Here is a 53420-nt window from a genome sequence, read left to right on the forward strand (position 1 = left end):
GATCGCGTCCGACGCCTCCGGTTCGCGGTCGATCCGGTCCGCGCCACCGACCCGCGCCAGCAGCGTGCGGGCGTCGGCGGGAGGCAGCACGTCCAGCTCGACGTGGTGCGCGCCCTCCAGGTCGGTGAGCCACCGCCTGCTGGTCACGAGCACCGCGCACCCGTCGGACGGCGGCAGCAGCGGCCGCACCTGACCCGCACCGGCGGCGTCGTCGAGCAGCACCAGCACCCGGCGCCCGGCGAGCCGGGAGCGGTACAGGCCGGCCCGCTCGTGCAGGCTGTCCGGCATCACCGCGTCGGTGACGCCCAGCGCGCGCAGCAGCTCCGCGAGCAGCGCCGCGGGATCTCTCGGCACGGCGGCCGTGCCCGCCAGGTCGAGGTACAGCTGGCCGTCGGGGAACCGTTCGCGCGCACGGTGGCCGGCCTTGACGGCGAGCATCGACTTGCCGGTGCCGGGAGCGCCGACGACCACCGGCACCCGTCCACCGGTGAGCAGCCCGAGCACCGCGTCCAGTGCCGTCTCCCGGCCGGTGAAGTCGGCGATGTCGGCCGGCAGCTGGCGCGGCTGCCGGGTCTCCGGCTCGCGGATGGCGCTCACCAGGTCGAGCGCCGGGTCGGCCCGCAGCACCTGGGCGTGCACGCGTTGCAGGCGGTGGCCGGGGTTGGCGCCGAGCTCGTCGGCGAGGAGCCGGCGGACGTCCTCGTACACGGCGAGGGCGTCGGCTTGGCGTTCACCGCGGTACAGCCCGATCATCAGCAGTTCGCGCACCCGTTCCCGGTACGGATGCTCGGCCGCGAGGCGGGACAGCTCGGCGACGGCGAGGCCGTGCTCACCGCGCAGGAGGTCCAGCTCGGCCAGGTCTTCGAGGGCGGCCAGGCGGTACTCCTCCAGCCGGATGCGCTCGGTCTCCGCCGCGGGCGTGTCGATGCCGCTGAACGCCGGTCCCCGCCACAGCGCCACGGCCTGCGACAGCCGTTGCCACGCGGAGGCGAGGTCACCGTCGTTCCTGGTCGTCCGCGCCTGGGCCAGGCCTCGGGCGAACACGGCGCTGTCGAGCTGTTCGGGCGCCACCCGCAGCCGGTACCCCGAGCCCACCGTCTCCAGCACGCCGCCGTCGTCACCCAGCGACCGGCGCAGGTCGCCGACGCACTTCTGCACGAGGTTGAGCGCGCTGCGCGGCGGTCTCGTCCCCCAGGCGCACTCGATGATCCGGTCGCGGTCCACGCAATCGTTCGCGTGCAACAACAACAGCCCGAGGACCTGGCAGCTCTTCCCGGGCCTGAGCCCTACCGCGTCCGATCCCCTCCACACGACCACGGGTCCGAGGACCCCGAACCGAAGATCTGGCATCGCGCTGTCCCTCCCCGTCGCCAACGGTACGCCGACCAGTGACTTTCCGTGAGATTTCCGTGACGGTGCAGCACCGCCCTGCACAGTCCTGAGCAGACCGGAAACCGTTGCGAAGGGGATAGCGATGAGCTTCGTCGGAAGAGCAGCACGATCGGTGATGACCGCACTGCCGCTGGCCGCCGTGGTGGTGGGCGCGGGGGTCGTGTCGGCGGCACCCGCGAACGCGGCGGTGTCGTGTTCGGGCACCATCAGCTACAGCGACACCATCGGCGGCGTCGGTGAGCTGACGATCTTCTACAACAGCTCCGACGGCGGCACGAACAGCGCCTGCTTCTACCACCGGGGCGCGGCCTACGGGGTAGCCGCACCGACCTACGTCCGGACCTTCCGCTGCGTCGAGAGCAGCGGCGAGGGCCAGCCCTGCACGATCGACCGCTCCTCCACCCCGGACCTGGACAACTACCGCTACTACGCGGGGCCCAGGGGCGTCACGGGCACGGCCAGCCGCTGCGTGGCCGCCGTCGGCTACATCGACTGGCACGGCTTCCGCTACCAGATCAGCAGCGGCCGGCAGGGCTGCTGACCGGCAGGGCTGCTGACCGGCAGGGCTGCTGACCGGCAGGGCTGCTGACCGGCAGGGCTGCTGACCGGCGCCGGGTCCGCACGTCACGTCCGACCACCAGCGAGGAGAGATCATGTTCGGGAAGTCCATTCGCAACTGCGGGATCGCCGCCGCCGTCATCGGGCTCATCGCGGCGGTCCCCGTCCAGGCCGGCGCGGCACCGGGGGTGCGGGCGTCGTTCGAGGGGCGGACCATCAACCTGGCCCGGAGCTGGGACGGCGCGCAGGTCTGCGCCGAGCTCGCCCTCGGCGACGTCCGCTGTTTCCGGACGCCGCAGCAACTCGCCGCCGCCACGCGCGAGGCCGGCATCGCGGCGGCGGAGGACTGCAAGAACACGTGGGTCTGCCTCTGGGCCGACATCAACCACACCGGCAGGCGGCTGCAGTGGAACCTGCCGGGCAAGAAGAAGCTCGCCGACTGGGGGTTCCGCGACCAGGCCAGCAGCGGGGCGCTGCACCGCATCCAGGGCGGGGCGACGCTGGTCAACTACCGCACCGCGCTCCCGAACCAGGAGGCGTTCCTGCGCGCGGGCGGCATCTACTCCGACTTCCGCGAGTTCGGCTGGAACGACAAGGCCGACGAGATCCAGGTCGGATAGGTCGCGGTCGCTTTCGCCGGCCATCGGGGGAACGTCGGCCCGCGGTGCTCCCCGGCCCTTTCCTGAATTCGCCATTCGACATCCTTGGCGGCAGTTTTGCCCACGCGCGCAGCTTTCGTGCCGATCCGCGCACCCGGTACTGGATCTTCCGGCCGCATCCGGACACCATGTACCGAACCGTCGGAACGAGGGAGTGTGCGCCCGTGGTCAGGGTGGGCAGCATGGACGAGGCCGAGCGCCTCAAGAATTCGCTGCGGGACGGGAGCGTCGCCGAGGTCGTGGGGTCGGCCGCCGGCATCGGTGTGGGCGGCCTGGTGGGCGTCCCGACGACCGGTGCGGACCGCATCGAGGTCGACCCCGCCGACTTCGACCAGGCCATTCGCCAGCTGCACCGGCGCAGGGACGAGCTGGCGGGGCACCTCGCGGACAGCGCCGTGCTGGCGGCACCGCTGCCGGACGGCAAGGGGCCGGTCGCACGGCAGATGCGCAAGGCGTTCGGGCTGCGGGCCCGCGACGTCGAGGGTGGCGTGCGGGCCGCGTTGCAGTCCTACGTGCAGCAGCTCGACCTCGTGATCGACGCGCTGGAGAACGTGAAGAAAATGCACGTTGCCGTTGACGAGAACACCGCGGCGGCATTCAAGGGGCAGGCATGAGCGGGCGCGACAAGGGTTACCACTCCGAGGAGCACAAACCCACCGCGAAGCAGCTCAGGCGCGAGCGGAGGCGCAGCAGGGAACGCCGCGCGAACCTGCGCGAGGAGGCGTTCGACTCCGGGACCATCCGCTGGGAGGTCTACACCCACCAGCAGATGTGGAACATGGTGCACTCGGCCGACCTGCCGGGGATGTCCGTGCGGACCGCTCAGTGGCAGGAGCTCGCACCGCAGCTGCGCCACACCTCGCGCGCCGTGCAGGAGGTCGTCAACCGGCTGACCGCGTCGTGGCGCGGGCCCTCGGCCGAGCTCGCGGCCCAGGCGGCGACGGCGCTGACGTCGTGGGGCGAGACGGTCGGCGACTCCGCCGAGCGGGTCGCCAGGGGCATGGACACCTACACGACGGTGCTCCAGGAGACCAAGCGGCGGCTGCCGGAACCCGTGCACTACTGGGCGGAACGGCACTTCCGGGAGGGCTACGACGTCAAGGTGGCCGACGGGCCGCAGGGGCTGAACCTGCTCGAACAGCTCACCGACGACCACATGCCGACCAAGACCGAGGCGCGCAACGCCAAGGCCGAGGCGGTGGCCGTCATGCAGGTCTACGAGAACGAGAGCCGGCACACCCGCTCCACGCTGCCGGTGTTCGACACGGCACCGCCGACCGCGCAGCAACCGGGTCCCACCACACCGCCGCCCACGGTGGTCCTGGGGCCCGACCCCGTCCCGCGCCCCGATCCGGCGCCGAGGCCGGGGCCGACGCCCACGCCGCAACCACCGGGGCAGGTACCGGACGTTCCGGTGCCGCCCGCCGCCGACGACGACACGGGTGTGGCCTCGGTCGGCCCTTCCGCCACGGGGACGCTCAACGGCACGACGACGTTCGGCGGACCGTTCGGCACCTCTGGACCCCAGGGAACACAAGGAACGCACGGCTTCCTCGGCGGCGCGTCCGGCGGCACGTCCGGTGGCACCGCGCCGGGGACGCCGGGCGCCGGACCGGGAGTGCCCGGCGGCGCCACCGGTGTGCTCGGCCAGCAGGCCGGCCGGGGCACCGCGGCGGGCCTGGGCGGCCGCGGATCGGCCGGTGTCCCCGGAGCGCCGGGGTACGGCATGGCGCCGCCGTTCGGTGGCGGCAACGACGAGGAACGCCACCACACCAACCGGTACGCGGAGAAGATGGACCTCCTCGACGACATCCCGCCGGGTGCGCCGCCGGTGCTGGGCGAATGAGCGACGGCTACGTCACCGACGTCGCCGCGGTGCGGGCCGCGGCGACCCGGCTGGACGGCACGGCTGCCGAGGTCGAGGCGGTGACCACCGCACTCGGCCAGGGCTCCGGCGGCGACCTCGGCCCCGGCGTCACGGCGGCGGCGGACGAGCTGCTGCGGTCGTGGGCGGACCGGACCGCGGCGCTGCGCACCGAGCTCGCCGAGGCCGCCGACGAGCTGCGCGCGGCCGGTGCCGCCTACCGCGACGCCGACGAGCTGCACCATGGCTGACTACCGGGGCCTCGGGTTCGACCCGGTGCCGGGCGATCCGGGCACCGTCGCCGCGGCGAGCGACCGCTGCCGCCACCGCGTCGAGGTCCCGGCGCCGCCCACCGGGTGGACGGGCGCGGCGGCGGACGCGTTCACGGCACGGCTCGCGCAGGTGCGCGACGAGCTCGAAACCGCGCAGCGCACCCTCGGGGCGGCTGCCGATGCGTTGGACGACTGGGCGGGGACGGTGCTGGCGAACCAGCGCAGGGCCGAGGAGCTGGACCGGCGCGCACGGGCGCTGCGGGGTGCGGTCGACGACGCGGACAACGCCGTGGTGATCGCGTCGTTCCGCGGCGGACCGGAGCACGTGGCCGCCGCCGCGCGGCTGGAGGAGCTGCGCGGCGAGCTCGACGGCGTGCTCGCGGCCGCCCGCGACCTGGAGGCCGACCACCGCAGCGCCGCCCGGCGGGTCGAGGAGCGGTTGCGCCGCCTCGTCTCCGGCGGTGTCGAGGCGGCCGGGCACGTGCCGAGCCGCGCCGACCTGTTCGACGGGATCGTCCGTGCGTTGAACGACCACTCGGCGCTGGCCGGTGCGCTGGCCGGTGTGCTGGTCACGACGCCGCGCACCGCAGGCACACCGGCGGGCGGGGCGGCCGCCTTCGCGTCGGCACTCGGTCAGCGGTGAGACTCACGCCGGTACGGGGCGTCATCCCGGTCGCAGTGGGCTCGGTCGAGACGACCTCCGCCGAGCTGTTGGCGTTGCTGCGGCAGCTGCGCGGCCCAGACCGGGCACGTGACCCCGGCCTGGAGGTCGCGGCGACGCAGGCCGCCGAGCTGGCCCAGCGCCACCACGCGAGCTTCGTGGCGGTCGTCGAGCACCGCGACGCCGACCCGGCGGTCCTGGTGGCCGGCCTGGTCGCGGTGGAGCGCGCGCTCAGCGCGGAGGCCGCGGAGGAGCTGTGCTTCCACCTCGCCGACACCGGTGGCCCCGGCATCAAGGAGCTGACCACCGCCACGACCGGCACCGGCTACCCGGTGGCGATCGTCGAGCGGGTTCCGGTCGACGGCGTCGGGGCGCAGCTCCAGATCGTCGTGCCCGACCCGGCGCGCCCGCGGATCGCCGTGTTCACCCTGCACTCCCCCAGCGGGCGCGGGTGGCTGGAGCTGGCGGGCATCACCGGGCGGTTCGTGAACGGGGTGGAGTTCACCTCGCCAGAGCGCGCCGGCGGTACTCCGTCGGCGGCTGCCCGACCAGCGCGCGGAAGGCCCGGGAGAAGTGCGTCGCACTGACGAACCCGCAGTCGCGGGAGATCTCACCGACACCGCGGTCGGCCTTCGCCGGGTCGGCCAGCAGCGCCTTGGCCCGGTCGATGCGCAGCACCTTGATCCGCTCGGCGACGTTCGGCTCCCCCTCGAACACCTGGTAGAGGCGGCGCAGCGAGATGTTCAGCGCCTTGGCGACCCGCCCCGGCGTCAGGTCCGGCTCACCGAGGTGCGCGCGGATGTGCTCGAGCGCGGCACGCCGATGCCCGGTGGCGATGTCGGCGCGTTCCAGCTCCTCGCGCAACGCGCTGCGCAGCACCAGCTCCGCCAGCCCGACCAGGTGGTGCGCCGCGCCCACCGGGTCCAGGACGTCGCGCGCGGTGACGAGGTGGCCGACCGCGCTCGCGAACGCGCTGCGCAGACCGGCACCGACCGCGACGGGCTGGAACATCAGCGGCCGCAGCTCGCGCACCCCCGTCGACAGCCGGGTCTCCGGCACGGTCAGCATGATCGCGCCGACCGGCAGCACGTGCAGCGAGCAGTCGCCGAACACGTGCACGGCCTCCGGCAGCGACCGGTGCACCGGGCACCTCATCAGCAACTGGACGGCCGCCGGCGTCCGCGCGGACGGCGCACCGGTGAACGCGGCTTTCGCCGCGGCGGCACCGGAAGCACGCACGACCAGCACACCGCTCGCGACCTCTGCGTCGTGCTGCACGCGGTCAAGACTAACCACGGGAGTCCTCATGGCACGGCGTTTGCCCGCAACCGGCGCGGTGGTCCTGTCCCACCTGGAGTTCGACCTGGTGTGGGAGGACCTCGGCTTCGGTGACCTGCCCGCCGCGCTCGACGTGCCGTCCCACGGCGCCACCGAGGACGAGCGCGACCAGCTGGCCGTGGACGTGTTCGCGGAACTGGCCCGCGCCGGCCTGGCGGACGACCACGGCGACGTCGTCCCCGAGCTGGAGGAGCTGCTCGGGATGCTGCGCCACCACGCGGTGTCCGTCGACGCCCTGGTGTTCGGCGACCAGCCGTGGCGCGTCCTGGCCGCGGTCAGGGGCAGCCGCGGCGTGCTCGCCGTGCTGAACAACGAGGAGCTGGCCCTCGAACCCATCGCGCGCACCGACCTCGTGCGGGCGGTGGCGAAGCTGCTCGGCGACCACCCGGCCGGACCGGGCGACCAGGTGCGGCTGCCGCGCCCGGCGTACTCGGCGGCCCTGCGCGGACACGTGGAGAGCGGGTACCACGGCCTGGAACGGGCCCTGGCCGACGCGGGTGTGCGCGGCAGCGCGATGCGCCCGCTCATCACCATCGCGGAGGCGGGCCGGCTCGGGGCGGGGCAGCTGGCCGTGACCGGCAGCCGCGGGCGCTCGCCGGTGCTCACCTGGTCGGACACCAGGGCGGGCCGGTACGTCATCACGACCGAGGCCATCCGCGACGAGCAGTGGGTCCGGGTGGTGCCCGCCGACCTGGCCTGGATCACCCGGCGCCTCACCGACATGCTGGCCGAGGCCTCGTAGTCCGGTCCGGTCAGACCGGCACGAGCTCCGCCAGGACCGCCTCGTCCAGCACGGCCGCCAGCACCGCCTCCCCTTCCTGCAGCGCCTCCTGCGCGGCGCACTCGACGAGCCGGTGGATGCGCGCCGCCAGCGCCGCGGGCCGCACCGCCATCGCCCGCGGACCGAGGTCGAGCCCGACGAGCTTGCCGTGCAGGTCGACCGTCACCACCACGTCGTCCTCCCGCGCGGAGCAGGTGATCGCGTCCAGCGCGGCACGGACGCCGAGCGGTTCGCGGTCGTCGTCCTCGGCCAGCATCTCCTCGACGGTCTGCGGTTCGTGCGTCATCGGACCATCCAGCTCTCGGGTGTCGTGGACTCGATCTCCTCGACGAGCGCGGGGTCGGCGTGGATGCCGAGCGCCTCCAGGTGCTCGCCGCCGAGCACGTGCCTGGCGCGTTCGCCGGCCCGCGCGGTCGCCGTGCGCACCAGGGTCAGGATCTCGTCGGCGAGTGCGGCGCGGCCCAGCCGCATCGACCGCTCGGTCAGCGTGATGGCGCGCAGCCCGCCGCCCACGCCGACCTCGATAGCGATGCCCGTGGCGTGGTGGGCGTGTCCGGTGGTCACGGGTGCACTCCTCCGTAGAACTTGGTGCTGCTGAGCTGGTGGGTGTTGCGGCGCACCTGGTCGCCGGAGTTGCCCTCGATCAGGGTGACCGTGTTCCCGTCGACCTTCTCGACGATGCCGATGTGCTTGCTGGTGGCGGGGCTCTGCGGCCCGGTGCCGAACAGCAGCACGTCGCCGGGCCGCACGTGCTGCTTCAGGTCGCCGTTGCCGTAGGCCTTGCCGTTTCGCTGGCCCCAGCGGTAGACGTCCCCGGTGAACGGCAGGACCGGGATGTCCACACCGGCCCTGCGCCACATCGCCGTGGCGAACGACGAGCACCAGAAGGTCGTCGGCCCGTACGGGTTGCGGTTGCTGCCCGGCGGGTTCTCCCGCGTGCCGATCTCGCCGCGGGCGGCGGACACGATCTTGCGCACCTTCGCACCGGACAGCTTCGTCGCGCCACCGCCACCGCCACCGCCACCGCCACCGCCGCCGCCGCCGCGTCGTGCCGCGCGCGGATCGGCGATGCCGTCGTCCTGGATCTCCTTGGTGAGCGCGCGCAGCTTCCGCCCGGCTTCGTCGAGCTCGGCCTTGACCTGTCGCACGGTGCGCACCGACTCCCGCGTGTACTGCGGCTCCAGGTCGGCCGCGGCGGCCACCGCCTTCATCAGCGCGGCCCGCGATCCGCTCGCGACCCCCGCGTCGAGCAGCGCGGCGGCCTTGGTGACGTACTCGTCGACCAGCCGTTGTGCCGCGGTGTGCCCGGTGAGCAGCGCGCTGCTCGCCCCTGCCACCACCTTCTCGGCCTCGGTGCCGGCCGCTGCCGTCATCCTGAGCTGCTTGCCCAGCCGGTCGGACCGCCGTTCGAACTGCTCGGAGTTCGCCCCCTGCCAGTGGCCGAGCGCGGTCCCCGCGGCCTTGCGCACGGCGTCGCGCTGGTCCTCCAGCGCACTGCCCGCCTGGTGCAGCGCGAACTGCACGCGCATCGCGTCGTCCGCCTTGCCCGCCAAGGCGTTGCGGTGCCCGACCATCCTCCTGGCGAACTGCAGCGCCATCGCTCGCGTGTCCACGTCATCCTCGCTTCAAGTCGTCGGCGATCGCGTCGTCCTGCGCCCGGTAGGCCCCCGCCATGCGCCCGGTGGAGCGCGCCAGCCGGTCGGCGTTGCGGCCGACCCCGTCGACCTGCCGGTGCAGCGCCGCGCCGAACGCCTCCAGCGCCGACGCGAACCCGGTCTCCTTGCCGATCCGCCCGAAGCTGTCGTCGGCGATCTTGCCGACCTGCCGGACGTGCCGGGTGCCGATCGCCGCGATGTCGTCGGCGATGCCCCTGCCCTGCCGCACATAGCGGTCCAGCGCCTCCGGGTCCACCGCGAACCCGCCACCGCCCCCGCCACCGCCCCTGCCCCCGCGCTCCGGCCGTGCCGGCGCCCGCCGCGGGCTGTCCTTCGCCGCCCGGCGCGCGATGTCGAGGTACTTCCGGTAGGCACCGTTGGTGTAGGTCGACCACGGCGTCCACGACTTGCCGTCACCGGAGATCGCGTTGGCCACCTTGGCATTGGTCCGCGGGTCGAACAGGTCGCGGTTCGAGTCGAGCCCGTGCTGCCGGCGCCGCTCGGGCCCCATCGCGCCCAGCATGTTGATCTGCCACAGCCCGTAGGAGTCGTCCGGCGGCCGGCTGTTGTGCGCCCGCGGGTCCCCACCGGACTCCGCGAGGGCGACGGCGATCGCGATCGTGAGGCCCTGTCCTTCGAACCCGGCGGCACGGGCGTGCTGTGCGATCTGCTCGGGGCTCAACCTGCTCATGCCGGTGAGCTTGGCCGGTGGGCGATCACCGCGACAGGGGCGTTGCGCGCTGGGACAGCTCCAGTGCACGGCTGGACCAGTGGCCGTGCACCGGAGCCGTGCGACCGCCGGTTGATCCAGATCACACAAGTCGTTGCGCCCCAACGCCTCCCTCCCGGGAACATTCGCCTGCCCCGCTTCGTCTTCCGGGTGAGTGTTGCTGTGACTGGAGAGGAGCAGGGGGAAGTGGAGCTGTTGCCGCTGCGAACCGACTTCGACGTGCGCTGGCGCGGCTACGACCAGGACCAGGTCCAGCACTACGTGCACGCGGCGGAGAGCGAGACGACAGCGCTCACCGCCGACCGTGACGCCGCCCTGGCCCAGGCCGAGTCCCTTGCCCGGCAACTGGAAGCCGCCCGCACGGAGATCGCCGAGCTGCGCGCCCGCGTCGACCGGATCTGCCGGACACCGATCGACCCCGAGGCGCTCACCGAACGCACCCGGCGCATGGTCGAGCTGGCCCACGCCGAAGCCGAGGAGATCACCACCCGCGCCCGCAGCGCCGCCGAGCAGGACTGGGCGAACGCCCACCGCGCCGCCGAACGCCTGCGCCAGCGCGCCGAGCACCTCGTGACCGACCTCGACCGGCGCCGCGCGGACGTGGAGACCGAGCACCGCGAGCTGATGACCCGCGCCCACGCCCAGGTCGAGACGATGACCCGGCACGCGGAACGGCGCCGCCGCCAGCTCGACGACCAGGCCGCGCAGCTCCGCCGGCAGGTCGAGGCGGACTTCGAGCAGGCCATGGCCCAGCGCCGCGCCGAACAGATGCGTGCGCTGGAGGAGCAGCAGCGCTCCGCTCAGGCCCGCGCCGAGAAGACCGTCCGCGACGCCACCGAGCACGCGCGGCGGATCGTCACCGAAGCCGAGCACCGCGTCGAGGTCCTGCGTCAGCACCGCAAGCGCATCGGCGACCAACTGCTCGCCGCACAGGCACTCCTGGCCGACATCGAGCCCGTGCTGGCGGCGTTGCCCGAGGAGAACCTGCTGAAGATGGACGTCATCCACCCCGATCGGCGCGCTCGCGAACCCGTTCACCGCTGAGCACTCCGGATCGTCGCCTCAAGCACCGCCACGGACGGGTCGGCACCTTCCTCCAACCGCTGGGGTTTCCGCGAGGAGGGCGAGGCCGGGTGGCAGCCGCTGAGCACGTCGAGATCAAGGTGGCCTGGCGACAGCGCAACGCTGGTCCGGCAGACTCCGAGACCTTCACCGGAAGGAGCCTGCCGTGAAACATGTTCTCGACGCGTACTACTTCTCTCCCGAGAACCGCGGCCGGACCCCTGTGAGGGTGGACTCGGAGGCGAAGCTCGACCAGGTGCTTGCCGATGTCCTGGCCAACGAACAGCCCCACCCGACTGTCGTGTACCTGCGGGATCGCCCGAAGGTCGGTGCGCTCAAGCTCCCGGACCACCAGCTGAAGTTCGACATCGATGTGCCACACCGGGTCGCGGCCATGCACGCCATGGACCACCGAGTTTCGCGGCCGACGATGATCCGGTGTCACGGCCCGGATCAGGCCGTCCTGTCTCGTCCGAGATGAAGGACGACGAAATGTGTGCGTGGGTCACCCGCCGGACCGATGAACACCCACACGGGAATTCGGCCACCCGTCCCGATGATCGGGACATCACGCTGTACGTCGACGTGGACACGCGCACCCGATTCCCCGCGGATGCCCTCATCCCGTTGGCAAAGCTCAGAGAGGCGCTGTTGGAGCTCGCGGAAACAGGTCAACGCCCCACCTGCGTGCACTGGCAGGAGTCGGACGTCTCCTGATCCACCCCGGGCCGGAGCTCAGAACGCGTACCGGACCCGCAGGTACGGAGCCTGCTCCGCGACCAGTGCGAGGAACGAGTCGAGCAGTTCCCGCTTGAGCCCCCGCCGGTACCGCACGTTGACCCCTCCGCCCTCGCTGCGCTTGACCTCCTGCAGGTCCGGGCGCCACAGCAGGTCCTCCGCCCGCGGGTGCCAGCGCAGGTTGACCTCGTGCAGCGGCTGGTTGTGGGTGAGCATGATGACCTCGGCGGCCAGCTGCGCACGGGTGGCGGGTGAGACCGCGTCGCCGAGCGACTGGAACAGCTGCCGCCAGTCCTCCAGCCAGCCGTCGTGCACAACAACCGGGCTGAGGTTCACGTGCACCTCGTAGCCGGCGGCGCGGAAGTCGTCGAGGGCGGCGAGGCGGTCGGCGACGGGGGTGGTGCGGATGTCGAGCAGTTTCGCGGTGCGTTCGGGCATCAGCGAGAAGCGGACGCGGGTGCGGCCCCGCGGGTCCCAGTCCAGCAGGTCGCGGTTGACGTACTTGGTCGCGAAGGACGCCTTGGCGGTGGGCAGGCCGCGGAACAGCCGCACCAGGTCCCGCACGTTGTCGCTGACCAGTGCGTCCGCCGAGCAGTCGGAGTTCTCGCCGATGTCGTAGACCCACGCGTGGTCGTCGATCTGGCCGGGCTCGGTCAGCGGGCCCTGCCGGGCGACGTGGCGGGCCAGGTAGCCGGTGATCTGGTCGATGTTCGCGAACACCGTGATCGGGTTGGAGTAGCCCTTGCGCCGCGGCACGTAGCAGTAGGCGCAGGCCATCGCGCAGCCGTTGGCGGTGGACGGGGCGATGAAGTGCGCGGAACGGCCGTTGGGGCGCGCGCTCAGCGACTTCTTCACCCCGAGCACCAGCGCCTCGCGCTTGATCCGGACCCACCGCTGGGCGTTGGCCTCGTCGCCGTGCAGCTCGGGGATGCGCCAGTGGCTGTCGACCTCGACCCGCTGCGCGTCCGGGAACCGGTCGAGCACCTCGCGGCCGCGCGGCAGCAGCGCGGCCGCGGGCTCCACGTAGATGCGGGTCGGGTTCAGCAGCGGTGTCGAGGTGCTCACCCCTGCAGTGTCCACACGGCACCGACAAAAACCGCGCGCATGCGCCCTACCAGGGTGAACACGTGGCGCAACTCTCCTCCGGCGACCCGGTCACGTCTGCTGGATCTCGGAGATCTGCAGGTGCCGGGCGCCCTGCAGGGTCAGCGGGATGTTCAGGTAGTCGGCACCGGAGCGGGCCATCCAGATCCACCCCCGCAGCACGCTGTTCGGGTCGAAGACGTGGCAGTCGTGCCGGGTCCAGGCCAGGCTGCGGCTGAAGCCGTTGTACTCCTCGACGTCGAGCAGGTCGATCTTGAGGCTGTCGCCCTCGGTGCCGGCGACGCGGCCGGTCTCCCAGCTGACCTCGGAGAGCACGGTCGGGCAGCACTCGACGGTGACCAGGCCGAAGCGGGCGGTGTGCAGGCGTCTGCCGAACGGGGCCAGCGCCACCTTGCACGCGAAGACCAGGACGCTGGAGGCGTCGGTGTGCTCGCCGAACAGCAGGCCGGTGTGGAAGCCGGCGATGTGCACGTCGCGCAGGTAGACGACCGCGTTGTTGCCGCCGCCGGGCAGGACGACGCCGGTGGACCACGGGATCTCCGGCTCGACCACCGCGGGCAGCGGGTCCGGGGTGCACACGCGGACGCCGCGCAGGCGGACCTGCGGTGCCCACAGCAGGTTCAGGCCGGCCAGCGACGGGTTCGACGGCACCTGGACGGCGATGTTCGTGACCGCCACGGCCACGCGGTTGAAGCCGCCCCACACGTTGCCCTTCGGCGAGGCGATCACGGCCGGGGGCATGCCGGTCGCGAGGCCGTCCCAGGTGGCGGTGACCGTCGACTTCAGCATGGTGCCCGCCGCCGTCTGCCGGCCGTCCGGGATGAACTGCAGGCCCTGCTGGGTGCCGGCGCCGGCGAGCTCGACCGTGATCTGCGGGCCGGAGGTGCGCTCCGGGAACAGCAGCTGGCCGGCCGCGTGGGTGGGGCCGGGGCGGGGTCGGGCCGGTGGTGTGGCGAGCAGGTAGGTCCTGGCGTCGAACTCGACGCGTGCGTAGCCGTTCGCGCGTGCGGCGAAGGCGCAGGCCGCGTCGATCGCGCGCTGCACGGCGGCGGTGTCGTCGGTGCGGCCGTCTCCCCTGGCGCCGAAGTGCGCCACCCGGAAGACGTGCGAGCCGGTGGCGGCCTCGGCGGCGGGGGTGGTCGCGGCCAGCAGGCCCGCACCGCCCGCGGTCACCACGCCGGCACGGAGGAAAAGGCGACGATTCGTGTGATCGCCCGTTTCGATCATGAATCTGATCATGATCGAAACGGGCGATCAGCGTCAATTTCCGACAGCCCCGCACGGGGAAAGCATCAACTCATCGAGTGAACGAACCCCATTCTCCGCACATTCGCCCGATCCGGTGAGCACCATTGACGGCCACCTCACGAATCGGCCCTCGCGGGCACCGGCGTCACGGCCCAGGGCGGTCTCCACCGAGCCGCCGCCGATGTCGAGCAGCAGCAGGCGCCCGCCCAGACGCGTGCCGGTTCGAGGCGGGCCGTCGCGGCAGCGGCGTGCCGGACGGAAATCCGAAGAACATTCCCGGCCGATCGAATTCGCCGCCGCGCACGGGACCGGCGCGACCGCCGGGATCGTCGCGGAGAAGGACACCACCGGGCTCCAGTAATGTCATTCGCGTTCGCTGAGGTGAGCTTGAGCAGACAGGTGCCCACCTCCACGTGGTTTCGCCGTGCAGTGGAGGATTCTGGATGAGTGGCACGAGTGCGCCGGCCGATGTCCTGGCCGGTCAGGACGCCGCGCGAAGAGCGGCGGAGCTGCCGGAGCTGCGGCAGCTGCTCGCCGGGCTCACCGCCGTGCGCGACGGCGACTTCGGGATCCGCCTGCCCGACGACTCCGACGGGCTGCTCGGCGAAATCGCCACCGTCTTCAACGGCATGGTCGACCAGCTGTCGCTGTTCACCTCCGAGGTCACCCGCGTCGCGCGCGAGGTCGGCACGGACGGGCGCCTCGGCGGACAGGCCGAGGTGCCGGGCGTGTCCGGCACGTGGAAGGACCTCACCGACTCGGTGAACGCCATGGCGGGCAACCTGACCAGCCAGGTCCGCGACATCGCCCAGGTCGCCACCGCGGTCGCCCGCGGCGACCTCAGCCAGAAGATCGACGTCGACGCGCGCGGCGAGATCCTGGAGCTGAAGAACACCGTCAACACGATGGTCGACCAGCTCTCCTCGTTCGCCGACGAGGTCACCCGCGTGGCCCGCGAGGTGGGCAGCGAGGGCCGGCTGGGCGGTCAGGCCGAGGTGCCCGGCGTCGGCGGCGTGTGGCTGGACCTCACGAACTCCGTGAACTTCATGGCGGGCAACCTGACCGACCAGGTCCGCAACATCGCCCAGGTGACCACCGCCGTCGCGCGCGGCGACCTCAGCCAGAAGATCACGGTCACCGCGCGCGGCGAGATCCTCGAACTGAAGAACACCATCAACACGATGGTCGACCAGCTCTCCTCCTTCGCCGACGAGGTCACCCGCGTCTCCCGCGAGGTCGGCACCGAGGGCGCCCTGGGCGGTCAGGCCGACGTGAAGGGCGTGTCCGGCACGTGGCGCGACCTCACCGACTCGGTGAACTTCATGGCGGGCAACCTGACCGCGCAGGTGCGCTCCATCGCCCAGGTCGCCACGGCGGTCGCCCGCGGCGACCTCAGCCAGAAGATCACCGTGACGGCCCGCGGCGAGATCTTGGAGCTCAAGGACACCATCAACACGATGGTCGACCAGCTCTCCTCCTTCGCCGACGAGGTCACCCGCGTCTCCCGCGAGGTCGGCACGGACGGGCGCCTGGGCGGCCAGGCGGACGTGAAGGGCGTGTCCGGCACGTGGAAGGACCTCACCGAGTCCGTCAACGTCATGGCGGACAACCTCACCGCGCAGGTGCGCTCCATCGCGCAGGTGACGACGGCGGTGGCGCGCGGTGACCTGAGCCAGAAGATCCGCGTGGACGCGCGCGGCGAGATCCTGGAGCTGAAGGAGACCATCAACACGATGGTCGACCAGCTGTCCGGCTTCGCCGACGAGGTCACCCGCGTGTCCCGCGAGGTCGGCACCGAGGGCAACCTCGGCGGCCAGGCGACCGTGCGCGGTGTCTCCGGCACGTGGAAGCACCTGACGGACAACGTGAACGTCATGGCCTCCAACCTCACCAACCAGGTGCGGTCGATCGCCCAGGTCGCCACGGCGGTGGCCCGCGGCGACCTGTCCCAGAAGATCACCGTCGAGGCCAAGGGCGAGGTCGCCGCGCTGGCCGGCGTGATCAACACGATGGTCGACACGCTGTCCGCGTTCGCCGACGAGGTCACCCGCGTGGCCCGCGAGGTCGGCACCGAGGGCATGCTCGGCGGTCAGGCACGGGTGCCGAACGTGGCGGGCACCTGGAAGGACCTGACCGACAACGTCAACTTCATGGCGAACAACCTGACCAACCAGGTCCGCAACATCGCCCAGGTCACCACCGCCGTCGCGCAGGGCGACCTGACCAAGAAGATCGACGTCGACGCCCGCGGCGAGATCCTGGAGCTCAAGACCACGATCAACACGATGGTCGACCAGCTCAGTTCCTTCGCCGCCGAGGTCACCCGCGTGGCGCGCGAGGTGGGCAGCGAGGGCCGGTTGGGTGGTCAGGCCGAGGTCGAGGGCGTGTCCGGCACGTGGAAGCGGCTCACCGAGAACGTCAACGAGCTGGCCGGGAACCTGACCCGCCAGGTGCGCGCGATCGCCGAGGTGACGAGCGCGGTCGCCGAGGGCGACCTGACCCGGTCGATCACCGTCGAGGCCTCCGGTGAGGTCGCCGAGCTCAAGGACAACATCAACTCGATGGTGGAGTCGTTGCGCGACTCCACGAAGGCCAACGAGGACCAGGACTGGCTGAAGTCCAACCTGGCCCGCATCTCCGGGCTCATGCAGGGCCGCAGGGACCTCGCCGTCGTCGCCGAGCTGATCATGGACGAGCTGACGCCGCTGGTGTCGGCCCAGTTCGGCGCGTTCTACCTGGCCGACGACACCGAGGACCGCCAGGAGCTGCGGCTGATCAGCTCCTACGGCCACCCCGACGACGGTTCGCGGACCACCCGGTTCCGGTTCGGGCAGTCGCTCGTCGGGCAGGCCGCGCGCAGCCGCCGCACGATCGCCGTGGACGAGATGCCGGCCGACTACGTCGCCATCACCTCCGGTCTCGGCCGCACCGCACCGGTCAACCTGCTGGTGCTGCCGATCGTCGTGGAGGACCAGGTCCTCGGCGTCATCGAGGTCGCGTCGGTGCACCGCTTCACCGACATCCACCGCGACTTCCTCGACCAGCTGATGGAGGCCATCGGCGTCAACGTCAACACCATCATCGCCAACGCCCGCACCGACGAGCTGCTCACCGAGTCGCAGCGGCTCGCGGAGGAGCTGCAGTCGCGCTCCGGTGAGCTGCAGGCCCGCCAGGAGGAGCTGCAGCGCTCCAACAAGGAGCTGGAGGAGAAGGCGGAGCTGCTCGCGATCCAGAACAGCGACATCGAGACGAAGAACCTGGAGATCGAGCAGGCGCGGCAGCAGCTGGAGGTCCGCGCGCAGGAGCTGACGCTCGCGTCGAAGTACAAGTCGGAGTTCCTGGCCAACATGAGCCACGAGCTGCGCACCCCGCTCAACAGCCTGCTGATCCTCGCGCAGCTGCTGGCCCAGAACCCCAGCCGCAACCTCACCCCGAAGCAGGTCGAGTACGCGGGCATCATCCACTCCGCGGGCTCCGACCTGCTGGGGTTGATCAACGACATCCTCGACCTGTCCAAGATCGAGGCCGGCAAGATGGACATCACGCCGGAACGCGTGTCGCTGCGGCGGCTGCTGGACTACGTCGAGGTCACGTTCCGCCCGCTCACCTCGCAGAAGGGGCTGAGCTTCCAGCTGAGCACGTCGCCGGGCACGCCGCCGGAGCTCGTCACCGACGACACCCGCCTGCAGCAGGTGCTGCGCAACCTGCTGTCCAACGCGGTCAAGTTCACCGAGACCGGCGGTGTCGAGCTGCGCATCGGGCTCGCCGACCCGGACGAGCTGCCGCACGCGGTCCGCGCGCACGGCCAGGCCATCCGGTTCCAGGTCAGCGACACCGGCATCGGCATCGCCGAGCACCAGCTGGAGTCGATCTTCGGTGCGTTCCAGCAGGCCGACGGCACCACCAGCCGCAAGTACGGCGGCACCGGGCTGGGCCTGTCGATCAGCCGCGAGATCGCCTACCTGCTCGGCGGGTCGATCACCGCGGAGAGCACCCTGGGCAGGGGCAGCACCTTCACCCTGTACCTGCCGGTGCACAGCAGCGAGTTCGCCGAGCCCGTGCAGGAGGCGGCGACGGCGGCGGCGGCCGAACCCGCTGTCACGGCGGAGGAACCCGCACCGGCCGCCACGCACCAGCGGCGGCTGCTGGTCGTGGAGGAACGGCCGCAGGGCCTGCTCTCCCTGGTCGCGCAGAGCGCGGTGACCGACCTGTCGGCGAGCAACGACCCGCGCGGGCCGGTGGAGGTGGTCACCGCCGTCGGCCGCGAGGAGGCGGCGGCCGCGCTCGCGACCGAGCCGTGCCACTGCGTCGTGCTGGAGCTGGACATGCCCGACGGTGCCGCGCTGCGGTTCCTGGAGGCGCTCGACGGCGACACCGCCACCCGCACGATTCCCGTGCTGGCGCACAACAACCGCAGGCTGCCGGCGCAGTACGAGCAGCAGCTGCAGACGCGCAGCAGCACCCGCCCGCTCGAGCTGCTGTCCAGCCTGGACGAGCTGCGGGAGCGGATCGCGTTGCACCTCAACGCGGACGGCCCCGAGGACGTGCTGCCCCTCGTGCGTCCCGAGCAGCCGCGGCCGCCGGCCGCGCACCGGGTGAACGGGCAGCTGGCCGGTCGCACGGTGCTGATCGTCGACGACGACGCCCGCAACCTGTTCGCGCTCAGCAGCATCCTGGAGCTGCACGACGTGCGGGTGCTGCACGCGGAGAACGGCAGGGAGGGCATCGAGGCGCTGGTCAGCCACCCGGAGATCGACCTGATCCTGATGGACGTGATGATGCCGGAGATGGACGGCTACGCCGCCACCGCCGCGATCCGCTCCATGCCCGACCACGCGGAGGTTCCGATCATCGCCGTCACGGCGAAGGCGATGCCGGGCGACCGGGACAAGAGCATCTCGGCGGGCGCCAACGACTACGTCACCAAACCGGTCGACGCCGACGACCTGATGGCCTGCGTGCACCGGTGGATGCGCACCCGGTGACCGCCGACGAGGCCGGTGTCGGCCGGCTCGCGGGCACCGTCGCCCGCCTGCACCGGGAGATCGAGCAGGCACGGGCGGCAGCGGACGGCCGGGCGCTGGTGGAGCTCGCCAAGGGCGTGCTCGTCGAACGCCTGCGCTGCGGTCCCGCGCAGGCGGCCGAGCAGCTCGCCCTGCTCGCGGACCGTGCGGGCACCACCCAGTTGCAGCTCGCCGTGGAGATCATCAACGAGGTCTCCGGCGACGAGCTCACCGCGGTCCCCGCCGCGGCCGGCGACCACACCGCCACGACGGCGATCCGGTTGCGGACGGCGGAAAGCGGCGCTCTGCACGCCGACGACACGCAGTCGGTGGCCCAGTCGCTCTTCGACCACGCGCTGGCCCCGCTGGGCGCGAGCGCCGTGGCGATCTGGCTGGCCGGGGCGGACGCCTCGCTCACCCTCGCCGGGCACGCCGGGTTCGGCACCGGTGAGGCACACCGCTGGCGCTACGTCCCTCCCGGCGTGCCGACACCCGCACGACGGGCGCTCCTGGAGCGGGAGGCGGTGTGGATCGGCGACCTGGGCGCGTCGGGGCTGCCGTCGATCGGTGCCGGCCTGCTCGGCCGCGTCACCGTTCCGGCCGGCACCGGCGGCCGCATCACCGGCGTGCTGGAGATCTGCTGGCCCACCGGGCTCGCACCGCAGCCGTTGAGCGTGCACAAGCAGGTGGAGGCGCTGGCGGAGCTGTGCGCCGCCACCCTGGACAGCACCGCGGTCGTGCGCGTGGCCGACCACGCGGCGCCCGCGCCGGCGGAGCTGGTGGACCTCGCCGACGGGCTGCTCGACCCGGCGTTCGTGCTGGGCCCCGAGGTCTCGCCGGAGGGCACGATCACCGACTTCCGCATCCACCACGTCAACAGCCGGTTCGTGGACCTCGCCGGACGGCCGCGGGCCGCGGTGGCGGGCCGGTCGTTGCTGGAGGCCTACCCTCTGGCCGCGACCGAGGGCGGCCTGTTCGACAAGGTCGAGCACGTGCACGCCACCGGTGAGCCGTTCCGCGCAGAGCACATGAACCTCGCCGCGCTGATCGACGAGGTGCCGCTGACGGTGACCGCCGGGGTGAGCATCACCCGGCACGGGGTGCTGGTGCTGGTCGTGTGGCGGGTGCAGGACGAGACGACCCGCCTGGCGAACCTGCTGCAGCACGCCCAGCGCCTCGGCCGGGTCGGCGGCTTCGAGGAGGACCGGCTCACCGGCGCGATCGTGTGGAACAGCCAGCTGCACTCGCTCTACGGACACGCCCCCGGCGCCGATCCCGTGCCGCTGGCGCAGATCGCGGCGCACGCCCACCCGGACGACGTGCCGGCGCTCAACGGGTTCGTGCAGACCGTGCTGCACGACCACCGGCAAGCGTCCGCGGCGTTCCGCCTGCAGCGCACCGGCGGTGTCACCCGACACGTCCGCGTGATCGCCGAGCCCGTGCTCGACCCGCACGGCACGCTGCTCGCCGTCCGCGGCGCCTACCAGGACGTGTCCTCCCAGCACTGGACCGAGGTGGCGCTGTCGGCCACGCAGGACCAGCTGGCGATCACCGCGCAGGAGGCCGCGGAGCGCAACAGGCTGACGCTGCAGCTCCAGCAGGTGATCATGCCGCCGACGCACCCCACGCTGGAGGCGTTCGGACTGCGGGTCGCGGTGCGTTACCGGCCCGCCGCGCAGGAAGAGCTGGTCGGCGGCGACTGGTACGACGCCGTCGTGCTGCCGTCCAAGCAGATCCTGGTGTCGGTCGGCGACATCACCGGTCACGGCATCAAGGGCGCGACCGGGATGGTGGTGCTGCGCAACGCGTTGCGCGGGCTGGCCGCCACCGGCGCGGGACCGGGCCAGCTGCTCACCTGGCTGAACCTCGTGGCCCACCACCTCGCCGACAACATCTTCGCCACCGCGATCTGCGGCGTGTACGACCCGTTGACCCGCGTGCTGCGCTGGGCCCGCGCCGGTCACCTGCCGCCGGTGCTGATCAGGGACGGGGAGGGCGAGCTGCTGCCGATGCTGCCCGGCACGATGCTCGGTGCCCTGTCCGAGGCGACCTACGTGGAGGGCGAGGTCGTGCTCGAACCCCGTGACACGCTGCTGCTCTACACCGACGGCCTGGTCGAGCGCAGGGACCTGCCGCTGGACGAGTGCCTGGAGCAGCTGTGCGCCGCCGTGCGGGAACCGCGGGCCGACCTGGACGACCTGCTGGACCACCTGCTGACCCAGAGCCGGTCCGACACCGACGACGACACGTGCGTCGTCGGTGTCCAGCTGCCGTGACGAGGAGGTGCCGACCGTGTCGCTCAGCCACCCCGGCCACCAGGCCTTCTTCCGCAGCTTCGACCTGGAGGACTACCACGACGACGTCGCCGGAATCCGGGCCCTGGCGCGGCTCGCGCTCACCGGGTTCGGCGGCGACGACGTCGGGGACGTGCTGCTCGTGCTCAGCGAGCTGGTGTGCAACGCCTTCGACCACGGCCGGGGCCCGCGCCGGTTGCGCCTGCACGTGGCGCCGGACCCGTGCGTGGTGCGCTGCGAGGTCGACGACACCGCGCCTGAGCTGCCCGTTCTCGGCCGGTCGCGGCTCGGCGGCTGCCGCGGCCGCGGGATCGTGATGGTCGACCGGCTGGCCACCTCCTGGGGCACGAGCCCCGGTGACGGCTGCAAGACGGTGTGGGCGGAGCTGCGGTGTGAGCTGGGTCCGTCCTGACGGTGCCGGGTTTCGCCGCCCCCGGCCGAGGTACTCCAGTCGTGCGATGCCGACAGGGAGGAGGCCGCGACGTGGCTGCCGAGTGCTCTGTTGACGGATGGCACACGCTGGAGCTCGTCAGCGCCGTACCGGACACGGCGAAGATCCGCAGGTGGACCAGGTCGATCCTGGGCGACCTGGGTGAGGACGACCTCCTCGACGTGCTGATGGTGATCACCGAGCTTGCCGCCAACGTCTTCGACCACGCACGTCTGCCCGCCCGCCTGCGGTTGCGGCGGTCGGACGAGCCGTGCGTCGTCAACGTCGTGGCTGAGGACGCCTCGCCTGACTCGCCTCTGCTGCGGCCGTCCACGCCCGACTCGGTGCGCGGCCGCGGCATGGTGATCGTGAACCGGCTGGCCGAGCGCTGGGGCGTGGTGCACCGCACCGTCGGCAAGGCCGTGTGGGCGGTCATCCCCTGCGCGCCGGCGCGGTGATCAGCTGACCAGCCGCAGGTTGCGCTGGTCCAGCAGCCGTTCCAGCGCACGCCGGCTGCGGCTCACCGGTTCGTCGATCAGCAGGCGTTCCGCACCGTAGGCGCGCACCAGCGGGTGCAGCTCGTAGAGCCCGTACCCCTTCTGCTCCACCAGGTGCGCCTCGACCAACGCGTCGAGCAGGCCGCGCGTCGGCCGCCCGCTCAGGTCCGCCAGCACCGCCACCGCGTGCACGTCGAAGGTCGTGCAGGGGTGCAACGTCAGCAGGCGCAGCAACCGGCGCGCGTCCGGGGGCAGCGCGCGGTCGGAGAGCGCCAGCGTCGCCCGCAGGCCGCCTTCGAGGGCCAGCGCGGTGAGCGGTTCCAGGTAGTCGGTCAGCGTCCAGCCGGGGTGCTCGCGCAGGTGGCGGCCGATGACCGACACGGCGAGCGGGTGGCAGCCGAGGAGCTCGACGATCGAGCCGACCGGGCCGGCGTCCGCGGTGCGCGGCGCTGCGCTGAGGCGCAGCAGTTCCAGCGCCTCCCCGGCGGTGAGCGGGGGCAGCGTGGTGGAGCCGAGGCCGGGTAGAGCGGTGCGGCTCGTGATGAGCGCGTGGCAGCCGGGTGGGGGCAGCAGCGGCCGCACCCGGGCCGCGTCGGCCGCGTTGTCGAGCACGACGAGCGCGGAGGTCTCCGCGACCTTGGTGCGGTACAACCGGATCCGGTCGTCGAGGCCGGGTGGGATCAGATCGCCCGGTACGCCGAGCACCCGCAGGAACGACTCCAGTGCGGCGGCGACGGCCACGGGCGGGCGCACGGGGTCAAGCCCGCACAGGTCCAGGAACAGCACCGGGCCGCGGACCAGCCCGCGGCGAGCCCACGAGTGTCCCAGGTGGACGGCCAGCGCCGTCTTCCCGATGCCCGGCATCCCGGCGAGCGCCACGACACCGCCGGAGGCGAACCGCTGGAGCAGGTCCCGCCTGCCGACGAACGCGGGAAGGTCCTCCGGCAGCTCGGTGCGCACGCGGGCACAGCCGGTCGCGTCGGTCTCCCCCAGCACCCGGCGCAGCGCCTGCCGCCACTGCCCCAGCAGCGCGACGTCGCCGTCGACGAGCACCTCCACGACGGCAAGAACCAGGTCGACGTTCGGCCGCCGCCGCCCGGTCTGGAAGCAGTTGCCGACGGTCGAGCGGGCGGGCCACTCGCTGCGCGGGCGACCGGCCCTGTGCCACGTCGCGTGGATGCGCCGGGTGATCTCGGTGATCGACGGACTGCCCGCGTCGACCTTCAACCCGCGCAGCTGCACGACGTACTCGTCGAGCGTGCGCGGTCTGCTCGGAGTGAACACCGAACGCCCCCTCAGCGAACTTGGAACACTCGTTTCAAGATAGTCGGGCTGTCAAGCACCTCCCGTGCACCGCACTCGGGAGCCAAGGGCTGGACCTTGGAGGGATCAGGGAGCTCCTGGACGACATCAAGGAGGTCGCCGTCCAGCAGGGGTTCACACGAGAGCGCTGAGCGCGGCCTTCACGGTCGCGTTCAGCGCTTTCCGGTCGGCACCGGCACGAGAACGCAGGTTCACCCCGTAGGCGAGCATGGCGAGCATGTCCGCCGCCTGCGCGGGAGCGAGCCGCAGCCCCGGCTCCCGTTCGAGCGCCGCGCGCAGCGCCTTGCCGAGCTGGTCGTGGTGCTCGTGCAGCACCGCACTGATCTCCGGGTCGTCGTTCTCGCCGTTGGCGTGCGCGTTCGCCACCATGCACCCCCACCGGGCGTGCGGACCCGTGCATCGGACCTGGACGAGCCGGGCGAAGAACACCTCGACCGCCGCGAGCCCTGACTCCTCGCCGGCCAGCTGGTCGAAGACCGGCTGGGACCGCTCGCGGACGTACCGGCGCAGCGCCGCCAGGTAGAGGTCGCGCTTGCCACCGAACGTCGAGTACAGGCTCGACCGGTTCAGGCCGGTGGCGGTCACGATGTCCTGGATGCCGGTCGACGCGGCACCTCGCTTCCAGAACAACGCCATGACCTCGTCGAGAACGGCGTCCGGGTCGAAGTGCTTCACGTCGGGCATCGTTGCCACCTCAGGACTAACTTGAACCAACCGTTCCAAGTTAGTCCTGCCGGCGGGCCCGCGCAACCGCCGTCCAGAGTCGTCCACGAACCCCGGCGCGCGACCGGTCCCGGCAGAGCATCGAACCATGATTCCTCAGCTCTGGACCTCGGCCTACGGTCGCCGAGGCAACGCCCTGACCAGGTTCGCCGCGCGGCTCGCGGTGCGCACGACCGAGTTGCTGCGCGCTCTGGCCCGCTGCGACCGCGACACGTTCATGTCGCTGTAGGAGGCCGGTCAGCGTCCGAGGGGCTTGCGGAGCTCGGTCGCCTTCGCGGGCCCGTACATCGCGACCAGCGTCTGGTCGAGCAACTGCTCCGGGGTCAGGTTCCGCTGCTTCGCCACCTCGGCCAGCCCGGTGTCGGCCAGGTCCAGCAACGGGCGCAGGTCGATCTTCCAAGCCCCGTCCTCGCGCGCGAACTCGAACCGGTACGGCGCCTGCTGCCCGCGGGCGATCACCTCGGTCGACGCCTTGTCGCCGTCGACCTCGACCTCGCCGACGGCGAGGTTGGACACGCCCTGCTCCCCGACCAGCCCCCGGTCGACCGCCGCCTTCACCACGTCCTTCGACGACGCGGTGCGCAGGACCGCGGGGTCCAGCGCGCCCCGCATCACGTAGACCGCGAGGCGCACGCTGAGCAGCGAGGTGGCGAGCTGCTGCTCGGTGGCGGTGAGCGCCAGCGTCCGGTAGTTCTCGTAGACGTCGAAGATCGGGCCGGCCAGCACCGACACCGCCGCGGCGCCGTCCTTGGCGAGCACGGCCTTCTGGTAGGTCTCGAAGGCGGCGCGGACCGCCGCCGACTCGTCGGCGGAGGGCCGGGTGCTGGTCGAGCCGGACGCCGCGGTGGGGGCAGTGGCCGGTGCTGGGGTGCCGCAGGCGGCCACGAGCAGGCACAGCGCGGCCAGCAGGAAACGCTTCACCCGAAGAGCCTAGTCGGTCAGCGGTGCACGTAGGCCGCCAGCCCGCCGAGCTCCTCGCTCGCGATGAACACCGACCGCACGTTGATCAGCGCCTCCTCGACGTGCGCGGCGCAGCCCCAGGCCGCGTCGCCCCACGAGTCGGCGACCTTGATCTCGGCCGGCGCGCCGCACCCGGCGGTGCCGCCGAGCTGGCACTGCTCCGGGCGCGGCGTGCGGGCCTGGTTCTCGGCGGCGGCGCGCATCTTGGCGTTCAGCTCCGCGGCGGCAGCGGCCCGCCGTTCGGCGTCGGCACGCAGCTCGCGTTCCGCCTCGACGGCCTTGCCCAGCTCCTCCAGTGCCGCTTCCGCGCGGGCCTCTGCGGCGCGTTTGGCCTGGTCGTCGTGGTGGCGTTCGATGGCGAGGGCCGCGGTGCCGGTGAAGACCTGGATGAGGGCGAGGTCGGTGTCCTGCGGCACCCTGGGCGTGCGGTGGTACAGGGCGAAGGTGCCCAGCAGGCCGCCGTCGCGGGCCAGGATCGGCGTCGACCAGCAGGCCCCCAGCCCGGCGCGCTCGGCCAGGTGGCGGAAGTCGTCCCAGAACGGGTCGGTGGCGATGTCGGCGACCACGACCGGTTCCCGCCGGTGGGCCGCGGTGCCGCAGGAACCGACGCCCTCACCGGTGGCGATGCCGTCGATGGCCTCGTTGTAGAAGCCGGGCAGGCTGGGCGCGGCACCGTGCCGCAGGTGCAGGCCGTCGGGATCGGCCAGCAGGACGGACACGAACAGCTCCTGCGGCACCAGCTCCTCGATGGAGCGGGCCATCCCGTCGAGCACCTCGGTCAGCGGCGCCTGCCGGGCGATCTGCTCCAGCAGGGCGCGGTGCTCGGCCATCAACCGCTGGGCGTGCTTGACCTGCGTGGTCTCCACCCCGATGACCCGCACGCCGACCACCTCGCCGGACCGGTCGCGGCGCGCCTCGCAGGTGACGTCGAAGAACGCCTCCCGCGCGTCCGGGCCGTCACCCAGCACGACCCGCACGTCACGACCGGTGCGCGCCTCGCCGGTGCGGTGGACCTCGTCCAGCAGGGCGCGCAGCCCCTGCTCGGCCGGCTCGGGCAGCACGTCCGCCAGCGGCTGACCCGGATGGGCCCTGCCCTGGCCGATGGACGCCGTGAACGCGGGGTTCGCCGTCCCCAGCACGTGCTCCGGTCCCGAGAACGACGCGAAGATCGCCGTCGACTGCCCGAACAACGCGCGCAGGTCTTCCTCCGCGCCACCGCCACCTGCCGCCACCCGCGACACCTCGACCTGGTCCCGACCGTCCAAAGCGCTCACGCCCGCATTCCCACCCTCATGCGTCGCAGGCACGCTGCTGGACCTCGGACGCTGTTCCACTGTTACCGCACTCCTGTGAGCGGTGCGATCGTACGCACCGCCGGTGTCCCCTCAGGTCATCGCACCTCGGAACCGGACACCGAGGAGCACGGTGTCGTCGGTGTACAGGACGATGTCGTGCATGTCCGCCACGATCGTGGACAACGCCAGGTCGAGCGGCTGGTCCGCGTACGCCTTGGCGGCGGAGGAGAGCCGGAGCTCGCCCTCGTCCACGTCGCCGCGGCTCTCGACCAGCCCGTCGGTGTAGAGCAGCAGCAGGTCCCCCGGCGCCAGCACCGTGGTGTTGATGCCGGTGCTGCCGGGCACGGGGAACCCGACACCGCGGCCCTTCGCGGGCAGGTAGGCCGTGTCGCCGGTGCCGGGCACCAGCAACGCGGGCGGGTGGCCGCCGCCGGCCAGGCGCAGCGCGCCCGTGCGCGGGTCGAGCCGGGCGACCAGCAGGGTGGCCATCAGACCCTCGTTGATCTCGGCGGCCCGCCGGACCAGGTCTTCGAGCGGGTAGCCGTCGAGGGTCAGGGTGCGGATGGTGTGGGTGACGTTGAGGGCGTTGCGGGTGCAGGTGACGCCGTGGCCGACGGCGTCGACGACGGTGATCTGCAGGGTGCCGTCGGCGAGCACGAACCAGTCGTAGAGGTCGCCGCCGGTGGGGGCGTCGCGGTCGGCCGGCCGGTAGTGCACCCCGAGCTCGACGCCGGGCACGACCGGGGGCGGTGGGCGCAGGGCGTCCTCCAGCTCGCGGAAGATCACCGCGTGGGCCCTGCGGAGCTGTTCGTCCCGCTCCTCCAGCTCCACGTACATCGCCACGACGCCGCTGTTGGTCTCCGCCAGCTCGTGCTTGAGCTGCAGGTGCTCGCGCTCCAGCGAGTCGGTGCGGGCCAGGAGGGCGCGCAGTTCGAGGTCGGTCGCGGCCTGGTCGTCCGCCGGGTCCGCCCGCACGGCGACCTGCGGTTCCACCTGTGCGGGCAGGTGCCACACGGCGGCGGGCGCGTCGACCGGTTCGGGGAGCAGGGGCAGGTTCAGCGGCCGGGTGCGGTCGAGCGGCTCGACCAGCGGCAGGGTCACGACCAGGGTGGCCGTGCCGCCCGGCTCGGCCCTGAGCTGCCCGTCGACGGCGGCGCGGTCGGCGGGGTCGGCGGCCAGGTGGTGCTCGCGCGCCAGGATCGTCGCGCTCTGCACCAGGCGGGCGCGCAGCTCGATGGACACGCCGTGCTCGTCGCACAGCGAGCGGAGCCGCGCGCGCAACGCGAGGACGCCGTCGGTCGTGGCGGAGGTGACGGGCTGTTCTGCGGTCACGACGCCCATCCCACCACGGTCACGGTGGTGCCCTCGCCCACGGCGGTGTCGAGGGTGAACTCGTCGACGAGCAGGCGGATGCCACCGAGCCCGTGGCCGAGTCCCGCGGACGTGCTGAAGCCGTCGGCCAGCGCAGCCGTGACGTCGCTGATGCCGGGCCCGTGGTCGCGGACCTGCAACCGGAGCCCGCGCCGGCCGTCGAGCCCGACGAGCCGGGTGATGGTCATCGCCCCACCACCGCCGTGGACGTAGGCGTTGCGCACGAGCTCACTCGCTGCCGTCACGACCTTCGTCTGACTGACGAGGTCGAACCCCGCCGCGAGGGCCGCGGCACGCACGGCGTGCCGGGCGGCGAGCAGGTCCGACTCGGAACGGATGGGGTGGACGGTCTCGCCGGTCGGCGCAGACCGGTCCCCGGCTGGGAGGTCGACGTGCACCTCACCTGGCCGCACGGGGCCGGTTCCGGTGCGGTCGCGCAACCTCGCCAGTCGCCACTGCAGCCCCAACCGCCGGATGTTCCCGTCACTAAACTATTGTCGCACGACAAAAGTTAGCAGAAGACGCCGACACGTGGGCGCGGTTGTGGCACGGGAGCACCGATGGGGGGACGACGGTGGTCAGGCAGTCTGCGTTCCCGGCTGGTCGTCGCCGTCGTCGACGCCTTGGACGGACGTGGCCGCGTCCCGCAGCTGCCGCAACCCGCTGACGAGCGTGGACCGGGCGGACGGCGGCAGCGTGTCCACGACGTCGCGCAGGTGCTCACGCCGCCGTTCACGCAGGTCGTGCAGGTACGCGCGGCCGCGGTCGCTCAGCGAGAGCTCGACCTCGCGGCGGCTGGTGGCGCTCAGGCCGCGTTCCAGGAAACCGACCGCCTCCAGCCGGTCGCACAGGCGGCTGACCGAGGACGGTGCGGCGTCCAGCGCCTCGCCGAGCGCGCGCAGGTTGGCGCCCTCGGACTTCTCGAGCACGAACATCACGCGCAGCTGGGACACCGACAGCGGAGCGGGCGACACGTCCTTGCTCCGTTCCCACATCACCTCGATCTGTTCGACCACCTGGGTGAGAACCCGGAGCACGTCGTCGACGGAGGCGTGTGGCCGAATCCGGTTCACGTCCCCACTGTCGCATCCTTAGTGTTCCCGTGTCATGTCCGGCCGCGCCCGCGACACGGGATCGACACCCGGCGCAGAAGGCAGGCACCCCGTGACCGCACAAGCGGTGAACAGATACCTCGTCGTCGAGCAGGCCCTCCGGGCCGCGGCACCGCACGAGCTGCTCGACGTCACGCGCACCCAGCTGAGACAGCTGTACCAGGCCGAGGCGGTGCAGCTGCTGCTGGCCGACTACGCGCTGCTCATGCTGCAACCGGTCGCGGAGCTGCCGTACACGAGCAGCCCGATCCCGGTGAACGGCAGCACGCCCGGTCAGGCGTTCGGCGCCCAGCAGCCGTTCGTCGAGCACCGCGAGGGCACCGCCGTGACCACCTACCTGCCGGTCACCGTCCGCGGCGACCGGCTCGGCGTGCTCGCGGTCGACCTGGCGGACGTGCCCGGCCAGGACGACGTGGCGGAGCTGGGCCGGATCGCGCAGACGCTGGGCCACGAGATCGTGGTCGCCGAACGCGACACCGACCTGTACCTGCAAGCGCGGCGGGCGACGCGGCTGACCCTCGCCGCGGAGATGCAGTGGCAGCTGCTGCCGGGCCGGTCCTGCCGCCGGTCCGAGTACGACCTCGGCGGCCAGCTGGAACCCGCCTACGCCATCTACGGCGACAACTTCGACTGGTCGACCAACGCCGAGCACCTCACGCTGACGGTCACCAACGGCATGGGCGAGGGCATCGACGCCGCCCTGCTGACCAACCTCGCGGTCAACGCCCTGCGCAACGCCCGCCGCGCCGGCGTCCCCCTCGCCGACCAGGCGGCGCTGGCCGACCAGGCGATCTACGGCCAGCACGGCGGCCGGGTGCACGTCTCGGTCCTGCTGCTGCAGTTCGAGCTGAAGACCGGCAGGGTCGAGGTGATCGACGCGGGCTCGCCCAGCATGTGGCGCCTGCGCGGCACCACCGCCGAGCGCGTCACGTTCGAGGACCAGCTGCCGCTGGGCATGTTCGAGGACACCCAGTTCTCCCCGCAGGAGTTCCACGTCCGCCCCGGCGACCGGCTGATCTTCGCCAGCGACGGCGTCTACGACGTGGCCTCCCCCGCCGGCGAGCGCTACGGCGAACGCGCGCTGGCCCGCGCGATCAACCTGACCCGTCTGCTGCCCGCCGCGCAGGTCCCCAGGGAGGTCCTCCAGCAGCTCGCCGGACACCGCAGCGGCCTGACCGTCGACGACGACGCGATGGTGCTGTGCCTGGACTGGCACGGCGCCGACCGTTCCTGACCGAAGGTCCCGCGCCGACGAGGACCTTGGCCTCCTGCCGGGATCGCGAACGGCCCCTGGCGTGATCAGGAGACCTGTCACCGGCACGAGGACCGAACTTGAGCGACGCCACGCCGGACGTCACCGCACCCGGTGGTCAGTGGGCCACCATGCGGCTGACCCACCCCACCCCCAGCCTCGCGCAGGTGCGCTGGTGGGTGCGCCGCGCCCTCGCCGACGAGACGACCTTCGGCTCCGAGGCCGTCGTGCAGGTCGTCAACTCGCTGGTGAGCAACGCCTACCGGCACACCTCCGCGCCGCGCGCCACCACCCTGATCCGCCACCGCACCAGCCCGTACGTCCGCATCGAGGTGGAGGACGGTGAGCGCACGGCCGCCCTGGTGCCGACCGCCCCCGTCCGGTTCCACCTCGGGCTGCGGCTGGTCGCGGGGCTGAGCACCGCCTGGGGCGTGCGGGCCCGGCACAACGGCAAGGTCGTCTGGGCCGACGTGACCAGGACCGGACCGGTGCACATCCCGGTGCAGCGCGGCTGACGCGGCCTTGCCTTGACGTGGGCGTCAAGGTTTAGCGTCTGCGGTCATGAGGATCGGCGAACTGGCCAGGCGAGCCGGCACCACGACGCGGGCGCTGCGGTTCTACGAGTCGCAGGGTCTCCTGGAGGCGCACCGCAGCGCCAACGGCTACCGCGAGTACGACGAGCACGACCTCCGGCTGGTCGCGGAGATCCAGTCGCTGCAGTCGATCGGGCTGTCGCTGGAGGACACCCGCCCGTTCGTGGCGTGCCTGCGCGCCGGGCACTCCTCCGGCGACTCGTGCCCGGACTCGCGGGAGGTCTACCGGCGCAAGCTCGCCGAGCTGGACGCGTGCCTGGAGCGGCTGGGCGCGGTGCGCGCGTTCCTCGTGGACAAGATCGAGGCCTTCGACCCGTGCCGGGTGGACGAACCCAGGGAGTTCAAGTGCAGCTGACCGACGCCACGTTCGGCGAGAGCGTGCGGACCGGGACCGTGCTGGTCGAGTTCTGGGCGCAGTGGTGCGGACCGTGCCACATGCTGTCGCCGGTGCTCGACGAGATCGACCGGGAACGCGATGACCTGACCGTTCTGCGCATCAACGCCGACGAGAACACGGCGACCGCCCGCGACTACCAGGTGATGTCGCTGCCGACGATGCTGCTGTTCCGCGACGGGGTGCCGATCCGGTCGATCGTGGGAGCGCGACCCAAGTCGCGGCTGCTCGCGGAGCTGGATGCCGCCCTGACCGCGTGAGCGTCCTAGATTGGGCACATGCTCGGTCTGGAACTCGTGGTGGTGCTGGGCGTGTGCGTGCTCGTGAGCAGCGTCGCGGCCGGGCGGTTGCGCGTCGCCGCACCGGCCCTGCTGGTCGTGTGCGGCGCGGTGCTCGGGTTCGTGCCGGCCCTGGAGTCGGTGACCCTGCCGCCGGAGGCGATGCTGCTGATCTTCCTCCCGGCCCTGCTGTACTGGGAGAGCCTCACCACCTCGTTGCGCGAGGTCAGGTCGAACCTGCGGGTCATCGTGCTCACCAGCACCGTGCTGGTGATCGCGACGGCCGCGGCGATCGCGTGGGTGGGGCACGCGCTGGGGCTGCCCTGGGGACCCGCGTGGGTGCTCGGCGCGGCGCTGGCCCCGACCGACGCGACGGCGGTGGCGGCGATCGCACGTGGGCTGCCGCGGCGCACCACCACGATCATCAAGGCCGAGTCGCTGATCAACGACGGCACCGCGCTCGTCATCTACGGCATCGCGGTCGCCGTCACCGTCGGCGAGGCGCAGTACAGCGCAGGGCTGGTCGGGTGGCGGTTCCTGCTGTCCTACGCCGGTGGCGCGGCGGCGGGTCTGCTGTGCGCGTGGCTGGTGGTGCTGGTCCGGCGGCGGCTCGACAACCCGGTGCAGGAGAGCGTGGTCAGCGTGCTGACGCCGTTCGCGGCGTTCCTGGCGGCCGAGGTCGTGCACGGCTCCGGCGTGATCGCCGTGGTGGTCGCGGGGCTGACGCTGAGCCAGATCGGGCCGCGGCTGGTGCGAGCCGACGCGCGGCAGCAGTCCGAGGCGTTCTGGCGGTTGTCGACGTTCCTGTTGAACGGGTCGTTGTTCGTCCTGATCGGACTGCAGGCCCACGGTGCCGTGCGCGCGTTGGACGGCCCGGAGGTGTTGGCGGCGTTCGGCACCATCGGTCTGGTGGCGCTCACGGTCGTGGGCTCGCGGGTGGTGTGGAGCTACACCACGCCGTACATCATCCGTGCGCTCGACCGGCGCCCTCAGCAACGCGCGCGACGCGTCGGCGCACGGCAGCGCATGGTCACCACGGCAGCCGGTTTCCGCGGTGCCGTGTCGCTGGCGGCGGCGCTCGCGGTGCCGGAGACGACCGCGTCCGGCGCGCCCTTCCCGTTCCGCGGGGAGATCGTCCTCATCACGTCCGGTGTCGTCGTGCTGACGCTGGTCGTGCAGTCGCTGCTGCTGCCCGTGATCGTGCGGGCGTCGCACCTGCCCGAGGACACCGCGCTGGACGAGGAGCTCCGGCTCGCGCAGTCCACGGCGTCCGAGGAGGCCTACGAGGCGTTGCCCCGGCTCGCGGACGAGGTCGGCGTCAGCGACGTCGTCTACAAGCGGGTGCTCGCCGAGTACGACCACCACCTGGAGGTCATCCGCTCTACCGCGAACGGTGACGAGGAGGCCACCCAGGCCGAGGCCGAGTACGCGGCGCTGCGGCTGGAGCTGATCGCGCACAAGCGGGCCACCGTGGTGCGGCTGCGCGACGAACGGGCGATCGACGACATCGTGCTGCGCACGGTGCAGGCGCGGCTGGACGTCGAGGAGGTCCGGTTGTCCCGCCGCGAGGTCGAGGACTGACCAAAAACCCCCTGCTCTTCCGGCATCTGCAAGGGGGTTAGTTGAACAGGGTGCGGGACAAAGTGCGCACGGACGCCATGAGTGAGCGGTCCGGTGGGGACGGGGGTGGTGGCGGCAGCATCGCCAGCGCCTCCTCGTCGGTGGCGGAACGGGCGGCGAGCGCGGCCGTGCGCAGGACCTCGCGGTCAACGCCGGGACCGCCCCTGACCTCGAACTCACGGCCACCCTCGGTGCGCACGTACATCTGGCCGTCGGCGAAGCGCTCGTAGCGCAACGCCGGCGACTCGGTCTCGCACACCTGCGCGCCGAAGGTGCACTCGCCGAAGCCCGCGCCCAGCCGGGGTCCGACCGAGACGTACCGGGCGCCGGGCAGCAGTGAGCGGTCATCGGGGGTGAAGTGGGTGCCCTGCGGCGAAGCGGACCCGGCCGAGTAACCGGGCACCACGGCGGTCGCCACGCCGTCGGTGACCCGTGCGGTGAGCACCGCCTCGCGCAGTACGGCCCGGTCGAACGACGGCGGCGCGGTCAGCAGCAGGCGCGTGGTGCCGACGCGGTGGGCGTAGCCGATGCGGACCGGCGTGCCGTCCAGGAAGAACAGGCCGGGGCGCTCGACCTCGCAGCGGTCCGTGAACGGGTAACGGGAGTCGTGCGGCTCGAACCGGCAGTCCGGGCCGTCCGGCAGCGCGTGCAGGGAGACGTCGGGCGACGGCGCGTTCGGGTCGAGGTCGTCGGGCACGAGGTGCCACACCCCCTGGGCCGGCACCAGGTGGTAGCCGGGCACCGCGGTCACCATCATCGACGTGCGCGGCACCTGGCTCGCGGCCAGGCGTTGCTCCACATCGGACGGCAACGCGCCCGCGAGTGCGCGCAGCATCAGCAGCGCCACCGCGACGAGCACCGCGAACGAGGTGAGCGCCAGGTACCAGCGGCGCAGCAACACCCCCGCCACCAGCGCGAACAGCAGGGCCGTGGCGGGCCACCACAGCCACGGGGACTCGCTGAGGCCCAGGCGTGCCTCGTCGGACACGCTCCAGGCGAGCAGCCACGCACCGGTTCCGGCGCCGCCGACGAGCAGCGCCCAGCACACCCGCCCGCCGACGTTCCCGGTGAGCCACGACTCCCCCGGCGCCACGGACGCCGCGGCGGTCAGCGCGGCGACGAGCACCACGACCAGGACCCCGCCGACGACGACGGCCACCACCGGGCCGCCGAACAGCGACACGACCACGGGCCCGATCCCGCACGAGACGACCAGCGCGCCGGCCACCCCCGCCAGACTCACCTGGGCCAACGCCGGGCCCACTCCGTGCCGTTCCCCCATGTGCACCACGCGGTCACCCTGTCAGCTCCCCGGCGCGACGGGAACCGCAGAACTGCTCAACCGGTGGAACCTCAGGCCGTGTGCGGGGAGAGCGCTCTCACAGCCTTCCTGTCGCACGGTACGACCAGACGTCCGCGCTGTCAAAGAACCGGTCTTGACACCTCGCGGACCGGAGCGGGAACCTGGGTGGGAGAGCGCTCTCCAAGCCGGTACCCACCATCGGCAGGAGGACCCAGTTGTCCAGAAAGCTCAGCGCACTGACGGCAGCGGCCGCCCTCGTGGCGGCAGTTGTCGTCGTTCAGCAAGCCCAGGCCGACGACCTGGTCACGCACCACGAGTTCCAGGCGAACTGCTCGGTCACGCACCACCTCCCGGACGACCCGATCGTCTTCCCGGGGCTGGCGGGCGCGTCGCACCTCCACACGTTCCTCGGCAACCCGTCCACCAACGCCCGCACCACCACCGACTCGCTGCGGGCCGCCCAGACCAACTGCAGGACGCCCGACGACAGGTCCGCGTACTGGTTCCCGTCGGTCTACAACGGCGACCAGGTGGTGCCGCCGAACTTCCCGCAGGTCATCTACTACAAGTCCGGCATCCTGAGGTACCAGGACGTGGTGCCGTTCCCGCCGGGCATCCGGTTCGTGGTCGGCAGTCCCGGTGCCACCCAGGAGCAGTTCCGCACCGCGCCCGGCGCCGTGGAGGGCTGGGAGTGCGGTGACAGCTCCCACAACTGGGACATCCCGGCGCACTGCCCGCCCGGCACCCAGCTCAACATCCGCTACCAGGCACCGAGCTGCTGGAACGGCCGCGACCTCGACTCGGCTGACCACAGGTCGCACATGGCGTACCCGGACCGCGCGACGCTCGTCTGCCCGTCGTCGCACCCGGTGGCGGTGCCGATGATCGAGTTCAAGATGGCGTTCCCGGTGTCCGGTGACATGTCGCGCGTCCGGCTCTCCAGCGGCCGCGGCTACACCTGGCACTACGACTTCATGAACGCCTGGGACGCGCCCACCCAGGCCGCGCTGGTCCGCCACTGCATCAACGGTGGTCTCCAGTGCGACCCGCGTGGATATGACCTGTACAAGCCGCAGAGGGGTGCCGCCCTCGGCCCGGACTACCGGTTGCCGAGGTAGCGTTCCCCCTTCCCCGCACCCCGGGGCGGCGCGTGCCCTGGGGTGCTTCCCCTTCCACCGCGGAGCAGGACGGGCGCCGCGACCGGGGTGGCCGCGGCGCCCGTCAGGCGCTCATCCCGCTGTCAGGGGTAGCTCACGACGTAGCGGACCTGGTTCGCGAGGTCCGCCTGCCCGCCGGTGCCGTTGATGACGTTGGCGATCGTGCCCACACCGCCCAGCGACACCGCGACCAGGTGCGTGAACCGCACGCCCGCCCGGTTCGGCGCCTCGAACGCGTTGTCCGTGACCACGCCCGGGTTGGCCTGGTTGAAGCAGTACACGCCGACGCCGAACGCCTGGTGCGTGGTCACCGAGTCGGCGACCTTGTAGCCGGCCCAGCCGCGCTTGGAGCCGTTCATCCACGCCGCCTGGTTCGGCGGGTCGTACGGCAGCTCGTTCTGGTAGAGGTACACCCGGCCGCCGTTGCCGTTCCAGATCAGGTTGTGCTGCTGGTAGTGCTCGACGAACAGGCCGTAGGCGATGACGTTGTCGCCGTTGACGACCACGCCGTTCTGGCCGGGGTTGGCGGTCCAGCTGACGCCCTCGCCGTGGTCGGCGCGCCAGACCCAGGTGTGGTCGATGATCGTGTTGCGGCTGTTGACCCGCATGCTGACCGTCGCCTTGCCCGCCTGGGAACCGCCGACGCGCAGGTACACGTCGTGCAGCGAGGTCGGGTTCGCCGAGTGGTCCGCGGTGCCGGCGTCACCGATCTCCAGCAGCACCGGGGAGTTCTGCACGCCGGCGTCGACCAGGAAGCCGGCCAGCCGGACACCGTCCACATCGGACGTGGTGAGCGCGGCCTTCCCGGTGGTCGGCGTCAGCGTGGCGAGGCCCAGGCCGAGCACGACGGTGTTCGGGCGGGTGATGCGGATCGTGTCGTCGACCTGGTGCACACCGGGCGTGAGCAGCAGGTGCTTGCCCTGGGCCAGTGCGGCGTTGGTGGTCGCGACCGGCGTGCCGGGCTTGACGATGAAGAAGTCCGCCAGCGACACCGACGTGCCGGGGTTGCCGTTCTCCCAGCTGGTGCCGCGGGAGTTGGTGCGCAGCGCGGGCAGGAAGACCCGGTACTCACCGGAGCCGTCGAGGTACAGGTACGGCTTCTCGCGCGTCACCGGAGAGGTGTCCACGGTCGTGTGCGACGGGTTCGGGAAGTGGTCGGCGGGGGCGCCCTGCGTACCGGCGAACACCATGTTCCACACCGAGCCGGACCAGCCGCCCGCGAGGTTGCTGTTGCGGGTCAGGAACTGCTGCTGCGAACCGGAGACGACCACGCCGTCGATCTTGCTGTCGACGATCAGGCCACCGCTGGCCCAGCCGTCGTAGCCGTTCCACAGGTGCGCCTGGCCACGCAGGTGCATCCGCCGGTACGCCGTGGCCTGCGACACCGCCCAGCGTTCGATCTGGTTGGCCGGCAGCGTCACCGACAGGTTCTCCGCGCCACGCCAGAAGTTCTGCGTCGCGTTGCCGAGGTTGTTCGGGTCGTCGCCCTGCTGCAACCAGTCGGCCTCGACCCGGATGTGGCCGTTGATGTTCACGTCGTCCGGGTTCAGCCCCAGACCCGCGACCTGCGTGTAGAACCGCAGGTTCACATCGGCGTTGTAGCTGCCCGGCTTGAACAACACGGCGTAGCGCTGCGGGCCGAACTGGTTGGTCTTCATCTGCGCGGAGATCGCGTCCAGCCGCGACTGCATCTCCGACTGCGACGACCCCGGCCCGTACACGAACACGTTCGGCCCGAAGTCCGGGTTCCGCGGGTCCGTCGGCGGCACCCCGGTGGAGTCGGTCACCGCGTTGACGCTCAGCTCCCACAACGAGTAGCCGTACCCGGTGCCGCGCTGGGTGCCCAGCACCCGCACGTACCGGCCAGAACCGTTGACGTCGAGCGCCTGCGTGCCCCCGGTACCGGTCGTGGTCGAGTACAGGGTGCTCCAGGAGCTCGCGTTGTTGCTCACCTGCACCTGGAACGCCTTGCCGTACGCCCCCTCCCAGGCCAGGGTCACCCGGCAGACCTGCTGCGTGGAGCCGAGGTCGACCTGCACCCACTGCGGGTCGGAGAACTGCGACGACCACCGCGAACCCGCGTTGCCGTCGACGGCGGCGGACGCAGGGGTGCCACCGTTCTCGGTCGAGGACGCCGTGGCGGTCTTGTTGAGGGCGACGTTGGCGGTGCCGCACGCGGCGGCACCGGCGGAGGTCGAGGTCGTGGCGCTGACGGTGGTCACGAGACACAGGGCGGCGGCGGAGAGCGCGGCCACCCTGGACAGGGGTATGCCCATGATCCTGCCTGACACGAAGGGGCGTTGAGCCCGGGACGGGTGGCGACCGGTCGCCGTGAGAGCGCTCTCCCGAACGTTAACCCCGCGTGTCGGACAGGTCAATCAAGCAGAGGCGCGGACGACGAGTTCCGGTTCGAAGATGACGGATCTCGGGCGTTGTCCCGGTTTTTCCAGGTCGGTGAGCAGCAGCTCGGCCATCGCGGCGGCCATCTGCTCGACCGGCTGCCGCACGGTCGTGAGCTGCGGGCGGCACGCGAGCGCGGGCGTGCTGTCGTCGAAGCCCACGACCGCCACGTCGTCGGGGACGCGCAGCCCGTGCTCCTGGATGACGAACACCGCCGCCTGCGCCATCAGGTCGTTGGCGGCGAAGACACCGTCGAGGTCGGGGTGCTCGGTGAGCAGCCGGGTCATCGCGGCCCCGCCGCTCTCCGCCGTGAACCCGCCCTCCGCGCTCGGCACGTACGGGAAACCGTGGCGGGCCATGGCATCGCGGAACCCGGCAAGCCGGTCCTGGCTCGCCAGCACGTCGAGCGGGCCGGAGATGGTGACGACGTCCGTGCGCCCGGACGCCACCAGGTGGTCGGCCGCGAGCCGCCCGCCCGCGCGGTGGTCCATGTCGACGTAGCTGACGGGCGTGGGCGCGCCGGGCCGGGCGTAGAGCACCGAGGGCACCCCGGCGGCCAGCAGCCGGGCCGGCAACGGGTCGGCGGGGTGGGTGGTGACGAGCAGCGCGCCGTCGGCACTGCCCTGCCGCAGGAACTCGACCACCTCGGTCCTGGCCGGTTCGGAGTCGGCGAGCATGAGCACCGGGTGCACGCTGTGCGGGCGCAGGAAGTCGACCACGCCCGCCGCGACGCGGCCGAAGAACGGGTCGGTGAACACGTCCGACCCGCCGCCGGCACCGGAGATCACCAGCGCGACCGTGCCGGTCCTGCGGGTCACGAGGGACCGGGCCGCCCGGTTGGGCGAGTACCCGGTCTGCTCGATCGCGCTGCGCACCGTCTCCTGGAGCTGAGGGTCGACGTTGCGGGTGCCGTTGACCACGCGCGACACGGTCGCGCGCGAGACACCCGCAACTCTGGCGACGTCCTCCAACGTGGGTGCGCTCTTGCTCATGCCACCGGTTGTACCACGCAGGGAGAGCGTTCTCCCAACATCAGGACGTGACGCGCACGTCCTTGATCGCGCCAGGCCAGAAGTCGACGTTCTGGCCGTTGTACTTGGCCCGTCCCACGGTGAACGCGCCGGTGCTCACGACCGCCGGACCCGCCGCCGTGGTGGCGACCAGCGCGCCGTCCACGTAGAGCCGGATCTCGCCGCCCCTGCGCTCGCCCTTCAGCTCGTACCAGCGGCCGATCTCCGGCGTGGTCTCGAACCGGGCCCGGTTGCCGCCCGGCGTGCTGAACGCGAACGCGCCCTGCCCGTACTGCAGGTAGAAGGGGTTCTCCCGCTCGCGGCCGTCCTGGCTGACGGCGGTGGCGTAGTTGCCGGGCACCTCGTCGAGCCGCACCTTCGCGGACACCGCGTAGTCGCCGGTCGTGTCGACCACCGGGCCGTAGGTGTCCGCCGAGCCGTTGTGGAACTGCAGCGCGCCGTCCTTCCAGGTGGCGCCGGTCGGGCTGAGCGTGAGCGGGTTCTTGCCGGTCGAGTCCTCGGCGACGGCTCCCCTGGTCTCGTCGAGCTTCCACTCGCCGCTGCCCGCGTACGGGTACGGCTTGCCCGCGTTCGCCCCGGCCTCGATGACGCGCCGGTTGATCTCGCGGACGGGACCGGGGTCGACCTTGATGCGCTTGCGGTCGTAGGTCCACAGGCCGTTGAGCTCGCCCTCCAGGTCCGTGACCTGGGTGTAGACCGACGCGGACAGCTCGGCGCGGGCCTGGCCGAGGTAGAACGTGCGGGTGTTGTCGACGTACTTCGCCGTCAGCGCCGCCTTGTCCGCCACACCGCTGTAGATCGCGATCGGCGCGCCCGGCCACTGGTGCCCCGGCGTGCGCAGCGTGAAGCCGCCGTGCTCGCCGTCCACCACGACGCGCTTGCCGTCCGGGCGGGCCGGGTCGGTGTTGTTGTAGTCGTGGTGGTCGAGCACGTCACCCCTGCCGCTGTCGCCCTTGGACGCGCAGCAGTTCACGCCGCTGTGGGCGTTGACGATCCGGCTCGGGTCGGCGGCCTTGACCTGGTCGGTGATCTGGCCGGTGACCGTGCGGTCCCACTCGCCCCAGCCCTCGTTGAACACGATCCAGGCGTAGATGGACGGGTAGTTGTGCAGCTGCTCCATCAGCTCGCGGCCCTGGCTGACGAAGGCCTGCTGCGCGCCGGGGTCGTTGCCGTCCTCCAGCGACACGAAGTCCTGCCACACCAGCAGTCCGAGCCGGTCCGCGTGGTAGTACCAGCGGGCGGGCTCCGCCTTGATGTGCTTGCGCACCGCGTTGAAGCCGAGGTCCTTCTGCGCCTTCAGGTCGAAGACCAGCGCCTCGTCACTGGGCGCGGTGTTCAGGCCGTCCGGGTAGAAGCCCTGGTCGAGCTGCATGAGGTTGAAGACCGGCTGGCCGTTGAGGGTCAGCTTGGGCGTGCCGCCGACGTTCGCGATGCCGGTCGAGCGCATGCCGAAGTAGCTCTTGACCTTGTCCTTGCCGAGCGTGACGTCGAGCTTGTAGAGGTACGGGTCGTCCGGCGTCCACAGGTGCGCGTTCGGCACGGGCAGCGCCAGGTCCGCGTTCGCCGGCCCGGTGACGGTGCCGACCTGCTTGCCCCTGGCGTCGCGGGCGACGGCCGTGACGGTCCCGGTGCCGGCGGACCGCACGTTGACCGTGAGCGTGCCGGTGGCCAGGTCCGGGGTCGTCTTGATCCCGTCGATGCCCTTGTCCGCGACCGGTTCCAGCCACACGGTCTGCCAGATGCCCGACGACGGCGTGTAGAAGATGCCGCTGGGGTTGGGCGACTGCTTGCCCTTGGGCTGGTGCGGGCCGGTGGTGTCGGTGACGGCGACGACGATCTCCTGCTCACCGCGCTTGAGGGCGTCGGTGATGTCCGCGCTGAACGCCGTGTAGCCACCGGTGTGCTCGGCGACCAGCGTGCCGTTCACCCAGACCTTGGCCTGGTAGTCGACGGCGCCGAAGTTGAGCTTGAGCCGCTGCCCGCTGCCGATCCGCCAGTCGTGCGGCACGGTGACGGTCCTGCGGTAGAACATGTGGTCCTCGTGCCGTTCGAGGCCGGAGAGCTGCGACTCGACCGGGTACGGCACGATGATCTTCTCCGGCAGCTTCTTGCCGAACCGCGGCTGCTCCCCGGCCTTGGCGCCCGCGAACTCCCACGGCCCGTTGAGGTTGAGCCACCGGTCGCGTTCGAGCTGCGGCCGCGGGTACTCCGGCAAGGGGTTGCGCGCGTCGAAGTTCTCGCCCCACGGCGTCCTGAGCCGCTCGGCCGAGGTGTTCTTCACCGTGCGGGCCGTCTTCTCGACCTTCCGCCCGTCCACGGCGAGCGCACCGGCACCGTCGTAGTAGATCTTCACCCGCTGGCTCTTGAGCACTTCCTCCGCGAGCCGCACGGTCACCCTGCCGCGGCTGGCCGTGACGACCGAGACCGGCATCGGCGTGGCGTCGACCTCGACCCGCAGGTGCTCCTTGAGGTCGGACGTCCCCGTGACGCGCCCGTCGAAGTCCGCGGTGAGCGTCCGCCCGTCCTTCGAGACCTGCGCGCTGCGCGGCACGACCCGGAAGTCCGCGGGCGGCGTGAACGCGGACTCCGGCACGATCTGCTTCGGCGTGGTCGCGCTCGACCAGCGCAGGTACATGTTGGCGCCGCCGACGTCCTGGAACATCTCCAGCCGGAAGTCGTACTGGCGCCCCGCGGTGAGCGCGACCGGCGCACTGGTCTGCTCGCGGTCCCAGTCCCCCACCCAGTGGTCGATGACCGGCTGCCCGTCCACGAAGAGCCGGAACCCGTTGTCCCCGATGGCGTGGAACGTGTAGTCACCGGTCTGCGGCACCGCGATCTGCCCGGTCCACCGCGCCGTCGTGTGCTCGGTGCGCCCGGCCAGGAACCCGAACGTCGAGGTGAGGTCCGAGTGGTTGACCTCGGCGTCGAGCACCGTGCCGGCGAGGTTCGCGAAGTCCCTGGCCCCCGGCGCCGACATGCTGAAGTACTCGCCCTTCAGCCCGTGCACGGGCTCGGCGGCGCCGGCCGGTGGTGTTCCTGGCATGACGCCCAGTGTGAGCAGCAGGGCGAGGAGTGCGGGGGCGGCTTTCCTCATCGGCGAGATTCCCCTTCGAATTTACAACGTTGTAAGAGCGCTCCCATACATCCACGCACAGGGTTCGGAGTCCCTGCTACGGCCGTTCGGAGGTATCAGGCATGTCAAACCGGACAAGTTGCCGGACAGGCAGCGGCGCCGATCGTCACCCCCGTGAGCTATGCCTTCCGTGCGGCCCATACGGAACGTTCGGTGCGCACGGCCAGATCGGTGCGGTGCAGCAGACCGGTGGGGCTGTGCGGGTCGAGGAGGTCGTCGAACGCGGCCAGGTCCTCCGCGGACAGCACGTCGTCGACGGTGCCGCGCATGCGCCGCAGGCCGGCCAGTGCGTAGCGACCGACCACTTCGGACTGCGGGAGGTGGATGGCGAGGGTGCGCTCGGCCTCCACGGTGAAGCCGGCGGCGGTCAGCTTCGGGCCCCAGTCGGCGCCGCGGTGCGGGACGAGGTCGGCGTGGCGGCGGTCGCTGGCGGCGTGGATGCGGTCTTCGAGGTCGGTGCCGAGGAAGCGGGGGAAGCCGGCGAGCTCGACGACCGCGAACAGGCCGCCCGGAGCGAGGACGTCGTGGACCTGGCGCAGGGCGCGTGCGGGGTCGGCCATGTGGTGCATCGAGGCCGATGCCCACACCAGGTCCGGGGTGCCGAGGTCGGGCCAGGTGGTGTCCAGGTCGGCCTGGACGGTGGTCACGCGGTCGGCGAGGCCGAGCTCGCAGGCCTTCTCGCGCAGACGCCGCAGGTGGTCGACGTCCGTGTCGACTGCGGTGACGTGCGCCTCCGGGAACTCGGCCAGCAGCGCGAACGTGCCGGCGCCGGTGCCGCAGCCCAGGTCCACGACCTGGCGGGGGCGGTCGACGGGCAGCCACCGGATGAGGTCGGCGGTGTGCTCGGCGACCACCTCGGCGTCGAGGTCGAGGATGTCCGCCATCCCGTGGTCGTGGCTGTGGCTGTGGCCGTGACCAGCGCCGTGTCCGTGTCCGTGCTCGTGGTTCATGCAGCTCAAACTAGGACCGCCGTGCGCCAGATGCACGGCGTCTTGCGCAGGAAGCAAACAGGTCGTCCTCAGCCCTGCCGGAAGCGCAAGATCAGCCCGTTTTCCGCTCGCTGTGCCCCCGCCGCGCCTCGCGGTCGAAGATGCCCATGACCTCGCACGGCCCGCCCGCGGTGCCGATGGCGTGCGGCAGCATCGTCGGGAACTCGGCGGCCTGGTTGGTCTCCACGCGGTACCGGCGGTTGCCCAGCAGCAGGATCGCGGTCCCGGACAGCACGACGAGCCACTCGTGCCCGGAGTGCGCGCGCAGGCCCGAGGGGCTGTCCGGCGGCGGGTTGGTCATGCGCTGGCGGATGACGGTGATGCCGGGCTCGGCTCTGATCGGCCAGCGCATCTGGCCGTGCGCGCCGTCGATCAGCGGGCTGACGATCACGTCCTCGGTGTCGGTCTCGACGAGCTGGTCCAGCGAGGTGTCCAGCGCCCGCGCGAGCACGACGAGCTGGTCGAGGGCGAGGCGGCGCTGACCGTTCTCGATGCGGCTGAGCGAGGACGGGCTCAGCCGCGCGCGGGTCGCCAGCTCCTCCAGCGACCAGCCCTGCGCGAGCCGCAGCGCGCGGATCCGTTTGCGCACGAGGCTGTCCAGCTCGCCATCTTCTTGCGTCATGCGCACGATCGTATGCTCGATCCGCAAGGCGCACCTACCGTCGGTGCCATGACGAAGAACTTCGACGCCGTGGTGATCGGCGGTGGTGCCGCCGGACTGAGCGGCGCCCTCGTGCTGGCCCGTTCCCGCCGCACCGTTGCCGTGGTCGACAGCGGCACGCCCCGCAACGCGCCCGCCCACGGCGTGCACGGCCTCCTCGGCCACGACGGCATCCCGCCCGCCGACCTGCTCAAACGCGGCCGCGAGGAGGTCGAGGGCTACGGCGGGCAGATCATCGCCGGCGAGGTCGCGGCGACCGCACGGGTGCAGGACGGCTTCACCGTCACGCTGAGGGACGGCCGGGTCCTGCACGCCCGCCGGCTGCTCGTCGCCACCGGGCTGCGCGACGTGCTCCCCGACGTGCCCGGCCTGGCCCGCCACTGGGGCCGCGGCCTGGTGCACTGCCCGTACTGCCACGGCTGGGAGGTGCGCGACGAACCGATCGGCGTGCTCGCGGTCGGCCCGGCGTCGGTGCACCACGCGCTGCTGTTCCGGCAGCTCACCGACGACCTCGTCTACTTCGCGAACGGCACGGGGCTCGACGCCGAGACCCGCGCGAGCTTCGCCGCGAAGGGCATCCGGGTCGTGGACACGCCCGTCGCGGAGGTCGAGGCCGACGGCGACGACATCAGCGGCGTCCGGCTCACCGACGGCGAGGTCGTGCCGCGCCGGGTGATCGCCGTCGTCACCAGGATGCTCGCCCGCACCGAGGGCGTCGAGGGGCTCGGCCTGCCGGTGGAGGACCTGCCCAACGGGCTGGGCCGCCGGTTCGTCAGCGGCGCGGCGGGCACCACCGACGTGCCGGGCGTGTGGGTCGCGGGCAACGCCACCGACCCCACCGCGCAGGTCGGCGCGTCCGCCGCGGCCGGAGCGCTCGCGGGCGCGCACATCAATGCCGACCTGCTGCACTGAGGTCAGCGGAACGACTTCAGCGCCACGTAGTCGGCGATCGCCTGCTGTCCCCTGATGTTCGCGTGCACGCCGTCGCCGGTGTCGTAGAGCGGGTTGATGCTGTTGGGCCGCAGCGGGTCTTCCAGCACCTGGTCGAGGTCCACGACCTCGGTGCAGGTGCCGGAGCAGTCGCCGCCGCGCTTCACGAAGTCGTTGACGGTGTGCCGGTCCACGTTGTTCTGGTCGCTGTAACCGGGTCGCGGCGTGATCGGCGTGACGTGCACGTCGATACCGGCCTTGCGCAGACGGTCGAACACGGCGCGATAGCTGGTGACGATGTCGTTGGCCGTGCAGCCGTTCGCGATGTCGTTCGTGCCGTAGTAGTAGATGACGTCGGTGACGCCGTGCAGCGCGAGAACGTCCCTTTCCAGCCGTGACAACGCATCGAGTCCGACGAACGCATCCGGTGTCCTCGGGCAGACGGCGCTCGTCGTGCCACTGACGCCCGCGTTGGCCACGGCCAACTGCTGGTCGGCGGGCAGTTCGGCCACGATCCGCCGTGCGAGCACGTCCGTCCAGCGCTTGTTCGTGCCGAGCTCGGTGCAGCCCGGACCGCAGTTCGTGCTGCCGACGCCGTCGACCACCGAGCTGCCGAACGGCACGATCGTCCCCCGCAGCCGCGGGTTGAACACGTCCACGGCGCTGACGAGGTACGTCGACTGGACGCGTTCGGTGTAGGCGGCGGCGCCGGTGTCGGCCGTGTGGTCACCCGAGCCCGCCGGGGTGAGGTAGTTGTCGCGGAACGCCGACTCGTGCCGGCCGGGGACGACGTCGCCGCTGACGTACGTGCTGACCGCGAGGTCGGTGCCCGGCGCCGTGTCGAGCGGGGTCCGGTCGCTCCACACCTCGCCACCGGCCGGGATGGTCACGCTCCGGCGCCCGCCGAACGTGACGTCCACCGGCCGGGAGACCGCCGCGTCACCGGTGCTGAGCCCCGCGGTGGTGCGGTCGACGGTCAGCGGCTGCCGCCCGAACGTGTTCTGCAGCCTGACCCGCACGGCGCTGCCGCCCTGGCTGAGGTGCGTGATCATCCGCAGCGACTGGTCGCGCACGGCGACCGGGGCGAGGTTTTGCTGCGACTGCGCCCACGAGGTGAACCAGCCGGGCCGACCGGCCTCGGGGGCGGCGGGCGCGAGGACAGCGGCGAGCACGACGGCGATCACCTGGATGGGTAAATCCATGCGCCGTAGAGTGCCCACTCACGCACGTGCTGTAACCATGTGCTGTGTCACAGCCGTCTCACTTGGCGGGTGGCGGCACGTCGCCGAGCTGTACGAACTGCGCCCGCGGGTACTTGCGGCCCGCCATCGGCACCGGTGACCCGGTGAACGACACCGGCGTTCCCGCCAGCAGCAGCGTCAGCCCCTCCGGCAGGTCGTCGCGCGAGACGAACCACGACCCGCCCTTGGAGTCGGTGATGAAGCCGTGCGACTGCCCGGACTTCCAGGTCGCGACCGTGCCCCTGCGGCGGCCGCGCGGTGCGCCGACCGGTGACGCCACCGCCTCCGACGAGCGCACGAACGCCCGGCGCAGCGGGTAGTCCGGCTGGTCACCGGGCGCGAACAGCTCGTCGAACCCCGGCGTGAACGGCGTCGCGGCCCGCAACGGCGCGGCGGTGCGCGGGGTCCACGAGGGCATGTCCTCCCCCGACCGCACGTCCACCACCGGCAGCACCACGTGCACGCCGCGCGCGGTCAGCCTGGTCACCAGCGGCGCGAAGTCCGCGTCACCGGTGAGCAGGACGACCCAGTCCAGCGGCACGGTGGTCGCCCGGTCCCAGGCCTCCAGCGCGAGGTGGACGTCGACGCCCTTCTCCTTGCCGCCGTGCAAGGGCATGTCGTGCCGCGTAATCCCGGCGGCGTTCAGCACCGCGTCGAACGACGCCGCCGGGGTCTCGATGCGGCCGCGCACGTAGTGGGCCTCCGCGACCACGCACTCGTCGAGCGGCCGGCCGGTCTCGGCGTGGACGAACCAGCGCACGGCGTCGTGCAGCCCGTCCACCGAGATCCGCGCCGCCCGCCGGTGCGCGGTGGCGTAGAAGTCGCTGAGGTAGGCGAACCACGTGCCGTCGTAGAACACGCCGATGCGGACGATCCCCATCGGACAGACATTACCGACCCGGTCAGGGCCTGCGGATCGCCCGACCCCGGCAGCGCGCGTCCCGGCTCCGCGCCGGGAACAGTCCACAGTTGATGGTCAGTAGGGTGGCGAGCGTGAGCTACCGCTACGAGATCACGCAGGCGGTCGTGCGGCAGGGCATCATCGCGATCGTCCGCACCACCGACGCCGAGTCCGCGGTGAAGGCCGCCGTCCCGTTGCTGGACGCGGGCCTCACGTCGCTGGAGCTCCCGCTGACCAACCCCGGCGCGCTGGACGCCATCCGCGAACTGCGCGCGAGCCACCCGGACGCCACCATCGGCGCCGGTTCCGTGCTGGACGAGACCTCCGCCGTCGCCGCCGTCCGCGCGGGCGCCCGGTTCCTGGTGGCGCCCAACCTCGAACCGGCCGTGATCCGCGCCGGTCACCGCTACGGCGCCGCCGTGCTGCCCGGTGCCGCCACCGTCACCGAGGTGGTCCAGGCGCTGGAGGCGGGCGCGGACGCCGTGAAGGTGTTCCCGGCGCCCACCCCGCGGTGGGTCGAGGACGTGCTCGCCGTGCTGCCGCACGCGCCGCTGGTGCCGACCGGCGGTGTCGCACCGGCCGACGTGCCCGCGTGGCTCGCGGCGGGTGCGGTGGCGTGCGGGGTCGGGTCGGCTCTCGCCCGCACGCCGTTGGCCGAGCTCCAGGCGCTGCTGCGGCCGTAGCACCACGGGTTCAGTCGATCTGCACGACCACCTTGCCCCGCACACCGCCGTGCTCCAGCGCACCGTGCGCGGCAGCGATGTCGGCCAGCGGGAACACCCGGTCGACCTGCGGGCGGATCGCCCCGGTCGCGACCAGGCGGCCGAGCTCGGCGATCAGCGGGGCGGTCGGGTTGCCGCTGAAGAAGCGGGTCCAGCGGGTGCGGTGCAGCGCGTGCGCCGCGATGTAACCCAGTGAGCGGACCGGGCGGTCGAGGTCGAACGCGATCGCCACCAGCCGCCCGCGCGGGGTGAGCAACCGGCGGAAGGCGGGCAGGTCGGTGCCGACGGTGTCGAGCACGACGTCGAAACGCCCCAGATCGCCGGGCGCGCGGTAGTCGACCGCCTCGTCCGCTCCGAGCCCGGTCACCAGGTCCAGGTTCTTGGCACTGGCCAACCCGGTGACGTGCGCCCCCATCGCCTTCCCGAGCTGCACGGCGATGTAGCCGACGCCGCCCGTCGCTCCCCGGACGAGCAGCCGCTCACCGGGCGCGAGCGCGGCCAGGTCGCGCAACGCGGTGATCGCCGTGGTCCCGACGGGCAACGCGGCGGCCTGCACGGCGTCGAGCCCGGCGGGAACGTGGTCGAGCCGCTCGGCCGGTACGGCCACGTACTCCGCGGCCGAGCCCATCCGCCGCCCCAGCACGCCCCAGACCAGGTCACCCGCCGCGAACCTGCTGTTCTCCGGCGCGACGACCTCGCCGACCAGGTCGATGCCCACCCGCTTGGGAAAGCTCTTGCCGCTGAACGGGCGCAGCCGCCCGGCACGCATGGCCAGCTCGCCGCCGTTGACCGACACGGCCCGCACCCGAACCAGGACCTCACCGGGGCGTGGCCGCGGGACGGGCCCGGTGGTCACGGACAGGACCTCAGCGGGCCCGTACCGGTCATACGTCGCGAGCCGCATCGAAGTGGAAACCATGCTCCAGTTCTACGACCGGAACCGGACGGTGTCATCCACTTCGCTTAAAGTGAGAGGGGTGTCGACGACATCGCCTCGCTTGCGCACGGACGCCGCCGCCAACCGGACCAGGATTCTCGACACGGCACGGGAGGTCTTCGCGGCGGAAGGCCTGGCGGTCCCGATGAGCGAGATCGCACGCCGCGCCGGCCTCGGCGTCGCGACCCTCTACCGCCGGTTCCCGACCAAGGAGGACCTGGTCGCGGAGGCGTTCTCCGAGCAGATGCACGAGTGCGTCGGCCTGCTCGACACCGCCCTCGCCGACCCCGACCCGTGGCGCGCGTTCTGCCGGGTGATCACCCAGGTGTGCGCGATGCAGGCCAGGGACCAGGGGTTCTCCAAGGCGTTCATCACGGCCTTCCCGCACGCGGTGGAGTTCAGGACGCTGCGCGAGCAGGCCGAGCGGGGCTTCGCGGAACTGGTGCGCCGCGCCCAGGCGGCCGGTGCGCTGCGCCACGACTTCGACCCGGCCGACCTCGCCCTCGTCCTGCAGGCGAACGGCGGAATCCGGGCCGGTACGCCCGAGGCGACCGCGGACGCCTCCCGCCGGCTCGTGGCCTACCTGCTGCAGGCGTTCCGCGCAGAAGGGGCCGGCCCGCTCCCCCGTCCCGTCACCATCTCGCTCGACGCGGCACTGCGCTGAGCCGGTTACCGGGCCGAGTACGTCACGCCGGACCAGTACACCGGCGTGAGGCCGGCGAGCCGCCCGTCACCGGACCGCACCACGGCGAAGTCGCTCTCGACGACCGACCGGTCGGCGTTGGTCGCCCGCAGGCGCAGAACCGCTACCCGGGAGCCACCGGTGGACCCGGCGCCAGGCTCGAACGACACGACGACAGGCCGATCACCGCCCGGCGCCTGCCCCGACGAGCGCGCGTCGTCCACCAGCCCTCTGCAGATGCCGGGCACCTGCGCGACCGACTCGCAGAATCGGCCGTGGTCACCCGCCCAAGCCAGTCGCACCGCCTCGTCGAGCAACGCCTCCGCCTCAGCCCGTTCGATCGCGGGCCCGTCGGACGGCATGGCCGCGACCACTCCGGCCAACACGGACGCGAACACCACCGCCCCGACCACCACACCGGCTCGCCTGCGTGCCTGCAACTCCCCCATCGCACCAGCGTAGTGACCACGCGCAGCGGTCGGCTGGACTTAATCGATATGACACCATCGGGTCATGCGCCAGCAGTTGTGAAGGAGTTTCACGTACTGCACCATCGGCCCTCATGCGCCTGATCACGCTCGCCGCCGCCGTCGCGCTCGCGATCACCGCGGCACCGGCGACCGCCGCCCCTGCCGCGGCTGCCCCGAAGATCGCCACCTACAACGTCTTCATGCTGTCGCGGAACCTCTACCCCAACTGGGGCCAGGTCGCCCGCGCCGACCTCATCGACAGCACCGGCACGCTGAACGGCCAGGACGTCGTGGTGCTGCAGGAGGCCTTCGACAACACCGCCTCCGACCGGCTGCTGGGCAACCTGCGCGACACCTACCCGCACCAGACGCCGGTGCTGGGCCGCAGCCGGGCCGGCTGGGACGTCACGAGCGGCGCCTACCGCGACGAGACGCCCGAGGACGGCGGCGTGGCGGTGCTGAGCCGGTGGCCGATCACGACGCGGGTCCAGCACGTCTACCGCGACGCGTGCGGTGCGGACTGGTTCTCCAACAAGGGGTTCGCGTACGTGCGCATCGAGTCGCCGAGCGGGCCGCTGCACGTGATCGGCACCCACCTGCAGGCGGAGGACTCGGCCTGCACCAGCGCGCCGGGCGGGTACCGGGCCAAGCAGCGGGCCGAGATCAGGGCGTTCCTCACCGCACGCGCCATCCCCGCCACCGAGCCCGTCTACGTCGCGGGTGACCTCAACGTCGTCCGGGCGAGCGCCGAGTTCGCGAGCATGGTCACCGAACTGGGCGCGCGGACGCCGACGATCACCGGGCACCCGTACTCGTGGGACTGCGCCGACAACAGCGTCTGCCGCGACCAGTACGGGCCCGAGTACGCCTCGGAGCACCTCGACTACGTGCTCACGGTCCAGGGACCTCCACTGGTCAACGAGACCCGGCGGGTGAAGAGTCCGGAGTGGACGATCTGGTCGTGGGGCCGCAAGCACACCTACACCGACCTGTCCGACCACTACCCCGTCTTCGCCACGGGCTGAGCGCCCGCCGCAACACAGCCGCTTCGCTCACGCAGGTTGCCAGCTGTTGTGCCTTCGCCGCCCCAAGTCCCCCGCCCCTTGCTCTGCTGGCGTCTGCAAGTAGGGAGCGGGCAAGGCTTCTGGCCAGGTGCTCAGACGTACCGGCGCAGCAAGTCTTCTTCGGTCTCCCGCCGCACGACCGGCCGCGCCACACCGTCGCGGACCGCGACGACCGGCGGCCGGCCGACCTGGTTGTAGTTCGACGCCAGCGCGTGGTGGTACGCACCCGTCACGGGCACCGCCAGCAGGTCACCGGCGTGCACGTCCGCGGGCAGCGGCACGTGCTGCGCGAGCACGTCACCGGCCTCGCAGTGCCGCCCGACCACGGTCACCGGCGCCCGGCGGCCACCCCGCCCGACGAGCCGCACCGCGTACTTCGCCCCGTACAACGCGGGCCGCGGGTTGTCGCTCATCCCGCCGTCCACCGCCACGAACGTCCTCGCCGCCGACCGCTTCACCGCGCACACCCGGTACAGCGTCACCCCGGCGTTCGCGACGATCGACCGCCCCGGCTCGATGAGCACCCGCGGCACCGGCACCCGGTGCACCCCGCACTCGTAGCTCAGCGCCACCCGCACCCGGTGCGCGAACCCGGCCAGGTCGAACGCCGGCTCCCCCGGCAGGTACGGCGCGCAGAACCCGCCACCCAGGTCCAGCTGCTCGATCCGCACCCCGCACGACGCGATCAACCCGACCATCCGCCGCACCGCCTCCTCGTACGCCGCCACGTGCCGCACCTGCGACCCGATGTGGCAGTGCACCCCGACCAGCCGCAACGACGGCTGCTCCGCCACCCGCTGCACCGCCTCCAGCGCCGCACCGGACGCCAGCGAGAACCCGAACTTCTGGTCCTCCACCCCGGTGGCGATGGCGGCGTGGGTCTGCGCGTCCACGCCGGGCGTCACCCGCACCATCACCTCCTGCCCGTGCCGGGCGAGGGAGCCGAGCTGGGCGATCTCGTCGAACGAGTCGACCACGACCCGCGACACCCCGTACGCGAGCGCGGCTTTGAGGTCCTCACCGGTCTTCACGTTGCCGTGCAGGACGATCCGCGCGGCCGGAAACCCCGCGACCCGCGCCAGCGCCAGCTCCCCCGCGGACGACACGTCCAGCGAAAGCCCTTCGGCGGCCATCCACCGGTACACCTCGGGACACGGCAGTGACTTCCCCGCGAACACCACCTCCGCCTCGGGCAGCGTGCTGACGAACGCCCGTGCCCGCGCACGCACCGTCGCCTCGTCCAGCACCTGGCACGGCGTGCCGAACTGGGCCGCCAGCCGCGAGACGGGCACTCCACCGATGACGAGGTCAGCGCCGTCGAGCCGGGTTCCGTCCGGCCACAGGCCCTGTTCCAGCACCGGTCCGGTGGAGCACCCGGTGCTGGGCAACAACTCAGCGAGTGTCATGCCGGTGATTGCACGCCGGTCACCGGTGCGGTGTCAGGGCCCGCGACGAGTCCCTGACACGGTGGGGGCCCGCTTTGACGAGATCCTGATGGGCCGGGTGGCCCGGACCACATCGATGACCGGTTGCGCAGGTGGTACCGCACGACCCGGCGCCCAGGTGCTCCCGCCCGCCGTGCAGTTCATCGAGCCGCGGCGACCGGAGCGAGCACCGGATGCGGTACGCGCACCACGCGGTGTGCGCAGGCTTCCAACCTGGCAGCGACCGGCTGGCCCTCCCAGATCAGGACGTCGAACTCGCCGCAATCGGCCAGCGCGGTGAACGCACGATCAGCCGACGCCACGGCGAAGCTGCAGCAGCCCTGCTGGTGGGCATACCGCGCGTGGCACAGCAAGGCGTGTTCGGCGGCGTTGGCGTGCTGCGGCACCCGGCACGCGGCGATCCCGAGCTCCGCCAGCACGCTGAGCGTGAGGTCCTCGTGCGTGTCCGGATGGCTGTAACCGGCCATCACGTGATGAACCGGCCCGGCCGTCGACGCGCTCCGGCTCGCTGCCGTCCCGACCGGGTGACACCAGTCCACATGCAGCACCGCGTCGCACAGCGTGTCCGCCCGCCGAAAGGGCCCCTGCCCACACCGGTTTCACCGGCATCCTGCACGCTGAAGCCCTTGGCAGCGATCTTCCTCGACAGGAAGACCGATCGTCCAAGGGCTTCATCCGTGATCAACCAAGGCCCGCACTTCGCCGCCCCGGGCTGAAACTCGGGCTAGGCCGTGTTTTAGATGTGGCGTAGCCAGATGTTGATGGCGGCGATGTGGACGGTGGCCTGGTAGCGGATGGCGAGTTTGTCGTAGCGGGTGGCCACGGCCCGGTGTTGCTTGAGCAGGTTGATGCCGCACTCGACGGCGTGGCGCTGCTTGTAGATCTTCCGGTCGATCGTCGGTGGCCGTCCGCCTGCGGAGCCTTTGGCCTTGCGGTGGGCGGCTTGGTCGCGGGGCTGGTCGATGGTCGCCTTGATCTTCCGCTGCCGCAGATAGGCACGGTTGGCCTGGGAGCTGTAGGCCTTGTCCGCCAGAACCCGGTCCGGACGGGTTCTGCCGCGTCCGGGCCCCATGCGTGGCACCGAGATCTGCTCGATCACCGGCACGAACTGCGGGCTGTCGCCCCGCTGTCCGGCGGTGATCAGCAG

55 protein-coding genes (1 of these 55 running past the window's edge) are annotated in these 53420 nt (G+C 72.0%); 26 read left to right on the forward strand and 29 right to left on the reverse strand.

Annotated features, from left to right (window positions below; translation table 11 throughout):
- Positions 1 to 1350: the start of an AfsR/SARP family transcriptional regulator gene (locus ACZ7CD_RS26065; protein WP_360400359.1), read on the reverse strand. 1500 nt of this gene lie to the left of the window's left edge; the window shows 1350 of its 2850 coding nt (coding positions 1–1350); the start codon lies at positions 1348 to 1350; its stop codon lies off the left edge, out of view.
- Between the two features lie 124 nt (positions 1351 to 1474).
- On the opposite strand from ACZ7CD_RS26065, the gene ACZ7CD_RS26070 reads away from it, so the two are divergent.
- The 7 genes from ACZ7CD_RS26070 to ACZ7CD_RS26100 all read left to right on the forward strand — a co-directional run bounded on the left by ACZ7CD_RS26070 (position 1475) and on the right by ACZ7CD_RS26100 (position 5993).
- Entirely contained in the window at positions 1475 to 1933 is a 459-nt protein-coding gene (locus ACZ7CD_RS26070) for a hypothetical protein (protein ID WP_360400362.1), read from the forward strand.
- A 112-nt stretch (positions 1934 to 2045) separates the two neighbouring features.
- Positions 2046 to 2570: a peptidase inhibitor family I36 protein gene (locus tag ACZ7CD_RS26075; RefSeq protein ID WP_470372437.1), complete on the forward strand. Its 525-nt coding sequence runs from the start codon at positions 2046 to 2048 to the stop codon at positions 2568 to 2570.
- 221 nt (positions 2571 to 2791) lie between these two features.
- A complete protein-coding gene (locus ACZ7CD_RS26080) occupies positions 2792 to 3223 on the forward strand; it encodes a hypothetical protein (RefSeq protein ID WP_360400368.1) in 432 nt (143 codons plus the stop codon).
- Positions 3220 to 4455 carry a PPE domain-containing protein gene (locus ACZ7CD_RS26085; RefSeq protein WP_470379869.1) on the forward strand — a complete coding sequence of 412 codons (1236 nt, stop codon included), beginning with the start codon at positions 3220 to 3222 and terminating at the stop codon, positions 4453 to 4455. Before ACZ7CD_RS26080 ends, ACZ7CD_RS26085 begins: the two co-directional genes overlap by 4 nt.
- The gene (locus ACZ7CD_RS26090) at positions 4452 to 4724 is read left to right on the forward strand and encodes a type VII secretion target (protein ID WP_458432864.1); all 273 of its coding nucleotides are present in this window, start codon (positions 4452 to 4454) and stop codon (positions 4722 to 4724) included. Before ACZ7CD_RS26085 ends, ACZ7CD_RS26090 begins: the two co-directional genes overlap by 4 nt.
- Positions 4717 to 5388 carry a hypothetical protein gene (locus ACZ7CD_RS26095; protein WP_470379870.1) on the forward strand — a complete coding sequence of 224 codons (672 nt, stop codon included), beginning with the start codon at positions 4717 to 4719 and terminating at the stop codon, positions 5386 to 5388. The genes ACZ7CD_RS26090 and ACZ7CD_RS26095 overlap by 8 nt, the downstream gene beginning before the upstream one ends.
- Before the next feature lie 35 nt (positions 5389 to 5423).
- Complete coding sequence (locus tag ACZ7CD_RS26100) at positions 5424 to 5993, forward strand: hypothetical protein (RefSeq protein ID WP_470379871.1); 570 nt, start codon at positions 5424 to 5426, stop codon at positions 5991 to 5993.
- On the opposite strand, the gene ACZ7CD_RS26105 is transcribed toward ACZ7CD_RS26100, so the two are convergent.
- Positions 5908 to 6684, reverse strand: coding sequence for a helix-turn-helix domain-containing protein (locus tag ACZ7CD_RS26105; protein WP_360400383.1), 777 nt, complete (start codon positions 6682 to 6684; stop codon positions 5908 to 5910). The genes ACZ7CD_RS26100 and ACZ7CD_RS26105 overlap by 86 nt on opposite strands.
- Positions 6685 to 6712: 28 nt before the next feature.
- On the opposite strand from ACZ7CD_RS26105, the gene ACZ7CD_RS26110 reads away from it, so the two are divergent.
- Positions 6713 to 7486, forward strand: coding sequence for an ESX secretion-associated protein EspG (locus ACZ7CD_RS26110; protein WP_360400386.1), 774 nt, complete (start codon positions 6713 to 6715; stop codon positions 7484 to 7486).
- Positions 7487 to 7496: 10 nt separating this feature from the next.
- Here the strand turns inward: ACZ7CD_RS26110 and ACZ7CD_RS26115 are convergent, their stop codons facing one another.
- Genes ACZ7CD_RS26115 through ACZ7CD_RS26130 form a run of 4 tightly spaced genes read right to left on the reverse strand, consistent with a single transcriptional unit; the run spans position 7497 to position 9871 of the window.
- Positions 7497 to 7811 carry a hypothetical protein gene (locus tag ACZ7CD_RS26115; protein WP_360400389.1) on the reverse strand — a complete coding sequence of 105 codons (315 nt, stop codon included), beginning with the start codon at positions 7809 to 7811 and terminating at the stop codon, positions 7497 to 7499.
- Complete coding sequence (locus tag ACZ7CD_RS26120; RefSeq protein WP_360400392.1) at positions 7808 to 8089, reverse strand: YbaB/EbfC family DNA-binding protein; 282 nt, start codon at positions 8087 to 8089, stop codon at positions 7808 to 7810. Before ACZ7CD_RS26120 ends, ACZ7CD_RS26115 begins: the two co-directional genes overlap by 4 nt.
- Positions 8086 to 9138 (reverse strand): CHAP domain-containing protein, encoded by a 1053-nt coding sequence (locus ACZ7CD_RS26125; RefSeq protein ID WP_470379872.1) that lies wholly within the window; start codon positions 9136 to 9138, stop codon positions 8086 to 8088. The genes ACZ7CD_RS26120 and ACZ7CD_RS26125 overlap by 4 nt, the downstream gene beginning before the upstream one ends.
- Before the next feature lies 1 nt (position 9139).
- Entirely contained in the window at positions 9140 to 9871 is a 732-nt protein-coding gene (locus tag ACZ7CD_RS26130; protein ID WP_458432871.1) for a transglycosylase SLT domain-containing protein, read from the reverse strand.
- A gap of 234 nt (positions 9872 to 10105) precedes the next feature.
- Here ACZ7CD_RS26130 and ACZ7CD_RS26135 point away from each other — a divergent pair, with 234 nt between their 5' ends.
- The 3 genes from ACZ7CD_RS26135 (at position 10106) to ACZ7CD_RS26145 (ending at position 11689) form a co-directional block, all read left to right on the forward strand.
- Positions 10106 to 10954: a coiled-coil domain-containing protein gene (locus ACZ7CD_RS26135; RefSeq protein WP_458432872.1), complete on the forward strand. Its 849-nt coding sequence runs from the start codon at positions 10106 to 10108 to the stop codon at positions 10952 to 10954.
- Between the two features lie 184 nt (positions 10955 to 11138).
- Positions 11139 to 11453, forward strand: a complete 315-nt coding sequence (locus tag ACZ7CD_RS26140; RefSeq protein ID WP_458432873.1) for a hypothetical protein — start codon at positions 11139 to 11141, stop codon at positions 11451 to 11453.
- The gene (locus tag ACZ7CD_RS26145) at positions 11450 to 11689 is read left to right on the forward strand and encodes an Imm1 family immunity protein (protein WP_470379873.1); all 240 of its coding nucleotides are present in this window, start codon (positions 11450 to 11452) and stop codon (positions 11687 to 11689) included. The genes ACZ7CD_RS26140 and ACZ7CD_RS26145 overlap by 4 nt, the downstream gene beginning before the upstream one ends.
- Before the next feature lie 18 nt (positions 11690 to 11707).
- On the opposite strand, the gene ACZ7CD_RS26150 is transcribed toward ACZ7CD_RS26145, so the two are convergent.
- The 3 genes from ACZ7CD_RS26150 to ACZ7CD_RS26160 form a co-directional block, all read right to left on the reverse strand.
- Positions 11708 to 12775 (reverse strand): spore photoproduct lyase family protein, encoded by a 1068-nt coding sequence (locus tag ACZ7CD_RS26150; protein ID WP_470372434.1) that lies wholly within the window; start codon positions 12773 to 12775, stop codon positions 11708 to 11710.
- 90 nt (positions 12776 to 12865) lie between these two features.
- Positions 12866 to 13990 carry a hypothetical protein gene (locus ACZ7CD_RS26155; protein WP_360400416.1) on the reverse strand — a complete coding sequence of 375 codons (1125 nt, stop codon included), beginning with the start codon at positions 13988 to 13990 and terminating at the stop codon, positions 12866 to 12868.
- Between the two features lie 84 nt (positions 13991 to 14074).
- Positions 14075 to 14407 carry a hypothetical protein gene (locus tag ACZ7CD_RS26160; RefSeq protein WP_470379874.1) on the reverse strand — a complete coding sequence of 111 codons (333 nt, stop codon included), beginning with the start codon at positions 14405 to 14407 and terminating at the stop codon, positions 14075 to 14077.
- Between the two features lie 98 nt (positions 14408 to 14505).
- Here ACZ7CD_RS26160 and ACZ7CD_RS26165 point away from each other — a divergent pair, with 98 nt between their 5' ends.
- The 4 genes from ACZ7CD_RS26165 to ACZ7CD_RS26180 all read left to right on the forward strand — a co-directional run bounded on the left by ACZ7CD_RS26165 (position 14506) and on the right by ACZ7CD_RS26180 (position 22247).
- Positions 14506 to 19047: a HAMP domain-containing protein gene (locus ACZ7CD_RS26165; protein ID WP_470379875.1), complete on the forward strand. Its 4542-nt coding sequence runs from the start codon at positions 14506 to 14508 to the stop codon at positions 19045 to 19047.
- Positions 19044 to 21341 (forward strand): SpoIIE family protein phosphatase, encoded by a 2298-nt coding sequence (locus ACZ7CD_RS26170; RefSeq protein ID WP_360400425.1) that lies wholly within the window; start codon positions 19044 to 19046, stop codon positions 21339 to 21341. The genes ACZ7CD_RS26165 and ACZ7CD_RS26170 overlap by 4 nt, the downstream gene beginning before the upstream one ends.
- A gap of 16 nt (positions 21342 to 21357) precedes the next feature.
- Positions 21358 to 21771 carry an ATP-binding protein gene (locus ACZ7CD_RS26175; protein ID WP_470372429.1) on the forward strand — a complete coding sequence of 138 codons (414 nt, stop codon included), beginning with the start codon at positions 21358 to 21360 and terminating at the stop codon, positions 21769 to 21771.
- Between the two features lie 71 nt (positions 21772 to 21842).
- Positions 21843 to 22247, forward strand: coding sequence for an ATP-binding protein (locus ACZ7CD_RS26180; RefSeq protein ID WP_360400431.1), 405 nt, complete (start codon positions 21843 to 21845; stop codon positions 22245 to 22247).
- On the opposite strand, the gene ACZ7CD_RS26185 is transcribed toward ACZ7CD_RS26180, so the two are convergent.
- Positions 22248 to 23570, reverse strand: a complete 1323-nt coding sequence (locus tag ACZ7CD_RS26185; RefSeq protein WP_470379876.1) for a hypothetical protein — start codon at positions 23568 to 23570, stop codon at positions 22248 to 22250.
- A gap of 153 nt (positions 23571 to 23723) precedes the next feature.
- The gene (locus ACZ7CD_RS26190; protein ID WP_470379877.1) at positions 23724 to 24293 is read right to left on the reverse strand and encodes a TetR/AcrR family transcriptional regulator; all 570 of its coding nucleotides are present in this window, start codon (positions 24291 to 24293) and stop codon (positions 23724 to 23726) included.
- 127 nt (positions 24294 to 24420) lie between these two features.
- Between ACZ7CD_RS26190 and ACZ7CD_RS26195 the strand changes: the two genes are divergently transcribed.
- Positions 24421 to 24561: a hypothetical protein gene (locus ACZ7CD_RS26195; protein ID WP_470379878.1), complete on the forward strand. Its 141-nt coding sequence runs from the start codon at positions 24421 to 24423 to the stop codon at positions 24559 to 24561.
- An 8-nt stretch (positions 24562 to 24569) separates the two neighbouring features.
- Here ACZ7CD_RS26195 and ACZ7CD_RS26200 read toward each other — a convergent pair whose 3' ends face one another.
- The 5 genes from ACZ7CD_RS26200 to ACZ7CD_RS26220 all read right to left on the reverse strand — a co-directional run bounded on the left by ACZ7CD_RS26200 (position 24570) and on the right by ACZ7CD_RS26220 (position 29031).
- On the reverse strand, positions 24570 to 25253 hold the full coding sequence (locus ACZ7CD_RS26200) for a hypothetical protein (protein ID WP_360400443.1): 684 nt from the start codon (positions 25251 to 25253) through the stop codon (positions 24570 to 24572).
- 17 nt (positions 25254 to 25270) lie between these two features.
- The gene (locus ACZ7CD_RS26205) at positions 25271 to 26566 is read right to left on the reverse strand and encodes a GAF domain-containing protein (RefSeq protein WP_470379879.1); all 1296 of its coding nucleotides are present in this window, start codon (positions 26564 to 26566) and stop codon (positions 25271 to 25273) included.
- A 111-nt stretch (positions 26567 to 26677) separates the two neighbouring features.
- On the reverse strand, positions 26678 to 27919 hold the full coding sequence (locus ACZ7CD_RS26210) for a PP2C family protein-serine/threonine phosphatase (protein WP_470379880.1): 1242 nt from the start codon (positions 27917 to 27919) through the stop codon (positions 26678 to 26680).
- Positions 27916 to 28425 (reverse strand): ATP-binding protein, encoded by a 510-nt coding sequence (locus tag ACZ7CD_RS26215; RefSeq protein ID WP_458432894.1) that lies wholly within the window; start codon positions 28423 to 28425, stop codon positions 27916 to 27918. Before ACZ7CD_RS26215 ends, ACZ7CD_RS26210 begins: the two co-directional genes overlap by 4 nt.
- 111 nt (positions 28426 to 28536) lie before the next feature.
- Positions 28537 to 29031, reverse strand: coding sequence for a MarR family winged helix-turn-helix transcriptional regulator (locus tag ACZ7CD_RS26220; protein WP_458432896.1), 495 nt, complete (start codon positions 29029 to 29031; stop codon positions 28537 to 28539).
- 91 nt (positions 29032 to 29122) lie between these two features.
- Between ACZ7CD_RS26220 and ACZ7CD_RS26225 the strand changes: the two genes are divergently transcribed.
- From ACZ7CD_RS26225 to ACZ7CD_RS26245, 5 genes are all read left to right on the forward strand, one after another.
- On the forward strand, positions 29123 to 30304 hold the full coding sequence (locus tag ACZ7CD_RS26225; protein WP_470379881.1) for a PP2C family protein-serine/threonine phosphatase: 1182 nt from the start codon (positions 29123 to 29125) through the stop codon (positions 30302 to 30304).
- Positions 30305 to 30402: 98 nt separating this feature from the next.
- On the forward strand, positions 30403 to 30837 hold the full coding sequence (locus ACZ7CD_RS26230; protein WP_470379882.1) for an ATP-binding protein: 435 nt from the start codon (positions 30403 to 30405) through the stop codon (positions 30835 to 30837).
- A gap of 46 nt (positions 30838 to 30883) precedes the next feature.
- Complete coding sequence (locus ACZ7CD_RS26235) at positions 30884 to 31270, forward strand: MerR family transcriptional regulator (protein WP_458432899.1); 387 nt, start codon at positions 30884 to 30886, stop codon at positions 31268 to 31270.
- Complete coding sequence (trxA, locus tag ACZ7CD_RS26240; RefSeq protein WP_360400467.1) at positions 31261 to 31569, forward strand: thioredoxin; 309 nt, start codon at positions 31261 to 31263, stop codon at positions 31567 to 31569. Before ACZ7CD_RS26235 ends, trxA begins: the two co-directional genes overlap by 10 nt.
- 18 nt (positions 31570 to 31587) lie before the next feature.
- Positions 31588 to 33168, forward strand: a complete 1581-nt coding sequence (locus ACZ7CD_RS26245; protein WP_470379883.1) for a Na+/H+ antiporter — start codon at positions 31588 to 31590, stop codon at positions 33166 to 33168.
- Positions 33169 to 33205: 37 nt separating this feature from the next.
- Here the strand turns inward: ACZ7CD_RS26245 and ACZ7CD_RS26250 are convergent, their stop codons facing one another.
- Complete coding sequence (locus ACZ7CD_RS26250) at positions 33206 to 34498, reverse strand: hypothetical protein (RefSeq protein ID WP_470379884.1); 1293 nt, start codon at positions 34496 to 34498, stop codon at positions 33206 to 33208.
- A gap of 227 nt (positions 34499 to 34725) precedes the next feature.
- On the opposite strand from ACZ7CD_RS26250, the gene ACZ7CD_RS26255 reads away from it, so the two are divergent.
- Positions 34726 to 35628, forward strand: a complete 903-nt coding sequence (locus ACZ7CD_RS26255; protein WP_470379885.1) for a DUF1996 domain-containing protein — start codon at positions 34726 to 34728, stop codon at positions 35626 to 35628.
- A 122-nt stretch (positions 35629 to 35750) separates the two neighbouring features.
- Here the strand turns inward: ACZ7CD_RS26255 and ACZ7CD_RS26260 are convergent, their stop codons facing one another.
- The 5 genes from ACZ7CD_RS26260 to ACZ7CD_RS26280 all read right to left on the reverse strand — a co-directional run bounded on the left by ACZ7CD_RS26260 (position 35751) and on the right by ACZ7CD_RS26280 (position 43842).
- Entirely contained in the window at positions 35751 to 37943 is a 2193-nt protein-coding gene (locus tag ACZ7CD_RS26260; RefSeq protein WP_470379886.1) for a discoidin domain-containing protein, read from the reverse strand.
- A gap of 102 nt (positions 37944 to 38045) precedes the next feature.
- Positions 38046 to 39059: a LacI family DNA-binding transcriptional regulator gene (locus tag ACZ7CD_RS26265; protein ID WP_360400482.1), complete on the reverse strand. Its 1014-nt coding sequence runs from the start codon at positions 39057 to 39059 to the stop codon at positions 38046 to 38048.
- A gap of 40 nt (positions 39060 to 39099) precedes the next feature.
- Positions 39100 to 42192 carry a PA14 domain-containing protein gene (locus tag ACZ7CD_RS26270; RefSeq protein WP_470379887.1) on the reverse strand — a complete coding sequence of 1031 codons (3093 nt, stop codon included), beginning with the start codon at positions 42190 to 42192 and terminating at the stop codon, positions 39100 to 39102.
- Between the two features lie 158 nt (positions 42193 to 42350).
- On the reverse strand, positions 42351 to 43181 hold the full coding sequence (locus ACZ7CD_RS26275) for a class I SAM-dependent methyltransferase (protein WP_470379888.1): 831 nt from the start codon (positions 43179 to 43181) through the stop codon (positions 42351 to 42353).
- A 91-nt stretch (positions 43182 to 43272) separates the two neighbouring features.
- Positions 43273 to 43842 carry a helix-turn-helix domain-containing protein gene (locus ACZ7CD_RS26280; protein ID WP_470379889.1) on the reverse strand — a complete coding sequence of 190 codons (570 nt, stop codon included), beginning with the start codon at positions 43840 to 43842 and terminating at the stop codon, positions 43273 to 43275.
- A gap of 48 nt (positions 43843 to 43890) precedes the next feature.
- Between ACZ7CD_RS26280 and ACZ7CD_RS26285 the strand changes: the two genes are divergently transcribed.
- Positions 43891 to 44793, forward strand: a complete 903-nt coding sequence (locus ACZ7CD_RS26285; RefSeq protein WP_470379890.1) for an NAD(P)/FAD-dependent oxidoreductase — start codon at positions 43891 to 43893, stop codon at positions 44791 to 44793.
- 2 nt (positions 44794 to 44795) lie between these two features.
- On the opposite strand, the gene ACZ7CD_RS26290 is transcribed toward ACZ7CD_RS26285, so the two are convergent.
- Together ACZ7CD_RS26290 and ACZ7CD_RS26295 are read right to left on the reverse strand one after the other, a co-directional pair.
- The gene (locus ACZ7CD_RS26290) at positions 44796 to 46013 is read right to left on the reverse strand and encodes a GDSL-type esterase/lipase family protein (protein ID WP_470379891.1); all 1218 of its coding nucleotides are present in this window, start codon (positions 46011 to 46013) and stop codon (positions 44796 to 44798) included.
- 58 nt (positions 46014 to 46071) lie between these two features.
- The gene (locus ACZ7CD_RS26295) at positions 46072 to 46932 is read right to left on the reverse strand and encodes an NYN domain-containing protein (protein WP_470379892.1); all 861 of its coding nucleotides are present in this window, start codon (positions 46930 to 46932) and stop codon (positions 46072 to 46074) included.
- A gap of 113 nt (positions 46933 to 47045) precedes the next feature.
- Here ACZ7CD_RS26295 and ACZ7CD_RS26300 point away from each other — a divergent pair, with 113 nt between their 5' ends.
- The gene (locus ACZ7CD_RS26300) at positions 47046 to 47636 is read left to right on the forward strand and encodes a bifunctional 4-hydroxy-2-oxoglutarate aldolase/2-dehydro-3-deoxy-phosphogluconate aldolase (protein ID WP_470372411.1); all 591 of its coding nucleotides are present in this window, start codon (positions 47046 to 47048) and stop codon (positions 47634 to 47636) included.
- Between the two features lie 10 nt (positions 47637 to 47646).
- On the opposite strand, the gene ACZ7CD_RS26305 is transcribed toward ACZ7CD_RS26300, so the two are convergent.
- Positions 47647 to 48594 carry an NAD(P)-dependent alcohol dehydrogenase gene (locus tag ACZ7CD_RS26305; RefSeq protein WP_360400506.1) on the reverse strand — a complete coding sequence of 316 codons (948 nt, stop codon included), beginning with the start codon at positions 48592 to 48594 and terminating at the stop codon, positions 47647 to 47649.
- Between the two features lie 58 nt (positions 48595 to 48652).
- Here ACZ7CD_RS26305 and ACZ7CD_RS26310 point away from each other — a divergent pair, with 58 nt between their 5' ends.
- Positions 48653 to 49276, forward strand: coding sequence for a TetR/AcrR family transcriptional regulator (locus tag ACZ7CD_RS26310; protein WP_458432911.1), 624 nt, complete (start codon positions 48653 to 48655; stop codon positions 49274 to 49276).
- Between the two features lie 5 nt (positions 49277 to 49281).
- Here the strand turns inward: ACZ7CD_RS26310 and ACZ7CD_RS26315 are convergent, their stop codons facing one another.
- Complete coding sequence (locus ACZ7CD_RS26315; RefSeq protein WP_470379893.1) at positions 49282 to 49743, reverse strand: hypothetical protein; 462 nt, start codon at positions 49741 to 49743, stop codon at positions 49282 to 49284.
- Positions 49744 to 49856: 113 nt separating this feature from the next.
- Between ACZ7CD_RS26315 and sph the strand changes: the two genes are divergently transcribed.
- The gene (gene sph / locus ACZ7CD_RS26320; RefSeq protein WP_470379894.1) at positions 49857 to 50789 is read left to right on the forward strand and encodes a sphingomyelin phosphodiesterase; all 933 of its coding nucleotides are present in this window, start codon (positions 49857 to 49859) and stop codon (positions 50787 to 50789) included.
- A gap of 131 nt (positions 50790 to 50920) precedes the next feature.
- Here the strand turns inward: sph and lysA are convergent, their stop codons facing one another.
- The 3 genes from lysA to ACZ7CD_RS26335 form a co-directional block, all read right to left on the reverse strand.
- Positions 50921 to 52234: a diaminopimelate decarboxylase gene (gene lysA / locus ACZ7CD_RS26325; RefSeq protein ID WP_470379895.1), complete on the reverse strand. Its 1314-nt coding sequence runs from the start codon at positions 52232 to 52234 to the stop codon at positions 50921 to 50923.
- 179 nt (positions 52235 to 52413) lie between these two features.
- Positions 52414 to 52821: an RNA-binding protein gene (locus ACZ7CD_RS26330; RefSeq protein ID WP_470379896.1), complete on the reverse strand. Its 408-nt coding sequence runs from the start codon at positions 52819 to 52821 to the stop codon at positions 52414 to 52416.
- Positions 52822 to 53009: 188 nt separating this feature from the next.
- A partial coding sequence (locus tag ACZ7CD_RS26335) for a transposase (protein ID WP_470379897.1) occupies positions 53010 to 53420 on the reverse strand: 411 nt, incomplete at its 5' end.

The organism is Lentzea sp. NPDC036949 (genome assembly GCF_055608075.1).

Coding starts and splice junctions, on each gene's coding strand:
- ACZ7CD_RS26275 (WP_470379888.1), bottom strand. CDS start 43,181: ATGAACCACGAGCACGGACACGGACACGGCGCTGGTCACGGCCACAGC.
- ACZ7CD_RS26290 (WP_470379891.1), bottom strand. CDS start 46,013: ATGGATTTACCCATCCAGGTGATCGCCGTCGTGCTCGCCGCTGTCCTC.
- ACZ7CD_RS26305 (WP_360400506.1), bottom strand. CDS start 48,594: ATGGTTTCCACTTCGATGCGGCTCGCGACGTATGACCGGTACGGGCCC.
- ACZ7CD_RS26080 (WP_360400368.1), top strand. CDS start 2,792: ATGGACGAGGCCGAGCGCCTCAAGAATTCGCTGCGGGACGGGAGCGTC.
- ACZ7CD_RS26285 (WP_470379890.1), top strand. CDS start 43,891: ATGACGAAGAACTTCGACGCCGTGGTGATCGGCGGTGGTGCCGCCGGA.
- ACZ7CD_RS26295 (WP_470379892.1), bottom strand. CDS start 46,932: ATGGGGATCGTCCGCATCGGCGTGTTCTACGACGGCACGTGGTTCGCC.
- ACZ7CD_RS26265 (WP_360400482.1), bottom strand. CDS start 39,059: ATGAGCAAGAGCGCACCCACGTTGGAGGACGTCGCCAGAGTTGCGGGT.
- ACZ7CD_RS26315 (WP_470379893.1), bottom strand. CDS start 49,743: ATGGGGGAGTTGCAGGCACGCAGGCGAGCCGGTGTGGTGGTCGGGGCG.
- sph (WP_470379894.1), top strand. CDS start 49,857: ATGCGCCTGATCACGCTCGCCGCCGCCGTCGCGCTCGCGATCACCGCG.
- ACZ7CD_RS26195 (WP_470379878.1), top strand. CDS start 24,421: ATGATTCCTCAGCTCTGGACCTCGGCCTACGGTCGCCGAGGCAACGCC.
- ACZ7CD_RS26165 (WP_470379875.1), top strand. CDS start 14,506: ATGAGTGGCACGAGTGCGCCGGCCGATGTCCTGGCCGGTCAGGACGCC.
- ACZ7CD_RS26075 (WP_470372437.1), top strand. CDS start 2,046: ATGTTCGGGAAGTCCATTCGCAACTGCGGGATCGCCGCCGCCGTCATC.
- ACZ7CD_RS26280 (WP_470379889.1), bottom strand. CDS start 43,842: ATGACGCAAGAAGATGGCGAGCTGGACAGCCTCGTGCGCAAACGGATC.
- ACZ7CD_RS26145 (WP_470379873.1), top strand. CDS start 11,450: ATGAAGGACGACGAAATGTGTGCGTGGGTCACCCGCCGGACCGATGAA.
- ACZ7CD_RS26095 (WP_470379870.1), top strand. CDS start 4,717: ATGGCTGACTACCGGGGCCTCGGGTTCGACCCGGTGCCGGGCGATCCG.
- ACZ7CD_RS26260 (WP_470379886.1), bottom strand. CDS start 37,943: ATGGGCATACCCCTGTCCAGGGTGGCCGCGCTCTCCGCCGCCGCCCTG.
- lysA (WP_470379895.1), bottom strand. CDS start 52,234: ATGACACTCGCTGAGTTGTTGCCCAGCACCGGGTGCTCCACCGGACCG.
- ACZ7CD_RS26070 (WP_360400362.1), top strand. CDS start 1,475: ATGAGCTTCGTCGGAAGAGCAGCACGATCGGTGATGACCGCACTGCCG.
- ACZ7CD_RS26235 (WP_458432899.1), top strand. CDS start 30,884: ATGAGGATCGGCGAACTGGCCAGGCGAGCCGGCACCACGACGCGGGCG.
- ACZ7CD_RS26190 (WP_470379877.1), bottom strand. CDS start 24,293: ATGCCCGACGTGAAGCACTTCGACCCGGACGCCGTTCTCGACGAGGTC.
- ACZ7CD_RS26090 (WP_458432864.1), top strand. CDS start 4,452: ATGAGCGACGGCTACGTCACCGACGTCGCCGCGGTGCGGGCCGCGGCG.
- ACZ7CD_RS26085 (WP_470379869.1), top strand. CDS start 3,220: ATGAGCGGGCGCGACAAGGGTTACCACTCCGAGGAGCACAAACCCACC.
- ACZ7CD_RS26110 (WP_360400386.1), top strand. CDS start 6,713: ATGGCACGGCGTTTGCCCGCAACCGGCGCGGTGGTCCTGTCCCACCTG.
- ACZ7CD_RS26115 (WP_360400389.1), bottom strand. CDS start 7,811: ATGACGCACGAACCGCAGACCGTCGAGGAGATGCTGGCCGAGGACGAC.
- ACZ7CD_RS26245 (WP_470379883.1), top strand. CDS start 31,588: ATGCTCGGTCTGGAACTCGTGGTGGTGCTGGGCGTGTGCGTGCTCGTG.
- ACZ7CD_RS26270 (WP_470379887.1), bottom strand. CDS start 42,192: ATGAGGAAAGCCGCCCCCGCACTCCTCGCCCTGCTGCTCACACTGGGC.
- ACZ7CD_RS26130 (WP_458432871.1), bottom strand. CDS start 9,871: ATGAGCAGGTTGAGCCCCGAGCAGATCGCACAGCACGCCCGTGCCGCC.